This window comes from Luteimonas galliterrae, from assembly GCF_023374055.1.
Classification (GTDB): Bacteria; Pseudomonadota; Gammaproteobacteria; order Xanthomonadales; family Xanthomonadaceae; genus Luteimonas_C; species Luteimonas_C galliterrae.
Genome location: NZ_JAMBEP010000001.1, coordinates 1,931,926 through 1,983,639, shown reverse-complemented (window position 1 = coordinate 1,983,639; position 51,714 = coordinate 1,931,926). Strand labels below are relative to the sequence as shown.

The following is a 51,714-nucleotide window of genomic DNA, read 5'->3' as shown; positions in this document are numbered from 1 at the left end:
ATGTCGACGATGTCTACGCGCGCGCGAACGAAATCATCGTGGCGGTGGAGGCGCTGCAAGCGCGCGGCGACATCGACGATTCCCGCATCGGCGTCTGGGGCATCAGCCAGGGCGGCTGGGTCGCGCCGATAGCGGCGGTGCGATCGCCCGCCATCAAGTACCTGATCCTCGTGAGCGGGCCCGGCAAGGATTTCTTCTCCACCTCGGAATACCAGGCCGTGAACCAGCTGCGCGCCGACGGCGTGCCCGAGCAGGACATCGAAGCGGCCATATCGGCCATGCGCCGCGCCCTGATCGTGATGCGGGCCGGCGGCACCTACGAAGAGTTCACGAAGGCGAGCGAACCGTTGTTGAAGTACCCGGTGTTCGGCAAGCAGCTCGGTATCACCGGCGGCACTCCCGAGACGTACGCGAAGGGCAAATCGCCGCCGTTCATGCGGATCTGGACGACGAGCGCAGATACGTACTTGTCCGGACTCGAAGTGCCCTTGTTGGCCATCTTCGGCGATCGCGACGTCAAGATAAATTGGCGCGAAAGCGTCCGTGCCTACCGCGAAGCCTATGAGCGTGCGGGCAACCGCGATTTGACCATCAAGGTATTCGAAGGCGCGAATCACGAACTGTTTCCCGTGAATCCGGCCAAGGCCGCGCAGAGTCCGCACGCGTCGCCGCTGGTTCCGGACTATCTGGCCACGATGATCGGCTGGCTGCGTGCCAGGGACTTTACGGCGCCCGCAGCGACAGTCAAAGCGACGAAGTGAATGGAATGGCCGCATCGATCGCCGGCGAGATCTCGCTAAGTTAGGGTGAGCGGCGATCCGCGACGCCGTCTTCGCACGCGCACTCAACCTCTCGGCAACGGCGCCATGACGCCGGCATGACGCCGTCACCGCAATGATGGCGCTGCCGTTTCGCGAATCCTTCATGTCCGCACGACTCGCGCGGCGTCCTGATGCGGCTCGGCAAGATCGACGCCGCGCTCGAAGCGCCGGTGCCGCCAAACGCCAACGGATGGCGCAGGCGGATCAGGTGCAGTGGAGAAACGAATGACTGAGAAAAAATTAACCAACGTTGCATCAGGTCCGGTCGAGCTAGGCGTGCGCATCGCGGGAGACAGCGGAAACCCGGCGCTCGTTCTGCTGCACGGCTGGCCCCACAGCGGTGCGCTTTACGATGGCGTCATCGACAGGCTGGCTGCGGAGAATTTCGTCCTGGCGTTCGATCTGCCCGCCATAGGCGCGTCGCACGGAGCGCCGCCGTCGGCCGAGAAGACCGTGTTGGCCGACGTCGTCTTGAGCGCGGCCGAAGCGCTCGGCGCAGAATCCATCGTGATAGCGGGGATCGATGTCGGCGGCATGATCGCATTCGCGGCGGCGCGCGATCATGCCGATCGCATTGCCGGCGCTGCGGTCATGAATACGGTGATTCCCGGGGTCGAGCCCTGGTCCAAAGTGATCGCCGACCCGCGCATATGGCACTTCGCCTTTCATGCCGTTCCCGAATTGCCGGAAACGATGGTGGCCGGCCGCGAGCGCCCGTACTTCGATTTCTTCATCGACTTTCTGGCGGGCGACAAGAAAAAGATAACCGGACCGATGCGCGCGGCGTTCGTGGCCGCCTACGCGAGGCCGGAGGCGCTGAAGGCGGGATTCGACTGGTACCGAACGTTCGAACTCGACGCAAAGCGGAACGCGGTGCCGAAAACGATCGAGACGCCCATGCTATACGTTCGAGGCGACGCCGATGGCAGACGAATCGCCGAATACTTGCAGGGCCTCAGCCATATCGGGGTTACGAAGCTGGAACATGAAACCATTCCGGGCGGCGAGTTTTCTCCGTTGGAGGCACCGGATGCGTTCGTGACGATGCTGCATCGATTCTGCGCACGCTGCCAGCCCAAGCCACGCTAACGGCGCGGCCTGGCGCTGGGTGGATGCAGCCAATCGGCCTACCGTCGGCGTCAGGCCCGACGCCAACCAGCCACGTGCCCATCCGGGTTCTTGTCCGCCACGAGATTCAATTCGACGCCGTGCTCGAGGAAAGCCTTGAGGCCCGCCAGCGTCCAAGTGAACCCTTGGGTCGACTCGGCGACATACTCGACCAGCTTGTCTCCGTCGCCGGTCCAGCCGGACTCCGTGACGACGACATAGGTCGTTTCGTCTTCGCGTGAGGAAAACGTCCACTCCACCGTCGTGCGGCCGCTGTATCCGTCCCATTCGATCACGATGCGTTTGCCGGGTTCGACGATCTTGGCGAGCACCGATGTGGATGCGCCGTACATCTCCCAATCCCACCTGACTTCACGACCGGCCTCGAGCCGGCCGCTGCTTTTCGTGAACCAGAAGCGGGTCGTAATAGCAGGGTCGACGAAAGCTTCGAACACGTCTGCGACGGGCTTTCGTATCAGCATCTCGGTTTTCGCAACCGGTGGCTTTGTGATCTCCGCCTTCATAAAGCACCTCGTTCGCCAGGTCGGGGGCGAAACCCCCGACGTAGCGAACTTACCGAAGGGCGCGGTAGGCCGGGGTGAAGCCCGCTATCACCAACTTGCCGATGAGCGATCTATCCCGCGACGGGGGCGGCGTAAGCCGGGTGAAACCCCGACATGGCGCACTCAAAATTCCCAGGAGCAGCAGAGCGACATCGCAAAGTGTGCGGCCTGCGGTCTTGCCCGAGCCGCCGCGCTGCTATATTCGGCCTGCGGCATGGGGCCGCAACCTTTAACAGCATGGAGCATGGAAGATGCGCAATATTCTAGGAGTGTTGGCTGTATTGGGCGCACTGGCGTTGGCGCCGAAGGTGGCGAATGCGCAATCGGTGACGATCGCGTGCGAGCCGAGCAATCTTTGCTTTTCGGATGCCACGGGCATCTCTTATAACTCGATCGCATGGCAGGCTACGACGACGGGAACGGACGCTATTTTCCCGGCCAGTTGCGCCAACAAAGAAGTCTGTCGTTTTTATTGCCCGCGCAAGCCGGGATTCATCAACATTAAGGTGAATTACGTGCTGAACGGCCAGGTGGCAGGTTCGGCGAGCGCGCGCGCGCGTTGCACGGCGCAAGACATCTGAGAGAAATCGCGGTTCGGACCCCTGGAGCGATCCAGGGGTCTTAAAGGAGCGCAGACTGGGCGAAACCTCAACATCGCGGACCACGAAGCGCCGCAGCGAGCCAGGGCGATCCAACTCGCGTTTACGACCAGATTCCGCCGAGCTGATTGATCGTACCCAGCGCCAGCCCCTGGGTGGGGGACACGGGCTGCGACTGCGACGTCGGGACCCCTTCGCAGCCTGACGCCTTTGCGCGGTCGGCGGCGGCCTGCGCATCACGGGCCGACTGGCTGGCATTCACTGCGGCATTGTCGGAAGTCTCATGCGATCCGTCTCCGGGGCCGAGGCCATTATTGGAGTTGACTACCGCCTCTGCTGCCTGGTGTGCCGTCTCGGCGGCAGCCTTTGCTTTGTCGGCGGCGGCCTGCGCGGCTGCGGGATCGTTGCAAGCCCTAACGGCATCCGCTGCTGCCTCGGCGGCTGTCTTTGCAGCGTCTACGGCTTTGTCGACGTTCGCTTGATTTTCGGCCGCGGACGGATCACTGGATCCCGAGTTCGCGTTTGCAGAATTTGAGCCGTCTGCGCCCGAGGCGCCGGAAGCGGAATCCACCATAAAAATCATCCCTTCAATGTAGCGTCAGCAACTGACCGTTTGATCGCCGGTGTGGTCGCCGGTTACCGTACCCGTGACGGTGATCTCGCCGGTGCACGGGTTATGCACCGCCCGGCCGACGACCTGGCCGTTCTCGAAATAGGTGTACACCCAGCCCGGAGGAGGCAGTTTTCCTCCTGCGGCCGACGCGATAGTGGCGGCGCTCGCCAAGGCGAGCCCCAGCAGCAGATGTCTCATGCGCATTTCGAAATTCCTCCTTATATTTTCGGCCGTGGCCGCAGATTCGGGTGAACCCCAACGTCACGGACTAACCGATCGACGATTCGCTCCAAGACATCGCGTTAACCCCCTTGCACGCTAGAACTTCCAACTGGCCCGGCCACCGAAGAAGCCGGTGGTGTCGCCAGTGACCGCATCATAGGTGCCCCTGCCGGTGAGACCGATCGTGGCGCCGTTGATCCCCTTGTAGTTGAGCTGGCCCTCGCCGATGACGCTGGTGACGGCGTCGGCGTTGAAGTTGACGGTCGCCTTGGCGGTGCCGCTGAGGGTTTCGGAGAAATCGTGGGTGAAGTCGGCGGTGGCGCTGCCGTTCGTGAAGCCGTTCGAGTTGAAGTTCGCGGCCGCGCTGGCGGTGAACCTGTCGACATCGGTCAGGCTGGTGCTCACGCTGCCCGACAAGCCATAAGTCGGCTCCGCCGCGGTGCCGAAGGGGCCTGCGGTGAAATCCAGGCTCATCGCATTGAGCCCGCCGATCGTATTCACGTCGGCCTTGTATCCGAGGTGCGCGGCGGCCGTGACGCTGGGCGGCTCGAGCCCCATCCTGGCCTGCAGGCTGGCGTCGAAAGTGCCCGCATCGACCATGCCGTTGTAGGCCAAGCCGGCGTTCACCGAGATGCTGGCGAGATTGGTCGCCTCGATGTTGGCGGTGTTGAATCCGGTGATGCTGAAGCTCGGGGAGAAAGCATTCATTTCCTGGATGGATGGCTGCGCGGGCGTAGGCGCGGCCGCAGCGACATCGGCATAACTGAGGCCGGAAGGAATGCCGCCCAGCGATGTCACCGACGAAAAATCCAACGTCGGCGCGGACACCGACATCGCACTGAGCTGGGAGAGTGTGCTCGGCGACAGCGTCATATCAACGGGCGCCGGGTTGACCTGAGTGACAGCTGGCGTCGGTGCGGCATTTACAGCTGCGGCTGCGTCGGCCAGCTGCGCTTCGGTGGTTTCGTTGGCAGCCTGTGTGTCTTGCGCATTCGCCGCATCGTGGGCGGCTGAATTGCCGCAATTCCCGGATACGCCGGAACTGGGGTCGGCCATGGGAAACGCTCCTTATGGAAGGCGCCGCGCAGGCGGCCACCCTTTCGATGTAAACGTTTTCAACAGGCGCAAATTAGCAGCTCACATGGGGCCGTGATACCTAGGACAGACCCCAGGGCGACCGGGCGGAACCCGCGAAACGGTTTCCGCCACGCGCGTGATCGGCGCCGACCGCTCGCTTCGTTTGCGCACGCTCTTGCCTGTCTGCCGGCACGGCGCTACAGCGCGGCGAAGTTGCGGTGCGAAGCGGGACAGCGAACAATCCGTCGCTTCCGGGGGGTGGCATGAAACTCATCGCGAATGGATTGAATGGCGACTATCTGGGCAACTGCATGCCGGGGGCCGAGCACGAAGTAGGCGAAGTGCTTGCGGCCATTGCCTATGGATCGCATTCCAATAACGAGAAAGACGATTTCATCTCGAACTGCTTGAGAAACGGATCCAGGCTCGACCTTTGGATGCGGTACGACCACACGGTTCCGGTGACCATACCTTTGTTGAGGCGGATTCTCCGCCACCATAAAGACAACATATTCTGCAGGCTCATCCCCGACTGCCTGCACAGCAAGGTGATTTGGTGGAAAGGATTCGGAGCATACATCGGCTCTGCGAACCTTTCGGATCGAGCGTGGATGACGAACATCGAAGCCGGACTGTTCTTGACGGAAGCGGAGCTGCAGGGCTCCGGCGTCGCGCTCCAGTTGGAAGAGTTCTTCGACGGCCTGACCGAGCTCAAGGAAGCGTTTCCTCTAAGCGAAGAGGTCATCGCAGAGCTCGAGAGGATCGACAAGGAGCGTCGCGGAGTCGATGACATCGGCAAGGCATCCAGAACGGTCCCGGTTTGGAAAGGGCCGCAGTTCCTGGACTCCACGAAGGTCGTCGACAGGCGCATGGAGAATTTCAGGAAGGAGTGGCATGAAACCTTGACTACCCTGCGGTCCATCGGCGTCAGCTTGAGGGACTTCACGCCGTCCTGGCTGAGGGCGGGAACGCCGGTGAACTGGGAAGTGGATCAGTTCCTGCACGCCTACTACTACAACCAGGTGGGCGATCGCAACAGCAAGCCCTACCAAACCTATTTTCTCAAGAACAAGGCGAATCCGAAGCTCGCCACGCAAGCCGCGCTTTCATGGTGGCAGCAAACCGCGGCGGCGCCGTCGGGCGAAGACGAGAATCTTTACGTCAAGGCCGAAGGAATCCGCGAAATGTTGGCCAGGGAGCGGATCATCGGCTTGTCGGAGCTGGAGTTCGCGAGGGTGTGCGAGTACACCCATGCCACGACCGATCACATCGCAAAGATGGATTTGGCGACGCTGGGGCGCCCCGAAATTTCGTACATGCCGCTTCAAGAAAGGATACCGCTTTTCGCCGACTGGCTGATGCGGCGAAAGAACAGGAAAGGCTGGGGCGTGCTGCAGCTCCTCGAGTTCGTGCTCTACGGCGGAGCGGATTCCGAGCTTTGGCGGAGGATCTACGTCGCCGCCAAGGATCGTGAGTATGTGCTGCCCCACTATGGCCTGAACTCGATTGCCGAGGTCGCGGGCTGGGCGCGTCCAGAGCTTTCGCCGCCCAGGAACGGTCGCACCAGCAAAGCCCTGAAGGCCCTGGGTTACGATGTGAGAATCTACTGAAGGGCGCGGGCGGAATCCGTGGATTCCGCCATATCACGATCGCGGCAAATCGCCCTACGGCCATTTACTCCTGCGGCTTCACGCCCAGGTAGGCGCCGGCCATCGGCTCGGTGACCCAAGGATCTTCGTCGTCGAGGTCGATCGCGCGGTCGAACAGTTGTTCGGCGGTCGTGCGGTCGCCCTGCAGCAGGTAACGCGCGGCCACTTCGGCGAAGGCGCGGGCATCCTTCGGGTTCTTGGTGAGATAGCGGTCGAAGATCGGCTTGGCCTTCTGCCAATCGCCGGCTTCGGCGTATACGCGGGCGATGCGGTACTCGTCGCTGTCTTCGTGCTTGCCGTTGAAGATGTGGTCGAAGATTTCCTGGCCCTGCGCCTTGAAGCCGCCCAGGTAGTACACCCGGCCCGCGCCGATGCGTTCCCAACTGCCGTTCTTGCCGGATTGCGCCTGCGCGATGAGCAGCAGCGCCTGGGCGGCTTCCTGCGGCGCCTTGTCGCGATAGGTCTGCGGCGTGGGGCGCAGCTTTGCGCCGTAACCGACGCCGATGCCGGCGACGAAAAAGATCGCGGCGGCCGCCGCGGCGATGCGTAGCTTCATGCATTTTCCCCTGATGTAGGTATGACGGGTACGCGCTCCCCGCGGTTCCCGGCGAAATCCAGGGTCCTTCGCCCTGGCCGCGCAACCAGTCTAACCCGCGCAGGGCCGATGAATTGGCGGGCCTGGCGGGATTTCGGAGCGGATTCCGCAGGACGAGACTGGTGCGGCGTAGTGGGCGCGCCGACAACCTGGACGGGAGGGCGCGCGATGGCAGCGAACATGCAAAGCGACGGCGGGTGCGCCGACCGATCGCCGGCCCGGCGCGGTGATGCCGCAGTTCTCCTAACCTATGCGGAGCGATGACCTGCGCGGCCTGCGCCTTACATCGCTTCGAGGTTCATCCACGCCGGCTCGAACGTGTTGCCGTCCGGATCCTCGAAAGTGCGCAGGTACATGAAGCCCAGATCCTGGGGCTCGCGTACGTCGATCTTGCCGCCGGCCGATTTGGCGGCTTCGACGATGGCGTCGACCTCTTCGCGGCTGTCGCGCGACAGCGCGAACAGGGCGGGGCTGGCCGCATGCGCGTCGGCGATGGGCTTTTTGGTGAAGGTCGCGTAGTACTCCCGTGCTAGCAGCTGGAAGACGATCGCGTCCGACCAGACCATCGACGAGGCGTTCTGGTCGCTGAATTGCTCGTTCTTCGTGCAGCCGATCGCCTCGTAGAAGCGGGTCGAGGCGGCCAGGTCCTTCACGGGCAGGTTGATGAAGATCATCTTGGACATCGCGGTTTCTCCTTTCGTTGGGTCGATGGGGACAAGGCCGGCCTGTTCGGCTGCTTGCGGCCCGTTATGGGTACGACGAACGACGCTGGCCGGAATCGACAATGGAATCCATAACGTCCCAGGTGGTGCGATAGCTCGGACAAGCGGCGTGCACCCGTGCCTCTCGCCGGTCCTGCCGCCTCTGGAGCCACCAGGATTCTAGGGCGGTATCTCTCTCCGCTGCTCTTCGCTCTTAAGCCGTTCGCTCTTAAGCCGTTCGCTCTTAAGCCGTTCGCTCTTAAGCCGTTCGCTCTTAAGCCCTTCGCTCTTAAGCCGTCATCCCAGCGAAGGGACCCATCTTGCTCTTGCTCCTCAGCCGTCATCCCGGCGAAGGCCGGGATCCAGGCTCGCGTCCTCGCCGCTTGCGCTGCGACTCGCGCCATGGACAAAGGCTTCCGCGCTGCGCGCGGGTCACTTTCTTTGCTGGCCCAAAGAAAGTAACCCAAGAAAGGGCCTGAACTGCGGTGCGATGCGTCGCGCCTGAAGTCCGCCAGCGGTCCGGCTTTCGTCGTGGATGACCTTCTTACGCAGGCACTAGATTTTGATCCGCAGCCTATGGGTGACGTGGCTTTTGCGGATTTACGCTAAGGAGCAGTTCTGGCTGGAATCACCTCAGCACCCGCTCCGCATCCACGATTTCCACGCCCTGCATTTGCCCCAACCAGCTGTCGAACCATGGCTTGTGCGAAGCGCCGACGACGGACAGGACGCGGGCGCCGGGACGTTCCCGGAACGTCTGGTGGATATTGGCCACCATGCGCAGATTGCGGATCTCCCAGCCGGCGACCCAGATCTGCGGATAGTGCTGCGGCGATTCCGCGCGCATCGCCGCGCCGGCGTTGACGTCGGCGCGAATCCGTAGATTGTCGGGACGGTTGAGGAAGCGGTACAGCGGCAGCAGGTCGCGGCTTTCGGACAGCGTCTTCTCCTGCGCCTCGGCGCGGTCGAGTTCGGCCCGACCCGACTTCCAGGCCTGGCTGATCGCCTGGCCGAAGGCTTTCGCTTCCGTGTCCGCGATCTGGATGTTGTCGCCGGTATGGTCGTCGACGGCATGGACGCGCTGCAGGCCCAGGCGCGCGGCCAGGCGTGCGGCGATCTGGTAGTTCTCGTTGTTTTTCGTGGCGAGCTTCTCGAGCATCGCCACCAGCGCGGCGTCCAAACCGTCGCCCGCGCGGCGTTCCGCCTCGGGCAGTTGCAGCCACTGCACGTAGGCCGATGTGCGGTCGTTGGCCGCCAGGAACAGCGCGGCCAGGCGCCGCCGCTGCGCCGGCGTCGGCTGCGCGGGCCAGGCCGCGAGCGTCTTGTTCGCCTCGGCGATCGCGGCGGGCACTTCCATGCCGGTCGCGGCCTTCGCCGCGTCGGTATCGGCGCAGAAGTCCGGCCCGTACACCGTGGGATGGCGCGCGGCGAGATCGCAACCTTCGCCGGAAATCGCTTCGATGGTGATGATCTGCGGGCCGTAGGCCGCCAACCGGTCCAGCAACGGATCCAGCGATGCGGGTTTGAACGTGTCGGGCATCTGGCTCAGGTGCATGGTGCCCAGCACCAGCACCTGCGTGCGCGGGCCGGTCATCTCGCGATCGAGGGTCGTCAGATCGATCTGCGCCTGCGCTGCGGCGGGAATCGCCAGCGCCATGGCGAGCCACCATGCTCGTTTCGTCCGTCCCTTCATGCATGCTCCGATCGATGGATGTCGAGGGCCGGATTCTTGCAAAGCCGGCGGCGCGCTTCCTGTGTCCTTAGGCATGGTGCGCAACCTTACGTCCGCCAAACCGCAACGGAGGCATCGATCAGGTAGATTTGGCGCGGACTGCGGCGCGATTCCGGGAAACGCGCCTCTCGCCAGAAGAATGCAGGAATCGAGGAAGTGATCGAAGCTTTACGCGCCCGGGTGGGCGGGCTGGAACGCGACGATGCGTTGTTGGAACCCGATCGATTGCGCCGACGCATCGATGCGCTCGATCGCCTCGAGAACCATCTCGCCGGCGGGCCGTCGGCGGATGCGGCGCTGCACGCCAGGATTGAGTGCCTGCGCGCAACGCTAGAAGCGGCCAACCAATGCCTCTACCGGTCGATCCGCGAAGAGATACAGCGCGGCGCCGGTGCGGAATCGATGCGCGGCTGGGCAGCCGCAGCGGCTGCGGACGGGCAGGCGTCGCCTCCGGCCGACGGCGAGCGCTACGACTATCTCGATACGCTGCTCAGCGGCGTCCTGCAGTTGGACGAACCCGCATCCGGCGTCGCCGAACTGGCGGAGGAAATGGTGTTCTATCAGCCCACCCCGGCGCGCCATGCTTTCGACATGATCCGTCGCGCCGCGCTTGCCGAACGCGACGTACTGATCGACCTCGGCGCCGGCCTGGGCCATGTCGCGCTGCTGGCCGCCATCTGCACCGGCGCGCGTTGCATCGGCATCGAACGCGAGGCGGCCTATGTCGATTGCGCGCGGCGCTGCGCGAATGCGCTCAACCTGGACAACGCGACGTTCGTTCCCCAGGACGTGCGCTCGGCCGATCTGTCGGCGGGGACGGTGTTCTATCTGTACACGCCGTTCGTGGGCGCGATGCTGGACGAGGTGCTGTCCCTGCTGAAGCGGCAGGCCGCCTCACGCGAGATCCGCGTCTGCACGCTCGGGCCCTGCACCGCGATCGTCGCGCGGGAGCCGTGGCTCGAGGCCACCGACGTGCCAAAGGCCGATCGGCCGGCGCTGTTCTGCAGCGTGTAGGCGCGTGCGGCTCATGCCGCACAGAAGGCGCTGAGCGCGGAGCCGACGGCATAAAGGCCGATGCCGAAAATCGCGTGCGTCACCAGGCTGTGGAACCGGGTTACGGCAGGGCGCGGCATGCGACTGGCAGCGATGCCGGCGCCCATGCCCGGCTGCATCAGCAGGAAGGGCGCCGCCACCGTGCCGATTCCGACGGCCAGCGCCGGTCCGATGATGGGGTGGCGAATCCAGGCAGGCCAAATCGCGAACAAGACAGCCGCGAACGCGGCGCCGGTCAGATAGTGCGCGATCCATCCGATCGCGTGCTCGCCGCGCACGGGCGGCGCGGTCGCAATCGCCTCGTGACGGAAGCGTCCGCGCGGCATATGGCCGAGCCAGCGCCCCACCAGACCGAAGTCGGGCAACGGAATGCCGAGCAAGCGCTTGCGCAAGATCGACCAGAGATCGATCGCCGCCGTCGCGCCCAGGCCGGTAAGCAGGATGCACGCCAGATCGTCCACGACCGTCTCCAATGGCTTGTCTTCCGCAGGCATGGGCGGCAGAGTGCCACTTCAAGTCCACTTTAAGTCAAGAGGTGCAGGGCGTGGATATCGCCGAAGTGTCGCAGCGGTCCGGCTTACCCGCCTCGACGCTGCGTTTCTACGAAGAAAGAGGTTTGATCGCCTCGATAGGCCGGCATGGCCTGCGCCGCCTGTTCGATGCTGGCGTGCTGGAACGGCTGGCGCTGATCGCCCTGGGGCGTTCCGCGGGCTTTTCGCTGGATGAAATCGCGGGCGTGCTCGCGTCCGGCAGGCGCCCGAAGATCGACCGGCAGATGCTCGCGGCCAAGGCGGAAGCGCTGGATGCGACCATCCGCCAGCTGCGCGCCATGCGCGACGGCCTGCGGCATGCCGCGGTCTGCCCGGCGCCGAGCCACATGGAATGCCCGACGTTCCGCCGTTTGTTGAGCGTCGCGTCCCGAACCGTAGCCGAACGGAACAGGAAGCCGCCGTCGAAACGGCGGCGGATCGATCCTTCGCTGCGGACGCGACGGCCCTGATGGCTGTCGCCGAAATTCGGCCGTGCCTCAGTTGCTGCTGCCGTGCGGGGTCATCATCTTGCGCTGCGCGTCTTCCAACGCCTTCTTCATGCTCAAGGTGTCCGCCCCCTGCGACGGCGGGAAATCCATCAGGCTCTTCAGGTGCGCTGCGATGAACGGGCCCGCGGCTGTAGGCGCCCACAACTTGGCGGCGAAGAACTTCCGCCCGGCGTATCCCCATTCGTGCGACTGGGGATCCATCTTCTCCATCGGGTCCATCCGCAAATTGAAGAGATACGGCACGCTGGGATAGTACTTCGCGTCCCACCAGCTCTCTTCGCGCTTCACGCCGATGTGCATCTTCCAATTGTCGACGCGAATCGCCATCAGGTCCGTTTCGTCGTAATAGAAGAACTCGCGTCGTGCGGACTTGGCCGATTTGCCGGTCCAGTGGTCGAGGTTGTTGTACCCGTCCAGATGCACCTTGTACTCGGTGCCGTTCATCTTGTAGCCGGCGAGCAGCTTCTCCTTGAGGTCCGGCAGCCCGGCGGCGGCGGCCAGCGTGACGTACATGTCCTCGTGGCTCTGCATCTCGTTGGAGACGCTCCCTGCCGCGATCTTGCCGGGCCATTTGAGCAGGCACGGCACGCGCAAGCCGCCCTCCCAGGTCGTGCCCTTTTCGCCGCGGAACGGCGCGTACCCGCCGTCGGGCCACAGCATCAGCTCGTTGCCGTTGTCGGTGGAGTAGAAGACGATGGTGTTGTCGTCCACGCCGAGCGCCTTGAGCTTGGCGAGCAGCTGGCCGACCTGCTCGTCGTGTTCGAGCATTTTGGCGCGGACCACGTCTTCCTCGGCCCGGCCTTCGTCGACCGCCATCTGGATGTACTTTTTCGGCGAATGCGAATGGATGTGGATGGCGGTGGTGTTGAACCAGCAGAAGAACGGTTTGTCGCCCTTGCCGACGCGGTCGAGCCAATCGAGCGTCTTCTCCACGACTTCTCCGTCGAAGGTCTCCATGCGTTTGCGCGTCAGCGGACCGGTGTCCTTGATCTTCTGCTTGCCGACGCGGCCGAACTTGGGATCCTCGCTGGCGTCGTCCTTGTCGGTCGCCCAGGTGTGCAGCACCCCGCGCGGACCATATTTCTTCTTGTACTCGGGGTTTTTCTGCCCGGGATAATCAAGTTCTTCCGGCTCTTCCTCCGCATTGAGGTGGTAGAGGTTGCCGAACCACTCGTCGAAGCCGTGCATGGTCGGCAGGAACTCGTTGCGATCGCCGAGATGGTTCTTGCCGAATTGGGCGGTGGCGTAGCCCGCCGACTTGAGCACCTCCGCCAGGGTCGGGTCGCCCTTCTGGATGCCGCGCGTCGAGCCGGGTATGCCGATGGTGGTCATGCCCGTACGTACAGGCATCTGGCCCATGATGAAGGCGGCACGGCCGGCGGTGCAGCTGGGTTGCCCGTAGTGATCCGTAAAGAGCATGCCGTCGCGCGCGATGCTGTCGATGTTGGGAGTCCAGCCCATCATGCCGTGCGTGTATGCGCCGATATTCCAGAGGCCGATATCGTCGCCCCAAATGACTAGGATGTTGGGCGGGCCCTTTTTCTTGGCGTTGGCGGGCTTGGTGGCTTTGCTGGCAGTGGGCATGGCGTTGTCTCTCCAGGGGAAGGCCGTACTGTCGGAAGTCGAGAGCATCGAGTCGGGAAGGGCGCTGACCTGCTACGTAGGCGCAGGCGCCGATCGGATGGAAAGCCAGACGGCGGTCAGCCCGCCCAGCACGAAGAGTCCCAAGCTGGCGACGAGCGTCCCCCGCCTGCGCGCGACGTATCGGCCGTGTTCGATGCCGTGCCCTACGCGCCAGTAGCGATAGATCGACCGCAACAGCAAGGCCAAACCCAATATCACCATGCCGAGGCCCGTATTCCCGCTATCGCCAAGCATGAAAACGTCCGCCTTGCCCTCGAGCCCGGTCGCGACTTCGGCAGGCAGCGCTGGCGCGAGAGTATCGGCTTCGTACATCGTCGTTCCGACTTGGGGCGATTGCGCCGGAATGCTCAGAATCTGCGCGTCGGGACGGATGGCCGCAATCGTGCTTCTACTGCCTCTGCATCAGTAAAGTTACGGAACCTTGCGGTGCGCGGACACCGGCGCTCTTCAGACGTAGAAAATCCGGCGCTTCGCCGAGTCGAGGCTCCCGCCCAGGCTGCCCGGCCGTTTGGAAGAGTGCGTCGGCGGGTTTCGAAGCTCTTTTTTCGAACTTCCGTCATCCGTATTCGCCATAGGCGCGGATGCGGGCCGGCATGGCTTCGCTTGCTTACCGCTGCTTTCCGCGGCGGCGGCCCTTGGCGGCGTATCGTGCGAGGAACGTCCGCACGCCGTCCTGCGCGCATGCGATGAGCTGCTTCGCGGGCGGAACCGCGCCGACCATGATCGCGCGGTCGAGCGGTTCTCCGGCCACAAGGTAGGCGAACTGCGCGGCGGCGCGTCGCGCATCCGTTACGTCGAGCAAACCGATGCGTCCCAGATGCTTGAATCCCGCGGCGAGGGCGTCCATGACCCGTTCCGGTGCGCGATTGAAGTAGTCCGCCGCCAGCTCCGGAAAATACCGAGACTCGCCGATCAATAGCCGCCGGATCGCGATCACCGGCGGCCGCACGATGCCGAGGGCCAAACGTCGGCCCAGGTCGTCGAGCGCAGACGGCAGATCGCCGGCGGTGATCGCGCCGGGAAACGACTCGCGCAGTTCGGCGACGAAGGCGTCCGCGAACGCGGTGACGTCCGCGACGACCTGGGCGAAAAGCGCGTCCTTATCCCCGTAGTGGTTGTACAGGGTGCGCTTGGCCAGGCCGGACAGCGCGGCGATGTCTTCCATGGTCGTCCCCGCATAGCCGTTACGCAGGAACAGGGTCCGGGCCGCTTCGATCACGGCCGCCCGCGAACGCACGACGCGCGGATCGTCCGCTCGCGGCGGCGGCGTACGCCGCGCTTTTCGCCGGGCGCCGGCGGTCTTTTTGGATGTTGCACTCATGAGTGAACTATTATACCGTCGAGGCGACTAATAGGCGAGCGGCGGCCATGGGCGCGATGCCGGCAGGAACGAAACCAGGGCGGTCCGGGCGCGGCGCGATCGCGACACCGTTGCTGCTGCGTTGCGGCGTGGCGGCGGGGCCGTTCTACCTGGCGGTCGGGCTGATCCAGGCCCTGGTCCGCGACGGGTTCGATTTCGCGAGGCACCCGCTGAGCGTGCTCGCCAACGGACCGGGCGGATGGGTGCAAACCGCGAACTTCGCGATCAGCGGCTTGATGGTGATCGCTGCTGCTTTGGGATTCGCACGCTTGCTGGGATCGGCTGCGCGCGCGACGCCCTGGCTTCTGGGCGCTTTCGGTGCGGCCATGATCGTCGCCGCCGTATTTCCGGCCGATCCGGTGGACGGCTTTCCGCCCGGCACGCCGGAGGGCTTTCCTACGTCCATCAGCGCTGCCGGCTTGACCCATTTCATCGCGGGCAGCTTGGGCTTCGTCTGCCTGGCGGCCAGCGCTTTCTTCGCGATCGCTCCAATGCGGCGTCTGAAAGCGCCATCGCTCGCGTTGCTCTCGCTTTTCGCCGGCTGCGCCGTCGTGCTGGGATTCTTCGGCGGCATGGTGCTGCCGTTGGGGATCGCGGGGATCTGGTTCGCGGTGGTGGTGGGATGGATTTGGCTCGGCGTCCTGTCGCTGTGTCTGCCGCGCCTGGCATCGCTGACTTCTTGACCAACCCTTCGCACGCGTCGCGTCAGGACTGCGGCGTCTAGCGCCGGCATCGCGAACCGGCGTGCTCAGTTCCAGTTGTCGATCTTGACGTCGTCCGGATAGGGCGAACCCTTGCCGGTTTCCAGCAACGACTTCAGGCTCAACAGGAACACGGCCCACTTGGTGCTGCAGTGGTGCATGAACTCCACCGGTTCCTTCCAGCCTTGGTGCTTGAACAGGACGACGGTATCGCCGTCCTCTTGCTCGAGGTCCCAAGCCACCGTCGTGCCGATCCATTCACGCGGGCCGTCGGTCACTTGCCACAGCACGCGCTTGCCGGGATCGGCCTCCAACACTTTCATGTCGCAGAAGCCGAGTTCGCCGAAACGGAAGCGCAGCGTGCCGCCGGCGCCGCCGTCGCCCTCGGCGTCGACGGTCCACCAGCCGGCTACGCCTTCGCTTGTGGCGATGGCGCGGTAGACGGCGCCGGACGACGACTGGATGCCGACCCTGTGCAGGATATCGACCATGGGCAATTCTCCTTAGATGCGTTTGCGAGGAATCGCGGGAACGGGATGAATAATTCAACTGCAAGGTTGAATGTATTTCCGGGTTCGGGTAAAGTCAACCAGTTGGTTGAATTAATCTGCGCTCCTGCCAGGCTGAGGTTTCGGTCCGGAGGGCCGAGGCAGCTTCGGTTGGCTCCAGTGCGCAGGGGGGCGATCGAATGACGGCACTTGTCGAATCTCGGGTCTCTGCATCGACGATCGGGTGGGCCTGGCGGCGGCGGCGATCGCGGTGTTCTTCCCATCGGCGCGGCGGCCGAAGGATGGCGGCGGCGTCACGCCTGCGCCGCAGCCGGCGTAGCCCGGGTAAGCGAAGCGCACCCGCGACGCGACCTGTCCGCTGCCGCGGACCCGGGTGCGGCCTGCGGCCTTACCCGGGCTATAGGTCTGCGTCTTTGAGCACTTCCCACATCTGCACGCCCAGTCCCGCGCACACGCGTTGCAGCGTATCGATCTGCAGGTTCTTCTCGCCGCGTTCGATGGCGCTGTAGTACGTGCGGTGCATGCCGATCTGCGCCGCGAAACTTTCCTGGCTTCTGCCCGCATGCTTCCGGCGCGTTCGTAGCGCGCGCCCTATTCGCTGCATGAGCGGAATCGCCATGCCTCTAACTTATGAAAACGCGCGATCGAGTCTACAGTGCGATAGGTAGTCTACTTTTAGGTAGCATGGATGAGCGGTAAGAGAAGACAGCTGGAGCAGGTCAGAAGACGGCTTTCCGATCGTCGTCAGTATTGAGCACTAGTGTTTCATTCTTTCTGCTTCATGCGCGACGAACGTAGCCCGGGTAAGCGCAGCGCACCCGGGACGCGGTATTTCCGGTCGCGCGTGCGACCCGGATGCGGCCTGCGGCCTTGCCCGGGCTACGGCCGCGTCATGCGCGACGTGCCGGCAGCAGACGGCGGTTCCGCAACAATGCCGCCGAGATCAGCGAGACGATTACGCCGACCGGGAAAATCTCGGCAAACGTCATCGGCCAACGATAGGCCGGATTGGCATAGTGGGTCTTGAAGCTCTCCATGTCCGCGACGAGTTTGGCGAGGGCTTCGCCGCTGACGCCGGCGGCCTTCTGCCGTTCGATCACCGCGCTGGCATAAGTGCCGGCGAAATCCATGCCGGTGATGGCCAGCGCCGATTCCCACGCGATCACGTAGAACAGGCTGGCGACGAAGCTTACGCCCAGGCCCAGCCCGAACGCGGGCCAGAAACGGATCACGCCGCCCAGGTCCACGTCGCGGTGGCGCTTGATCGCCACGAACACCAGACTCAGCCCGACCAGCATGGTCAGATAACCGACCAGCATGCCGATGGCGCCGTGACCCATCTGGTCGCCCAGGGTCAGGACGATGACGGACAGCGCGCCACCGACGATGAGGCCGGAGACGGTGCCGTAAGACAGGATCTTGCGCAGCATGGATAGCCTCCTCGGGTTGGGAGCGCCCATTGGCGGGGATCGAAGCGGTTCCGGCAATCGGCCGAAAGGATGATTTTGGTGCGATCGGCCGATCGGCGGGCGGCGGATCAGGGGACCAGGCCCAGTTCGCGGGCTCGGTTGACCGCATCGGTGCGGCGTTTGGCGCCGAGCTTTTCGTAGAGCCGGGCGACATGGGTTTTGACCGTGCTCGGCGCGATGTGCAGGCGGCCCGCGATCTCCTTGTTGGAGCGGCCGGCGACGATTTCCTGCAGCACCGCCAGTTCGCGCGCGCTGATCCCCAATGCCGCCTGCGCCTTCGGGTTGCCGTCGAACGCCGGCGGCTTGCGCGCACCGGCGAACGCCCGTGCACCGACGAATACGCCCAGGCCGAGGAAGGCAAGGGCGATGCAGAGCGCGTAGATATCGTCCCAGTGCGTGCGCGCCAGGCGCTGGTAGTCGAGCCATTGCAACCCGATCGCAGCTACGGCCAGCAGCAGGCCGTAGATCGCGATCCGTTTCCATATCGGCGCCATCGTACGGGCGAATCGTGCGATCAAAGAACGGAGCCTCGGCGTTGCGGCGGCGCCAAATGTAACCTGCGCCCCGCACGTTTGCCGCATGCGTGGAGACGGGTCGTAAGCCCCCCGCGCCGCGTTACCAGGCGACGGTCACGGCATCGGCCGACCGTTTCGCGGGGCCGTGGTAAACGGCTTCGACGTTGTTGCCGTCCGGATCCAGCAGGAAGGCGGCGTAATAGCCGGGGTGGTAGTCGCGTTCGCCGGGCGGACCGTTGTCGCGGCCGCCGGCGGCGAGGCCGTCGCGGTGGAAGCGTTCCACCGTGGCGCGGTCCAGGGCCTGGAAGGCGAAATGCACGCGGGTAGACGGCTCGCCGCGGTCCACCCAGAGTTCGTCGGCGTAGAAATGGCCGTCGCCCGCCGTCACCGGGATGCCGAGCGTGCTCAGCACGGCCTCGTAGAACCGCCGGCTGGCGTCGAGGTCTTTGGCATGCAGATGCAGGTGATCGATCAGTCTGCCGCGCTTGAGTTCCATGGGCCGCTCCTGACGATGGAAGTGCGGCGATTGTGCGCGCGCTGGCGTGCAGGCGATGTCCAGAGCGCCGTGCCGCTTGCCCGATCCTGCGATGCCATGCCGCAGGTCCGGACGATCGTGCAATGACGCCGCAAACGCCATGGTCTATCGTCTGGCGATCCCCACGCGCAAGGTAATATCCCCATGTCTCTGGCTCACGGTTACGCCGCGCAAGACGCGCATTCTCCGCTGGCTCCTTTCACGTTCGAACGCCGCAGCCCCGGGCCGAACGATGTGCGCATCGAAATCCTGTACAGCGGCATCTGCCATTCCGACCTGCACCAGGCGCGCGACCATTGGAGCGGCGCGCTGTACCCCATGGTGCCCGGCCACGAGATCATCGGCCGCGTGGCCGAAGTCGGCGCGCAGGTCACGAAGTTCAAGGTCGGCGATTACGCCGGCGTCGGCTGCATGGTCGATTCCTGCCGGCATTGCGAGCATTGCAATGCGGACCTGGAGCAGTACTGCGCCGAAGGCGCCACCTGGACCTACAACAGCAAGCTGCGCAACAGCGAGGAATTGGCGTTCGGCGGCTATTCCGACCACATCGTCGTCGAAGAGCGATTCGTGGTGAAGGTGTCGCCCAAGCTCGACCTGAAGGCCGTCGCGCCGCTGCTGTGCGCAGGCATCACCACGTATTCGCCGCTGCGCCACTGGCAGGTGGGCCCGGGACAGAAGGTGGGCGTGATCGGCCTGGGCGGCTTGGGTCACATGGGCGTCAAATTCGCCAAGGCGATGGGCGCGCACGTGGTGATGATCACCAGCACGCCGGACAAAGGCCAGGATGCCAAGCGCCTGGGCGCCGACGAAGTATTGGTCTCGCGCGACAAGGACGCGATGGCCGCGCACGCCGGCAGCTTCGACTTCCTGCTCAACACCATCCCGGTCGGCCACGACGTCAATCCCTATGTCGCGCTGCTCAAGCGCGACGCCACCATGGTGCTGGTGGGCGCGTTGACCGAACTCGAGCCGGCGCTGCGCGGCGTCAACCTGATGTTCGGCCGCAAGCGCATCTCCGGCTCGGCGATCGGCGGCATGGCCGAGACCCAGGAGATGATGGATTTCTGCGCCGAGCACGGCATCGTCAGCGATGTGGAGATGGTGCCGATCCAGCAGGTCAACGAGGCCTACGAACGCCTGCTGAAGAACGACGTGCGCTATCGTTTCGTGATCGACATGGCTTCGCTGGAGCGCGGGTAGTCCCGGTTCGCGACTAAGGCTATGCTCGCGTAATTCCCCGAAGACTCGACCATGCGCGAGCTGTACCCCGAAATCGAGCCTTATCGCACGCAGCGTTTGCGCGTCGACGCCCTGCACGAGCTGCATGTCGAGGAGTGCGGCAATCCGGACGGGCTGCCCGTCGTCTTCCTGCACGGCGGTCCCGGCGCGGGCGTGTCGCCTTACCACCGCCGTTTCTTCGATCCGGCGCGCTATCGCATCATGCTGTTCGACCAGCGCGGCGCCGGCAAATCCACGCCGCATGCGGAGCTGCGCGACAACACGACCTGGCATCTGGTCGCCGATATCGAAACGATACGCGAGCATCTGGGCATCGAACGCTGGGTGGTGTTCGGCGGATCGTGGGGTTCGACGCTCGCGCTGGCTTATGCGCAGAAGCATCCGGAACGCGCGCTCGGCCTGGTGCTGCGCGGCATCTTCCTCGGCCGGCCCGGCGAAGTGCGTTGGTTCAACGAACCCGACGGCGGCGCTTCGTGGATATTTCCCGAACGCTGGGAGCACTACCTGGCGCACATTCCGGCCGACGAGCGCGGCGACATGATCGAGGCCTACTGGCGCAGGTTGGACAACGACGATCCGGCCGTGCGCCTGGCGGCCGCGCGCGCCTGGGGTTACTGGGAGGGCGGCAGCACGACGTTGGTGCACGATCCGCTGGAGCCGGGCAGCTTCGAAGATCCGCAAGTGGCGATCAGCGTGGCGCGTGCCGAAGCGCATTACTTCCGCCATGGCGCTTTTCTGGAGACCGATCAACTGCTGCGCGACGTGGCGCGCATCCGCCATATTCCCGCGACCATCGTGCACGGCCGCTACGACATCATTTGTCCGGTGAAAAGCGCCTACGATCTCGCCAAGGCCTGGCCGGAAGCCGATTTCCGCGTCGTGCTGGCCGGCCATAGCGCGGCCGATCCGGCGATCGTCGATGCGCTGGTGGGAGCCACCGACGCGCTGGCGGACCGTTTTTCGTAGGAGCGGCTTAGCCGCGCGCTTTTTTCCGTGAGACGCGATGGATCGAAAAGCTCGTGGCTAAAGCCGCTCCCACAAAAAGGCATCCCGGCGGGACGACCGCTAGCGATAGGCCTCAGCCGTCGCGGCTGTAGACGATGAAACCTTCGTATTCGGCCACGTCATCGTAAAGCCGACGTCCGACGGTGTTGTTCTCCTGCGTTTGCCAGTAGACGCGTCGGATGCCGGCAGCCTTCGCTTGCCGGTACACCGCTTCGATCAAGTTCCGGCCGATGCCGCGCCCGCGTTCGGGTTCGGCAGTGAACAGATCCTGCAGGTAGCAAGTGAGTTCTATCCGCGTGGTGCTGCGATGGAAGAGGTAATGCACGAGGCCGAGCAATTTCCCGTCCGCTTCGGCGACCAGCGCGAAGACCGGTTCGCTGTCGTCGAAGAAGCGCTGCCAGGTGGTTTGCGTGATCCGGTCGTCGAGCGCGGTCTCGCCCGCGCGGCCGTAGAAGGCGTTGTAACCGTCCCACAACGGTTTCCATGCGGGGAAGTCGTCCTGGCGGATGGCGCGCACCTGCGCTGGAATCGGCATGCCCTTCAATCTCCGGTCCGCGTGTCGGTGGCGATCCAATTGGTTTCCCAGGTCTTGCCGCCGTCGGCGGAGAACGCTTGCTCGAAATGCGCCGAGTCGGGGGTGATGTCGGAAATGACGAACCTCACCCGTATCGGCCGCCCGTCGAGCGTGTCCGAAGCGAAGAATTCGCCGCGTCCCGATTCGAACCGGCCGATAACGGGCGGTGTGAGTGCGCCGTTGGCGATGCTGGCGTAGTGCAGGCTCCATAGCTTGGCTTTCGGGTCGTACAGGCGCAGCGATACGCCTTCGATGCGGCCCGCCGGACCCTGCACTTCGAGTTCCACCAGATTGGCGCGTCCATCCAGGACTTGGCGGACGATGCTGGTGCCCTGGTACTCGACCCATTCGTCGGAACCGGTCAAGGGCCGCAGGCGGCGCTTCAGATGGGTCTTCCAGGCGCCGATTTCCCAATCGAAATCATGTTGTCCGCTCTGCTTCGCCGACGGCAGGTTGTGATGCGGCGATGCACCGGTGTTTTGCTGCGCGCCAGCAGGCGAGGGCGGCCACGCGGCACTCAGCAGGCAAAACGAAAGGCCGGTGCGGACGAGTACGCGCATGTCCATCGTTTTGTCCTGTTCTGGCCGAAGCGGAGATGATCGAAGCACCGCAACGCCGCCGCAAGGGCCAATAACCGCGCCGCTTGCATGCCACTTCCTGCCGCCTCGCACGGTGGGGATCGTACTGCCGCCTCAGAATCCGCGCGAAAAGCCGATCACGAAAGTGGCCGTATGGTCGGCGTCCAGCTCCACCAGCGGACTGTCCTTGAGTTCGTCGGGCAAGGCGCGGTATTCGATGCCGGCGATGAACAGCCATTTGCGCGCGAACGCCGTGACCAGCGTCACCCCGGCATCCGGAACGACCACGCTGCCGGGCCGATATCGCACGACGCCCCGGGCGATTTCCTCGTCCAGCGTGCCGTAGTAGTAGTCGGCCATATCGGCGGATAGGGATCGGGCGCCGATGCTGGGCGTGATCGTCGTGGCACCGAAGCGGAACGGATAGCGGTAATGGGCTGAGGTCTGGTAGCCCTCGCTGGTGCCGGTGACGTCTGCCCTCACGTCGAGCTCCAACTCGCCGGCCGCGCCTTTCCACGTCGCCGCGAAGCCGGCGTCCGCGCTGTCGTCGCGGTCGTCCAGCAGCCGGCGGTCGACGCCGCGCTGCGCGAGTTCGCGCACGCCGAAATCGTCCGCGTCGATGCCGTCCATCCGCGCGGCGACGAAACCGTCCAACACGAAACCGTCGCGTTTGGTCAAGTGATAGCCGGCCGCGCCGCCATGCCAGAAAAAGCGCTCGCCTTCGTAGATCACGTTGGGGAAGACCATGCTGCGGCGGTCCTCGCCCGCATAGGCGCTCTGCCGGACCGCAGCAGCCAGGCCCAGGCTCCAGCGCGAAGGCAGTTCACCGGCAGCAGCCTCGTCCGATTTCTGCACGACCTGCGCCTGCAGCGTTGCGGGCGCGAGCAGGGCGGTACACAACAAGATCCGAAAAACTTGCATGGCGACTCCTGGGAGAGGGAAGGCGACGGCCGGCAGCGATGCGATACGAAAAAGCGCCGTGGGCGTTGCCGGCAGGCGATGGCGAGCTTGCCGGGCGGGGGTTAAGAACTTTTTAATCGCCGCAGGCGGCCCGGAAGCGCCGCGCAGCGTGTTATTCAGGCGATCTGTACATGCGTGCCGATAGACTCGGGATTTCCCGGTTCTGCGATCCCCGCCATGACCCGTACCCGTTTCGCCGCCCGCGCGCTCACCATCGCCAGCTTGCTGGCCGCTTGCGGCATGCGCGGCGCCAAGCAGGAGCCGCCGCCCTCGGGCGAAACGTTCGGCGCCGACGACACGTACTCCCGCACGTACGAAGTCTCGCAGGCGGCGGCTTGCGAGTCCGCGCGCAGGGCCTTGCTCGGACAGGGTTACGTGATCGCCAAGACCGGCGCCGATGCGGTGGAAGCCAACAAGAACTTCCAGCCCGACGCGGAAACCCATACTCAACTCAACGTGCGCGTGACCTGCGTGCCGCAGGACGACAGCCACGCCATCGTGTTCGTCAATGCGGTGCAGGACCGCTATGCGTTGAAGACCACCTCGAACTCGGCCAGCGTCGGCGTCGGCATGATCGGCTCGGTGTCGCTGCCGGTCGGCAGCAGCGGCGCCTCGCTGGTGCGCGTGGCGAGCAATACGGTGCAGAACGTCGACTTCTACAAGCGCTTCTTCGATCGCGTGAAGTACTATCTGCCGGCCGCGCCCGGCGAACAGTCCGCGCCGCCGCCCGCGCCGGAACCCACGACGCCGCCCGATCCGCCGCCTGCGCCGAAGCCGGCTGGAGGTTAGTCGCCGGCTTGTTGGGATGGCCACTTCTTAACGTCGCTTCCGTCTGTTGAGACTCCTCAACGGACGAGGCTTCAGATGATCGACGATGTCGCCGCCTACATCGCTTTCCGCACCGTCTACGATTTCCTGCTGGCCCAATTCGACGCCCTGGCCTTCGGCTGGCTGAGCCGCATGCTGACCTGGGTCCACGGCATCGCCTCGGGCCTGCTGACACTGCATCTGGCCTGGCAGGGCTATCAGCTCATCACCGGCAACGTCTCGGCCTCGGCCGCTGCCAGGCTTACCGACACATGGCGTGCGGTGGTCATCCTGGGCCTGGCCATGGGCACCACCCTAGGCGGGACCACGTTGTTCGAGTGGCTGGGCACAGACCTGGTGCGCGCCGTGGCGGCCGTGGTGCATGGCGGCGACGGCGACGTTCTGGCTGAGATCGATCGCAGTTTTGGTTATCTGCAACTGGCGCTGAGCAGCATCGACTGGATCCAGGCGTCGACGGCCGAGATCCAAGCCGCCAAGGCCCGAGACATGGGCTTGGTCACCTTGGGCATCGGCGGCCCGGCCTTGATGGGCGGAGCGTTGCTGCTGACGTTCCAGATCGCGCTGTCGCTATTCGTCGGCCTGGGTCCGCTGTTCGTGCTGTGCCTGATTTGGCGCCGCACCCGGCCCTTGTTCGACGGTTGGCTGCTGTACGGCTTGGGCACGATGTTCTCGCTGGCCACCCTGGCGGTGATGCTGGAAATGACCTTGCCGATGGTCAGCGCGGTGGCTGCCGCCTTCTGGACGGCGACTTGGACCGGTGCGAACCCGGAAGGGGTGACGAGCCTGGCGCTGCAGCAGGGCGGGATCGGGGTGATCCTGACCATGATGATCATCGGCGCCCCGGTGATGGCGGCGAAGTTCTTCAAGGCCACGCTGGGCGAGTTCATGCCCTTCTCGGCGTTCATGAACCGGATGGACGACCGGCGGGCGGCGGCGGCTCACGCGCACACGCCCACCTACGCACGCGAGCCCGGGCGCTCGCATGCGCTTACGCCCACGCATGCGCATCGGGTGAGCGTGCCTACACACGCGGCAACGCAGGAAGGCCGGATCAAGCCAGCGGAGGACAGTCGGTCGTTCTTGGGGCGGTATCCGAATGCCACGGCATCGCTTGATAGCGGCGGTGGGCAGGGCGATGCTGTCCCGGAAGCCGTACGAGCATCCTGGTTGTCGCAGGGTGACACGTCAACCCGATCTTACTCTGCCGCCGATATAGATTTTGTAGTAACTGAAAGAACCAAAACACCTTCCGGTGGCTATTTGGAGAAGCCGCGGATTCTGAGTCGCGATTCAGACGAGTACGCGGCGGCAAAGGCTAAGTTTGGGGAATCAAGTCTAAAAGAAGTGGCCGATGCGGCGAATGCTCTTGGGCAGAAACTGACTACCCGCGGCAACAAGGATGAAATAGAGGTATTCAATTCAATGAGGTCGATTGCGATTGAAGTAAACCCTGATAAGGCACATAAGGTTAGTTATTCAGCAAAAGCGAAAGACGGGCTTATATATATAAATCCAGGAATATTCCTCGACTACACCCCGTTGCGTCAGGCCAATCGCATGGCGCATGAGTTCAGACATTTCATGCCCGCAAACGTGCAAATGGCGGCCGACGACTATGCCGCATTTGGTTCAAAAGCTGAGGACGATGCAAAAGCTTATGCGAAAGAGCTATTTGGCAAGGAATCACAATGAAAGCTTGCTTGTGTGCCTTGTGTATCGTGCTATCGAGTTGCGTGCCAACACGTGGTACGCAGTCAGGAAACGAATGTCGTTTCGCGCCTCCAGAGAATAGTACGAGCGCCCAGCGGTGTGTTTTTGCTGCAGTGGCAAAACGCTGTAACACTGTGGACGCATGCCTTGTCAGGTGCTGGCGTAATAAAGAAGGTGATGGTGTTGGCGGGGGATGCCATCATGTTTGCGGGTCGGATACAAGTGGTTTCTGGATTGCTCCGGAAGAAGCCAAACGGTGTCGAGACCCATAGGCTGGGTGGCCTTACTAACTTACTAGTTCGCTCTGATGCGGTGCTGGGTTGATAGGGCGAACCCAGCTACGGCGTTGCCACGATGCTGGGTTGATGAAACCAGCCCAGGCTATAGCGTTGCATTACCCCTTGCCCCGCAACCGCCGGTCGAACAACGCGATAGTGCGGCTCCAAGCTTCTTTTGCGGCCTTTTCGTCGTAGCGCGGCGTGGTGTCGTTGTTGAAGCCGTGCTGCGTGCCCGCGGGCTGGTACAGCGTGTAGCGCACGCCTGCGGCTTTCAATGCCTTCTCGTAGTCCGGCCAAGCGGCATTGATGCGTTCGTCCGTGGCGGCCAGCACGACCAGCAATTCCGCCTTGATCTTGGGCACGTCCTCCAGCGGCGCGGCGTTGCCGTAGAACGGTGCGGCGGCGGCCAAGTTCGGCAGGCGCGTAGCCAGGAAGTTGACCATGCCGCCGCCCCAGCAGAAACCGACCGCGCCCAGCTTGCCGTTGCCGCCCTCGATATGCCGCAACATGTCCGCAGCGGCGAGGAAATCCTCGCGCGTCTTGGCCTGGTCGAGTTTGGCGAATTCGGCGCGCGCCGCGTCCTCGTCGCCCGGATAGCCGCCCAGCGGAAACAAGGCATCCGGCGCGAAAGCGATGAAGCCGTCCAGCGCCAGCCGGCGCGTGATGTCTTCGATGTGCGGATTCAGGCCGCGGTTCTCGTGCGCCACCAGCACTACCGGCAGTGCGCCGTTCGGCTTGGCGGGTTTGGCGAGATAGCCGCGCGCTTTGCCGTAGCCCTTGGGCGAGGCGAATTCCAAGTACTTCGTCGACAGCCGCGCATCGTCGGGCTTGATCTGCTGCGCCGCCGCGAATTGCGGGCTCAGCGCAGCCAGCAATCCGGCCGCGCCCGCGGCGCCGGCTGCGAAACGCGCGGCGCCGGCCAGGAAACCGCGGCGATCGATGAGGCCGTGCACGTACTGGTCGAACAGGCGCAGCACTTCGGGGTCGAAATCGTCGGCCTTGGGGCGAATGGGATCGGACATGGCGGTCTCCAAGGTTCGTAACTGGAACGAGGACGATGGATCAGCGACGCAAAGTAGGAGCCGGACCGTTCCAACGACGTGAATCCGGCGCCGGCCGGCATTCTTCGCAGAAATTTCCGTGCCGAGACAGCGCGAGCCTTCATCCGCGCTGCAGATAGGCGCGCAAGGCCTCGGGCATCTGCGGCACGGGGGCAGGCGGAGGGTCGTCCTGCCGCAGCGCGACATACAGCTCCGCCGCATGCATCAGCGCGGTTGCGATGGCATCCGCATCCAACGCGGCCATCGTCTTCAGCAGCGTCGCCGCCGCGCCGGCATCGTTTTCGATGCGGCGCACGCCGCGTTGTGGGCGCCCGGCGCGACGATGCAACAACGGACCCAACACCATCTCGCGCAAGTACGAGAGCATGGCCAGCGCTTCGAACAGCTCGCCGCGCAACAGTTTGGCGGCGCCGTAATGCAGCCAGATCCAGATGCGGTCCTCGAACCATTGCGCGGGCGGGTCCGGCCAATGCACATGGGCTGCATCCAGCACCGCGGACATGCGCCCGGGCTCGCGTTCCCAGAGGATGCGCGGACGTTCGACGATGCGCAGCAGATCGGCGGCCATGACGAACTTGAGATCGACGTGCACCAGCGGCGGACCGAACAGGCAGATCAGCAGGCGCGGTTCGCCGACGTGTTCGCCGGTGAACGCCGCCAGCAGGCCGCCGATGCTCGTCGCGATCGCGGCGCGCTGCGACAGGATCGCGGCGTAGTCGTCCGGGCGGACCACGATCACCAGATCCAGATCGGAATAGGCGTCGAAACCGCCGTGCACGAGCGAACCGCCGCCGAGCACGGCTTCGAAGCGCTGGTCGCCGCGCAATACGGACAAAGCCTTATCGAGCACGGCGGCCTGTACCGCCGGTATTTCGCCGGTCATCGCATTTCTCCGGGCCGGCGGCGCAGATTAGCCGGACGGGTTTTGCCGGGCAACAAGCGATACGATCGCGCAGGACAATCGCACGGCCGCGCCGGGCCGCATAGGAGGTCGCGATGCTGCATTGGGCCTATCTGGTGGCGATCACCGCCGAAGCCATGAGCGCGGCATTGATAGCGGGCCGCCGCAGCATGGACTGGTTCGGCGTGTGCGTGATCGCATGCATCACCGCGCTGGGCGGGGGCACGGTGCGCGACGTGCTGCTCGGGCACCATCCGCTGGCCTGGATCGAGCATCCGAGCTACCTGATCGTGACGATTTGCGCGGCGCTGGCGACGGGATTGCTGGCGCCGTTCATGAAGCGGCTGCGTCATGTGTTCCTGACGCTCGACGCATTGGGGCTGGTGGTGTTCACCGTGATCGGCTGCAACATCGCGGTGTCGGTGGGCGTGCCGTTCTTCATCGTCGTGGTGATCGGCGTGATCACCGGCACCTTCGGCGGCGTGCTGCGCGACGTGCTGTGCGGACAGGTGCCGCTGCTGTTCCAGAAGGAACTCTACGCCAGCATCTCGCTGCTCACCGGCCTGCTGTACCTGGGTTCGCAGGACCTGGGCGTACCGCACGAGGCGGCGATGGTGGGTGCGATGTCGATCGGCTTCGCGCTGCGCATGCTGGCGATCCGCTACCACTGGGACATGCCCAAGTTCGTCTATAAAGACGAGTGGGAGTGACGCCGGCGGACCGCTGTTGCAGCGCGGCAAACCATCCGTCCGAATCGGCGTACCCTTGCCGGCGTTGGAAACCTAACCCTGGGGAGGGAGCAAGCATGAACGCAACCGCCGCAACCGCACGTCCGACGAGCTTCTGGGTGATCGCCGTCGCCGCGCTGCTATGGAACCTGCTGGGCCTGGCGATGTTCTATCTGCAGGTCAACATGTCGCCGGAGCAACTGGCGACGATGACGCCCGAACAACGCCAGGTCTACGAAGGCACGCCGGGCTGGCTCAACATCGCCTTCGGCGTCGCCGTGGTCAGCGGCGTCCTCGGCGCCATCGGGCTGTTGATCAAGAAGAAATGGGCGGTAGCCCTGTTCCTGATCTCGCTGATCGCCGTCGTGGTGCAGATGGCGGGCGCATTCGCGGCGACGCCGGCTTGGGCGGTGTACGGCGCGGCAGGCTTGATCATGCCGGTCGTCGTGCTGGTGATCGCGCTGTTGCTGTGGCGCTATTCCGGCAAGGCCGCGGCGCGAGGTTGGTTGAGCTGAGGCCGCATCTCGGCAGATGGGCATGAAAAAAGCCGCCGGCAGATCGCCGGCGGTTTTCTTTTTCGGTTGCGGCAAGGATCAGAAATCGAAGCGCACTTGCACCTGCGCCAGATCCAGGTCGATGTCTTCGACCTCGAAGCGGCTGTACTCGGTGCGCAACGCGACCTTGTCGCTGAAGCGATATTGCAGGCCCAGGCCGTAAGTCGGATCGCTGCCGCTGTCGTCGCGGGTGCTGGTCAGGCTCGGGATCGCGGTGTCCAGGTCCCAGCGGTGGAAACCGGCCTTGGCGTAGCCGGAAAATTTGTCGGTGAACGGTACGGTGCCGACCGCGGTCAGGTAGGCGCTGTTGGCTTCGAGCGCGCGGCCCGCGCCTTCGGGCTCGAGCTCGCCGAAATCCGCATAGCCGGCTTCCAGGCCGAAATAGCGGTTGAACTGATAACCGCCGAATACCGAGAACGCGGTGTCCTCGTCGTCGTAATCGGATTCGTCGACGAAGGATTGGCCGGCGCCGGCGCCGACGTAGAACCCGGGATTCTCGGCCGCCTGCGCGCCGAAAGCGCCGGCGCCGAGCACAACGGCCAACAGGGTGCGGGACAGTATCTTGATCTTCTTCATGATGCGTATGACTCCTGCAAAGGACGGCGCCGACGCGGGGGAAGGACGCGGCGCCGTCCTCGCGATGGGCCCCGGCACTGCGCCTGGACAGCCATCGCTGCAGGACATGAAGTGGGTGCGCATCCGCGCGGAGAAAGAGGCGGATCGGGGGACGGAATGTCCCGTGCACGGGACATTGTTTGCGGTATGGAAAAACGCTGCGCCGACGCTCGCGTCGCGACGGCGGCCCAGGCGCGCCACCAACTACGCGTTGCGCGGACGCGGATGCGGACCGGGCGATTCAGTCGGGCGCTTTGGCCGGCACGAAAGGCGACACCGGGTCGCTGGCGGGGAACGTTTCCTCGAGCGCCTCGTCCTGGTTTTCGCTCTCGTGGCGCTTTCGTTCCCTGCGTTGCTGTTCGGTTTCCGGCGGGCAGTGCTTGTCGCGGTCGATGGCGGGATCTTTGCGGTCTTGCTGGCTCATATCCGTAGTCCCCTGCAGAGGATTCTAAATCTGCTCGCAATTCCGAAAATGCGACGTGAAGACCGCACCTGCGGCCAGACTAGGTATTCACATCGCCGAGGCTAGCCTCCTGCAGGTGCTTTCGGCACCGAGGAGCGCGTCATGAATTCGGGTTTCCTGCGCAGCAACGGCCTTTCGGTGGTGTTGCTGATAATGTTCGCTGCGAGCTTCTGCGGACAACTGGTCAGCGGCTTCAGCGTGCTGAACGACGAGCGCATCGAACGCGGCATGGCGCCGGTGTCGCCGTTGCAATACCTGGGTCAGGGCCAGTTCCTGTCGGCCACGTTCGAGAACTGGGAAAGCGAATTCCTGCAGATGGGGCTATACGTGCTGCTGACGGTGCGGCTGCGGCAGCGGGGTTCGGCCGAATCGCGGCCCATGCATGAAGAAAAAGAGAAGATCGACCCAGGCCCGCCGCCGTGGCCGGTGCGCGCCGGCGGATGGTGGCGCAGGCTCTACGCGCATTCGCTGTCCGGCGCACTGCTGCTGCTGTTCGCGGCCGCCTTCGTCGCGCACTGGTTGGGCAGTTGGCGCCAGTTCTCCGAGGAGGCGGTAGGCAAGGGCGAAATTCCACCCGGTGCATGGTCGTATCTTGGGGAGGCGCAGTTCTGGTTCGAATCCTTCCAGAACTGGCAGAGCGAATTCCTGTCCGTGTTGACCCTGGTATTGCTGTCGATCTTCTTGCGCCAGGACAAATCGCCGCAGTCGAAACCAGTGGCCGCGCCGCATTCGCAAACAGGCACTTGATCCGTCGCGCCATCGCGCACGTTCCCTTAACAGTTCAGCATCCGGTTTTTACGAAATCATCAAGCGCGCTTCACTGCGCGCCGACAGGGAATGGCCGAAAGTCGTCCCTACATCCAGGAGACAACCATCATGGCCAGAAAGATCGAATACGATACGGCGCAGCTGCGCGAACTCCTGCTGCAGGCGCTGGAAACCGAGCGCGGCGGCATCCAAGTCTACGAGAACGCGATCAAGTCCGCGGTCAACGACGATCTGAAGAAGGAATGGCAGGAATACCTGGAGGAGACGCGCACCCACGAAAAAGTGCTGTTGAACGTATTCTCCGAACTCGGCATCGATCCGGAAGAACAGAGCCCGGGGCGGGCGGTGGTCGCGCACCAGGGCCAGTCGCTGGTGGCCGCCATCCAGATGGCGCGCAAGAATGCGGACGCCGCCGCAGCGGAACTGGTCGCCGGCGAATGCGTGGTGCTCGCCGAGACCAAGGACCACATGAACTGGCATCTGATAGGGCATGTCGCCCAGCACGGCACCGGACCGGAAGCGAAGGTGCTGCAAGCCGCGTTCGAAGCGGTCGAGAAGGATGAGGACCATCACCTGTACCACACCACCGGATGGACCCGCGAACTCTGGATCCAGTCGCTGGGCTTCCCGGCGGTGCTGCCGCCGCCGGAAGAAGTCAAGCACGTCGAGTCCGCGATCGGCGCGTCGCGCGCCGAGCAGGCGCGCAGCAAACTACTGTAGTTCCGGCGACGGATCAGGTCCGCAGCGAACGCGCGCTGCGGACGTCGGCATGCAGCGCGGATTTCATGACGGCTATCGCCTGCTTGTTGCGCGCCGGCGTTTGCGAGGCGATGCAATCCTGCGGCACGGACAACTCGAAACCGTTCATGTGCGCGTCCACGGCCGTCGCCAGGATGCAGGAATCCCCGGCGATGCCCGTGACTATCAATCGCCGCACGGCCAGTTGCTCCAGCAACAGGCGCAGCGGCGTGGCGAAAAAGGCCGAATGGCGCGGCTTGAGCACGAAATAATCGTTGTGCTCCGGCGCCAGCAACGCAGCGATGGCGGCGCCATACGCATCCGGCTGGCTGCAGATCGCCACCAGTTGCCGGAAATCGGATTGCCAGCGGGTGAAGTTGTCGTTGACGTAGAGCGTGGGCGCGCCTGCGGCTTTCAACCTGGCCTTGAGCGCGGCGATCCGTTTCGCTGCGGGCAATGCGGCCCGCATCAGCGCAGGCGCGCCGTCGAAATCGAAAGGATTGATCATGTCGATGATCAGCAGTGCGGAGGCGTGCGGCATGGCGTCGGCGGACGTGTTCGGTCCCGGCAGCAGAGCATCGCAGCGGTGGCCGCAGCGTGAACCGTTTCACAGCGGCATGATCGGCGCTGCCGGAGTATCGCGTGGGCATGGACAAGCATTCGCCAGGCGCCAGGCCGGTAGTGCTGCTGGTCGCGGATCCCGACGTCGATCGGCAAGGCCACGACCATCTCACCCGCATCGCGATGGCCGAACGCATCGCCGTGCTGCACGGCAGCGTCTATGCGGGCGAATTCGACCCGGATTCGGATTACGGTGGTAGGCCCTACTTCGTTCCCGACTGCACTTTGCTGCATGACGACGCGACGCGGATCGGCGTCCGCGATCACGACGACCTGTTCGGCGGCGTGGTGCCTTACGCATTCCTGGCCAACAAGATCATCAGCCATCCGTTGCCGGCGGCGGATGCCGCGGCGCCCCGCGGCTGGTCGCCGATGCTGGCGCAGCGATTGGGCGGGGCGGTGCTGCCGGGATTCTCCGCTTTCGATGCGGGCGAAGCGCGGCATGCGGGCCGGCGGTTGCTCGCGCTCGGGCAGGTGCGGATAAAGGCAGCGCTTGGCGTCGGCGGCGCGGGCCAGGCGGTGGCTGGCGATCCGCAAGCGCTGGACGCGGCGCTGGACGCCATCGACCCCGACGAGCTGCGCGAACATGGCGTCGTCGTGGAGCTCGACCTGCCGGAATCGCGGACGTACAGCGTCGGCGCATTGCGCCTGTCGGGCATGCCGTTCGCCTATTACGGCACCCAGTTGTCGGTGCAGGATCGCGACGGACAAGAAGTGTACGGCGGCACGGAACTCGTGGTCTTGCGCGGCGGCTTCGCCGAACTTGCGCGCCTGCCGCTGGACGGCGCCACGCATGCCGCGATCGAGTGCGCCGCCGGCTACGACCGGGCGATATCGGAAGAATTCCCGGCGTTTTTCGCCTCACGCCGCAACTACGACGTGATCGCCGGCAGCGACAGCCGCGGCCGGCGCCATCGCGGTGTGCTCGAGCAGTCGTGGCGGATCGGGGGCGCGACGCCGGCGGAGTTGGCGGCCGTAGAAGCTTTGTCGAAGGATCCCGGTTTGGCCTGGGTATCGGCTTCCACGCACGAGTCGCATCGTCCTGAGACGCCGCCGCCGCGAGCGCAGGTGCATTTTCACGACCCGCACAGCCGGAGCGGCCCGATCCTGAAGTACGCATTGGTGCGCAAGCATGGACATACGGCTTGAGAACATCGAAATACGCGTCGACGACGAAGCGGTGCAGGGCAGCCTGCTGTCGCCGACGCGCAGGCACCCGGCGGTGCTGTTCGTGCATGGCTGGGGCGGCAGCCAGCAGCACGACCTGGCGCGCGCGCGCGAGGCCGCGGGGCTGGGCTGCGTGTGCCTGACGTTCGACTTGCGCGGCCACGAGAGCACGGCTGCGCAATGGGAAACGGTCAGCCGCGAATTGAACCTGCGTGATCTGGTCGCCGCCTACGATTGGTTGGCTGGGCAGGCGAACGTCGACGATACGGCGATCGCGGTAGTCGGCATCAGCTACGGCGGATATCTGGCGTCGATACTGGCCTCGTTGCGGCCGGTGCGCTGGCTGGCCCTGCGTTCGCCGGCGCTGTACAAGGATCAGGACTGGAGCCTTCCGAAACGCAAGCTGCATGCCGATCCGGATCTGCCGGGGTACCGGCGCCGCGAGATAGCGCCCGAACAGAACAAGGCCCTGCGGGCGGCGTCGCAGTACCTCGGCGACGTGCTGATCGTGGAAGCCGAACACGACGTCATCGTGCCGCACCAGGTCATCGAGAACTACCGCAGGGCGTTCTCGCACGCGCACTCGCTCACCTCGCGCCTGATTTCGGGCGCCGACCACGGCCTCAGCGACAAGCTGGCGCAGCAGGACTACACCGCGACGTTGATCAAGTGGCTCACCGAGATGGTCGTAGGCGCGCGCGGGCAGGCCGCCAAGGCCAAGGTGGAGGAACGCAAACAACAGCAGCCCGCGCGCGCCGCGGGGAACGCCGCGCGCTAGACCCGGTCGTCGATGCCGACCACGCCCGATTTCTTGGCGCAATGCGCGCAGCAGTAGAATTTATCCGCATGCTCGGCGCCATGGCCGATGATGCTGCAGCCGCAATGCGCGCAGCGCGGCGCGAAAGCGTGGATCGCGCATTCGAAAGAGTCGAAGGTGCCCTTGCGGTCGCCTTGCACGATCTGGAAGGATTTGTCGTAGTCGTTGCCGCAAACGTCGCAGGTCGCCATGGAAGCCTCCTGGTGCGGGAGTGGAGTGATATCAGCCGCGCGGCCCGCCCATCACCGGCAGCACGATGCCGCTGATGTAGGAAGCCGTCACCGGCGAAGCGAGGAACACGTAAGCGGGCGAAATTTCCTCGGGCTGCGCCGGGCGGCCCATGTCGCTGTCCTGGCCGAACTTGGCCACGTCCTTGGCCGGCTTGTCGGCCGGATTCAGCGGCGTCCACACCGGCCCGGGGGCGACCGCGTTGACGCGTATGCCGCGCTCGAGCAGATTGCTCGCCAAGGCTTTGGTGAACGCATGGATCGCGCCCTTGGTGGCCGAATAGTCGAGCAGGTGCTTGCTGCCGAAGATGCCCGTTTCCGATCCGGTATTGATGATGCTGGCGCCGTTGCCCAGGTGCGGCAGCGCCGCGCGCGCCATGTGGAAGTAGCCGCCGATGTTGGTCTGCAGCGTCTCCTGCAGGTGCTGCTCGCTGAGGTCTTCGAGCTTTTCGACGTGTTGCTGGAAAGCGGCGTTGTTGACCAGGACGTCGAGCCTGCCGAAGGCGCGCACGGTTTCGCGCACGGCCTTTTCGCAGAACTTGGGATCTTTCACGTCGCCCGCGATCGCGACGCACCGGCGGCCTTCGTCCAGCACGTGCCGGCGCGTGGTTTCAGCGTCTTCGTGCTCGTCGAGGTAGAGCACGGCCACATCTGCGCCCTCGCGGGCGAACAGCACCGCCACTGCGCGGCCGATGCCGGAATCGCCGCCGGTCACGATCGCCGCCATGCCTTCCAGTTTGCCGCTGCCGATATAGTCCGGTGCGAGGAAGCGGGGCTGGACCTCGAGCGCATGCTCGTTGCCCGGCTTTTGCAGATGCTGTCGGGGCAGCGGGTTCTGCGGCTGCCGGCGCGTGCCAGTTTGAACGGCCTTCTTAGTCGCCTTCTTTCCCGTTGATTTTTTGGCGATCTTGTCCGCGCGGTCCTGGATGGCGCGCTGTTTCGCTACCGTTTTCGTCGCAGTTCGGGCCTTCGCCGAAGCTGCCTTTTTCTTGACCGGCATCCTTCACCTCGTAGTCACGGATTTTTCGCACCAGCCTAGACGTTCCTGCGTTCACGTCGGGAGAAGGCTCGGCGAAGGCCGAAAAACAAGAAGCGCCCACGAAGGGCGCTTCAGTGCATCGCTGCGGTCACGACGACCTATTCTTCCTCTTCTTCCACCGACCCCTGGGACTTGTCGGTCTTGTTCTGATCGTCGCGGTCGCGGCCCTGGTTCTGCTGCGACGGATCCTGTATCTGATTCTGCCGGTCCTGGTTGGGGTTTTGCGGCTGGTTCGGATTCTGGTTGTTGCCCATGGCTCGAATTCCTTTAAATCGGGGGAAGGACGCGCAGGCCGTCGGCCTGCATGCGGAGCGTGCATGAAACGCCGTTATCCACGCGCGATAGCGGCGTGATAGCGGCGCGAGGACACGGCGGCCGGCTGAATAATTCAGCACGGCCCCGGCGCGGTATGATGCGGCCGAGTCCACCATGCGAAGGGAAACACCATGCGCGCCTTCCTCGCCGCCGCCCTGTTCGCGGCCGCCGCAATCGCCCACGCTGGCGACGCCAAGCAATACGGCCAAGCCATTCCGCAAGGCGAAGCAGTCCCGATTTCCGAGGCCGTGGCCGCGCATGAGCGTTATGCCGGCAAGCCGCAGCGCTACAGCGGGCGCATCGTGGAGGTCTGCCAGAAGGAAGCTGTTGGATGGTGCTGGAGGACGAGGGCCAAAGCGCCCGCGTGATGATGCGCGACCACAAGTTCGTGGTGCCCAAGGATGCGTCCGGCAAGGCAGAAGTCTACGGCGTGCTGTCGCGCAACCAGTTGTCGCCAGAAGCGGTTAAACATATGCAGGAGGAGAGCAAGAACGGCCTGCCGGTGTCCGAAGTCGAATTCCGTATCGTCGCCGATGGCGTCGAGATAGCGGGCTGAAGCCACGCACGCTCGGACAGGGAGTAATGCGATGAACAAACTGATCTGCGCGGCCGTCATCGCGATGCTGTTATCGGGTTGCGACAAGCTAGCGCCTCCCGTGCCGGAAGCGGGCGACACGCCGACAAAGGCCGCGGCACCCGCGGCCGAGCCGGCGCCGGCGAACGCCGCAACGGCATCCGTACCCGCTGCCGAGAATGCCGCAACCCCGCCTGCGCACGACGCGGCCGCGTCGTCTGTGACGACGGATCCCGCGACGGATCCCGCGGCGGACAAGGCCGTCGACGACGCCATCGACGATGCGCTGGGCGACCACATCCGTTATCGCGCGGCATTCGATGAATTGCAGCGCGCGGTCGCGGCCAAGGATGCGGCGGCTGTAGCGGCCCTGGTGCAATACCCGCTCGTGGCCACGATCGACGGCAAGAAAGCCACGATCAAGGACTCGGCAGCATTCGCTGCGCAGTACGACAAGATCGTGACGCCCGCGATCGCCGACGTCGTGACCCGGCAGAAGTATTCGGACCTGTTCGTCAATTACAAAGGCGTGATGTTCGGCAGCGGCCAGGTATGGTTGAACGGCATCTGCAAGGACAATGCTTGCAAGCAAGCGGATGTGAAAGTTGTCGCCATCCAACCCGGCTAACCCGACCCGAGGTAACGACATGAACCAGACGCTACGCCTGACGACGATCGCCGCTGTCCTGTGCCTGGCCGCATGCGACGACAAGCCCGCCTCGCCCGAACCCGCCGCCGCGCCGCCCGCCGCTCAGACGCCGGCCGCGGAACCGGCGCCCGCCGCGCCGCAAGCCGCGACCGAAACTGCGCCGCCGCCAGCGGACGTGCCCGCATTCGTCGGCAAGGTCTGGGAGGTGAAGACCTCGTCCGCCGCGGCGCCGGGAACGCGCTACAGCTTCCTCGCCGACGGCACGCTGGTGATCGAAGCCGAGGGCGGCGCGCCGGGTTACGGCAAATGGACCTACGAGAACGGCGCGCTGACGATGATCGAAGAGGGCATTTCCTATCCCACCGACATCCTCAAGCTCGACGCGACGGCCTTCGAGATCCGCAGCCACAATCCGGGCGCACCGGTGACCATTTCGCTGGTGCCTGCCGAGGGCGTGACGCTGCCGTCGCCGCCGAATTGATGCGCGAGAGCTGCCTGCGGCGGCCTAACTGCGGTTGATCGACACACCGCCTTCCACGGCGAACGCCGTGCCGGTGGTGAACGTGGATGCGTCCGAGGCCAGATAGAGCACCGAACGCGCCATTTCCTCCGGCGTGGCGATGCGCTTGAGCGCATACAGGCTGGCGATGAATTCCCGCGCCTGCGGCGTGTCGATCATCTCGCGGTACATCGGTGTATCGGTCGCGCCGGGCAACAGCGCGTTGACGCGCACGCCCTGCGCGCCGAATTCGACGGCCAGCGTTTGCGTCAACCCGATCAGGCCCGCCTTGCTCGCCGCGTAAGCCGCGACGCCCGGAAACGAGGCGGTGTGGCCGACGAACGAGGACGTGAAGATCAACGAACCGCCGCCGCGCTCGACCATCGCCGGCAACTGGTGTTTCGCGCACAGGAAGGCGGCCGTCAGGTTGCTCTCGATCGCCTCGTTCCAACCCTCGCGCGTCACTTGCGGCGTGGGCGCCATCTGGCCCAGCGCGCCGGCATTGTTGAAGGCGATGTCCAGCCCGCCGTAGGCCTCGCGCGCGGTGTCGACCATGCGCCGGGCGAAATCCTCGTCGCGCACATCGCCGATGCACGCGGTCGCGCGGCCGCCATCGGCGGCGATTTCCGCCACCAAGTCGCGTAACGGCTGCGCACTGCGTGCCGCGACCACCAGGCTGGCGCCTTCGCGAGCGAACAGCTTCGCGGTGGCGCGGCCTATGCCCGAACTCGCGCCGGTGACGATGGCGACTTTGTCTTGCAATGCGTGGGTCATGCCTGGCTCCTGTGGAGTGCCGCCGTTGCGGACTGGATCGACAGGATCGCAGCCGCAGCCCATGCAGCCTATCCGATTCGTGCGCTCGGGGCGCTCGCGGCGTGCGCAAGGATGGAACACGGCATTCCACCGCGATCGGTTCTTAGCGGCGGCCTGAGGCCCAACCCTTGCAGGCATTACGCATCCGCGGAACGCTCCGAAACGCATGACGCACATCGCCGGCCCAACGCGAAAGGCCATGGAAACGGGTGGATACCGTTTAGCCTGCGCGTTCGTGGCGATGCTGCTCGCTTGCGGCTGGGCTGGCGCGGCGCGCGCCGGCGAGCGCTGCACGGAAACCTCGAGCGAAAGATTCCCGCCGGTGGTCAACCTGCGCATCGACAACGATCTGTTCGCGCGCCAGGACCAGGGCTACAGCAGCGGCATCCTGCTCAGCCTGGTGTCGCCCAACCTGAAGGATTACACCGACGATACCTGCCTGCCCGCGATGGCGCGCTGGTTGAACCGCTATCTGGCGCGGATACAGCCGTCCGGTTTCGATCAGCAGAACATGGTGGTGAAAGTCGGGCAGGGCATCTTCACGCCGGCCGACCCCGCGCGCAGCGACCTGATCGTCGAAGACCGCCCATATGCCGGCGCTTTATTGGCCAGCTTCGGCTACAACGCGCGCAAAGGCGACCGCTTGCGCACCACGCAGTTGGTGTTCGGCCTGGTCGGCCCGGATGCGTACGGCAAGCAGAGCCAGGACTTCATCCATGGACTCATCGGTTCGGAGAAATTCCGCGGCTGGGACCACCAGTTGCGCAACGAGCCGGTGGCGATGCTGCTCCACGAACGTTCGCAGCGTTATGCCCGGCACACCATCGGCGACCGCGGCCTGCAGTGGGATGCGATCAATCATTGGGGCGGAGCGGTCGGCAATTTCCAGACGCACGCCAATGCCGGCACCGAACTGCGGCTGGGTTTCCGGCTGCCCGACGATTTCGGTTCCAGCCCGGTGCGCCCGGCCGGCGACAATACCGCGCCGACCGAAAGCTACCGGGTGATGCATGGCTGGACCTGGCACGCCTTCCTGGCCACGGACGCGCGTTGGGTGCTGCACGACATCACGCTCGACGGCAATACCTTCCGCGACAGCCACAGCGTCGACAAGAAGCCTTTCGTCGGCGAAGCCGCGATAGGCATGGCGATGACCTACAACCGTTGGAAGTTCGCTTTCGCGCGCTACTACCGCACCCGCGAATTCGACGGCCAGCGGTCGCGGCCTTCGTTCGGCACCTTCACCATCAGCCGCGCTTTCTGACGCAACCGCCCCTGAACCCCGCGACCGCTTGACGGGCGGCCCGGCGCCGCCCGATTACAATCCGCCGGCCATGCCCGTCCGCTCCGCCATCGCGTTCTGCCTGCTTTGCGCCGCATTGCTGTCCGGCGCGCCGGATGCGCAGGCGCGCACGGTGTACCGCTGCGTGCGCAACGGCACCGTCAGCTTGGCGACGGCGCCGGAGCCGGGTTCGAAATGCGTCGCCAAGAAGATCGACGACGATGCCGCCAAGCTGCCCAACCTGTGGGGCGAGATGGGCGTGATCAACGGCACGCTGTACGAGCGCCAGCAGGACGGAAAGACCGTCTACAGCACGCGCAATCTGCCCGGCTCCAAGATCTACCTGAAGTTCACAGTGAAAACGCCACCCGGTTCGCCGGCGCACGAGGGTTTGGGCAGGATCGGCAAACCGCAGTTGAAGGTCTTCGCCAAGGAGTTCAAGGCCGCGGCCAAGGCGACCGGCGTCGACGATGCTTGGCTGCGCGCCTTCGCCCACGCCGAAAGCGGCTTCGATGCGAAAGCGGTATCGCCCAAAGGCGCGCAGGGCGTAATGCAGCTTATGCCCGAGGTGATCAAGGAATACGGAGTGAAGGACCCGTTCTCGTCGTCCGAATCGATCGGCGCCGGCGCGCGCCATCTGAAATCGCTCAAGCGGCGCTACAAGGACGACTTGGTGCTGGTCGCGGCCGCCTACAACGCCGGCATCGGCGCGGTGACGCGCTACGGCGGCGTGCCGCCGTATGCGGAGACCCAGGCGTATGTCGTCAAGGTGCAGGTATTGCACGATCGGTATCTGGTTGCGATGGGGCGCAAGGAAACGCCGGCCAAGTAGCGGGCTCGAAGACGATGATCCAACGCCTTCGCTTTGCTCTGTGTAGAGCGGGGCTTACCCCGCTGCCTTGGCTGTTGGGGTTCTGGCGACCTGCCGGCCTTCCAGGCCGGGGTTTCGTCCGCTCAAACCGCGGCCGAGTGACTTTCTTTTTGTGGGGCCCAAAAAAGAGAAGTCACCAAAAATAAGGGCCTTTGGATGGGATCCCAGCGATGGGGCTACCCCCCGTGTTCTTGTCCACTTATCGCCGGCCCTCGGGATTCCTCCGTCGCTTCGACATTTGGATTCGAGGCGATCGATCAGAACGCCTCCTTAGCGCAACTCCGCAAAAGCCACGTCACCCATAGACTGCGAATCAAAATCTAGTACCTGCGTAAGAAGGTCACCTGCGACGAAAGCCGGGCCGCTGGCTGACTTTCAGGTGCGACGCATCGCACCGCAGTTCAGGCCCTTTCTTGGGTTACTTTCTTTGGGCCAACAAAGAAAGTGACCCGGCGCAGCCGGAAGCCTTTGTCCATGGTGCGAGTCGCAGCGAGGCCCACAAGCACGCGAGCCTGGATCCCGGCCTTCGCCGGGATGACGGCTTAAGGGCAAGAGCAAGAGCAAGATGGATCCCAGCGTTCGCTGGGATGACGGCCTAAGAGCAATGGCCTAAGAGCAACGGCCTAAGAGCAACGGCCTAAGAGCAACGGCCTAATAGCAACGGCCTAAGAGCAACGGCCTAATAGCAACGGCCTAAGAGCAACGGCCTAAGAGCAAGAGCAGCGGAGCAAGCTCTGCTCTACAGAGCGGGAGCAAGGGCAGCGGTCCAGACCCGCTCTGCAAAGCCAGAGCAAGGCAAAGGCAGCGGAGTGAGCTTCGCTCTACAGAGACAAGAGCAAGGCGCATCCCAGCGTGCGCCAGGACGACGGCTTTTGGAGCGAAGGCGGATGGTCAGGTTTTCGCAGGTGCCGGTGGCGTCAGCTTCAGCAGGCGTGCGCCGCCTTCGTCCTCCAGCAGCCAGATCGCGCCGTCGGGGCCTTGCTCGACCTCGCGGATGCGCTTGCCCATGTCGTAGCGCGCCGCTTCGCGCGCCTTGACGCCGTCGAACTCGATGCGGATCAGCGCCTGCGACGAAAGCCCGCCGATGAAGCCGTCCCCCTTCCAATCCGGAAACAGATCGCCGGAATAGATGATGAAGCCGGCCGGCGAGATCACCGGGTTCCAGAACACTTCCGGCGCATTGAATTCGGGACGCGTATCGTGATCGGGAATGTCGCGGCCGTCGTAATGGTCGCCGTTGGAGACGATCGGATAACCGTAGTTCGAACCGCGCTCGATCAAGTTCAACTCGTCGCCGCCCTTGGGTCCCATTTCGTGTTCCCACAGCCGGCCTTGCGCGTCGAACGCCAGGCCCAGCGCATTGCGATGGCCCAGCGACCAGACCTGCGCGGCGACGCCGCCCTGATCCGCGAACGGGTTGTCGGCCGGCACCGAGCCGTCGTCGTTGAGGCGCACGATCTTGCCCAGGTTGGATTTCATGTCCTGCGCCGGATCGAATTTCTGCCGCTCGCTGGAGCTGATCCACAGCTTGCCGTCCTTGTCGAACGCGATGCGGTGCCCGTAATGGCCGCGGCCGGACACCTTGGGCACCTGCCGCCAGATCACTTTCACGCCGGACAACGCGCCGCCGCCGTTCTTATCGAGGGTGAGCTTGCCGCGCGCCACCGCGCCGCCGCGCGTATCGCCGTCGCCCTTTTCGGCATAGCTGAGATAGACCAGGCCGTTGCTGGCGAATTTGGGGTGCAGCACGACGTCGCCGAAGCCGCCTTGCCCGCCGTAATCGACCTCGGGCACGCCGCTGATTTCGCCGACGCGCTTGCTGGCGGTATCCAGCAGTTTCAGCTTGCCTTCCTTCTCAGTCACCAGCAGGCGGCCGTCGGGCAGGAAGGTCATCGCCCAGGGTTCGTCGAAAGTCGCCACTTCGGTGGCGACGAAGGGTTTGCCGTCGGCCGGTTGCGCCTGCGCAGCGGCATCGTCGCCGCTCTGCGTGGCGTTGCTGGCGCCGTTGCAACCCGTCAGCAGGAACGCGGCGCTGCAGGCGGCGGTCAACAGGGAGTGCTTCATGCTCGGCTCCGATGTGAATAAGGAAAGATTTCTACAGGATCGGTCGCGACGATGCCATACGATGGCTCGCGCGCGTTATGCGGCGCGGACAACGCTATCGTAAACCGCTCAGAACGGAACCGGCGTGAGTTTCAGCAGCCGCACGTTGCCGCCGTCCTCCAGCAGCCAGATCGCGCCGTCGGGCCCTTGCTCGACTTCGCGGATGCGCTGGCCCATGGCATAGCGCGCGACCTCGCGTGCCTGCACGCCGTCGAATTGGATGCGGATCAGAGCCTGCGACGCCAAGCCGCCGATGAAGCCGTCGCCGCGGAAATAGGGGAAGCGCGATCCCGAATAGATGATGAAACCCGCCGGCGCGATCACCGGCGTCCACCACGCTTCGGGCGCGTTGAATTCCGGGCGCGTGTCGTGGTCGGGAATGTCCGTGCCGTCGTAGTGGCTGCCGTTGGACACGATCGGCCAGCCGTAATTGGAGCCGCGTTCGATCAGGTTCAGTTCGTCGCCTCCCAGCGGCCCCATCTCGTGCGCCCACAGGCGTCCTTGCGCATCGAAGGCCAGGCCCAGGATGTTGCGGTGGCCCAGCGACCAGACCTGCGCGGCCACGCCGCCCTGGTTTGCGAACGGATTGTCGGCGGGCAACGTGCCGTCGTCGTTGAGCCGGATCGTCTTGCCGAGATTGGACGCCATGTCCTGGGCCGGATCGAATTTCTGCCGGTCGCTCGAACTGATCCACAATTTGCCTTGCTTGTCGAAGGCGAGGCGATGGCCGTAATGGCCGAAGCCGGTGACTTTCGGCGACTGCCGCCAGATCACCTGCAGGTTGGACAGGCTGCCGCCGCCGCTGCCGTTCAAAGCCAGCTGCGCGCGTGCGACGGCCGCACCGCGCGTGTCGCCCGCGCCTGGTTCGACGTAGCTCAGATAGATCAGGCCGTTGCCGGCGAATTGCGGATGCAGCAGCACATCGCCGAGACCGCCCTGGCCGCCATAAACGACCGCCGGCACGCCGGAGATCTGGCCGACCTGTTGGCTGGTCACGTTGAGCAATTTCAGCTGGCCGCCCTTCTGCGTGACCAGCAGCCGTCCGTCGGGCAGGAAGGTCATCGCCCACGGCTCGTCGAAGCGCGCGACTTCGGTGGCGACGAAAGGCGGGTCGGGAATGCGCGTGGCCTGCAGCGGGCCGCCGGTGCGCATCGGTGACGTCGCGCTCGCCGCGGCAGGTGCGGTTTGCGGCGTAGCGGGCGCGGTTTGCTGAGGATCTTCGGGCGCGCGCTTGGCGACGGTAGCGACGAAGGTCGGCTCGTCGGGCTTGTCCGGATCTCCCGGGACGATCTTGGCCGATACGGGGCGAATGTCGTCGCAAGCCGGCATCAGCAGCGCTGCGGACACGACGATCTGCAACAGGTATTTGCTCATGTCCGCACTCGCGTTTGGATGGCGCCGGCCTAGTCGTACACGATCCGCGACGGACAGGCGTCGTCATGCTCGCGTGCGGGCTCAAAAATCGCGCCGAAACGGCCGGAACTGCGGCGCGACATAACGCACATTGCCGACGCTGTGGTTAAGGCAACGTAACCCTAACGATTAAGGCAGCGTTCGGATTCAGACACAGGCTGGCATGGTGCGAGCGTGCGGCCCAGACCGTGCACTCCATTCATTCCTGTTCCATGGAGCAAAGCATATGAAACACAATCGTTTGATCCCCCTGCTGGCCCTGACGGCCACGCTGGCCGCCCCCCTGGCCTTCGCGCAGTCCACCACCCCGCAGTCGGCAGAACCCCAGGCCGCGCCCACCGCCGATCCGGCGGCGACGCAGGCCGCACCGGCCGCGCAGCCGCAGAAGGCCAAGACCTGGGCCGATGTCGACAGCGACAAGGACGGCAAGATCAGCAAGACCGAGTCGGCCAGCGAGCCGGCCGTGGGCCAGATCTTCGATCAGGCCGACAGCAACAAGGACGGCAGCCTGACCACCGACGAGTACAAGGCCTACATCGCCAAGGCCAATGGCGCGCCGAAGAGCGATCAGGGCGGCTGATCCCATCCGCTGCGCGAGCGACATCCCGGCCCGGCCGCGCCTAGCGCGCGGCCGGGCCCGACCGCGTGAGGCGTGCCCCCGCACGCCGACTATCCATAAATGACGAAGGGAGCCCTGCGATGAATATCAAGTTCCGTGACGTATCCATGGCGCTGTTGGCCGCCAGCGTGCTGACGCTGGCCGCTTGCGCCAGCACCAAGGACGATTCGACCGTGCCGCCGGAGGATTCCGCGCCCGCTCCGTCGGAGCCGTCCACCACCACGCCGTCCGACAGCACGACGCCGCCTGCGGACGCCACCACCTCGCCGCCGCCCGCCGACAGCGCTGCGCCGGCCGCCACGCCGTAATCCACGGGCGTCGCCTGCCGCTCGCGGCGGGCGACGCATCGTGCCTGGAAAGGCGGCTGCGGCCGCCTTTGTCGTGTCCGCCCGGTAAACTGCGGCGATGCACGAAGCACATGGCGAGCACACCGCGATCGCGCTGGTCGGTTTCGACGGCGACGACACCCTCTGGCGCAGCCAGGATTATTTCGACCAAGCGCAGGCCGAGTTCGAGCGCATCGTCGGCGCCTATGCCGACCTCGGCGACGTGCGCGTGCACGAGCATCTCTACCAGGTGGAGATGCGCAACCTGGCGCTGTTCGGTTACGGCGTAAAAGGCATGGCGTTGTCTATGATCGAAGCCGCGTTGGAAATCACAGGCCAGCGCATCTCCGGCGCGGACGTGCAGAGGATCGTCGCGCTGGCCAAATCGCTGCTGCAGCATCCGGTGGAACTGCTGCCGGGCATCCGCGATGCGGTGGAACGCATCGCCCGCGATCTCGACGTGGTGCTGATCACCAAGGGCGACCTGTTCCACCAGGAAGCCAAGGTGCGGCAATCGGGCTTGGCCGACGTGTTCGGCCGCATCGAGATCGTCAGCGAGAAAGACGCCGGCACCTATGCGCGCCTGCTGCGGGAATTCGATCTGGCGCCGTCGCGGTTCCTGATGATCGGCAATTCGCTGCGTTCGGACATCGCGCCGGTGCTGGAGCTCGGCGGTTGGGGCGTGCACATGCCGTATCACACCACTTGGGCGCACGAGAACGAGGTCGAGCTCGGCGTCGCGCCCGAGCGTCTGCGCACCGTGGCTTCGGCCGAGCAATTGCCGGCGGCGGTGCGCGAGATCGCGGCCTTGGCGGACGCGCGTGTGGGGGTTTTCCGATAGTCCACTCCCGGCGCGTTACGCAGACTCGGCTGCGGCTCAACCGGGAATGCGGGCATGCGGATCAGGACAGGCGTTTCCCTCGCAGTGTGGGCATGCCTGTTCGCGGCCGGCGCCGATGCGGGCGAAGTGCGCAAATGCGAGCATCGCGACGGCAGTCACAGTTACGTGTCCGGTGCGTGTCCCGCCGGCACCCGTCAGGCCTGGGTACGCGATGTGGAACCCGAACCGGTGGATGCCGACAGGCTGCGCGAACGCCAGACCGCGTTGAACCGCTGGCAACAGCGCAGCCGAGTGCGCGGCTCTTCCGGTGGCGGCTCGCGGCCTAGCCAAACGTCTCGAAACAATGCCGCCAAGGCCTGCGAAACAGCCAAGCGACGGCGCAACGAAGTCCGCGACCGCGACTGGTACACGTTGACGCTGGAACAACTGCGCACGCTGGACGATCGGGTCGCGCGGGCCTGCCGCTGAACCGCGGAACATATCCGGCTTAGCGCCCGCTAAACATGCCTCGGCCGCCCGGCAAGAATTAAAAAGCGGTTCACCGCCGCCGCCGCATCGTGGCCGCATCCCCGCAACCGTGCGGGCGATCTTCCAGGAGGAATTCCTATGACGATCCTGTCCCGCTGGCTGGCCCCGGCCGTGCTCGCCGCCGGTCTCGGCCTGGGCGCGATGGCGCCCGCGCCTGCCCAGGCGCAGAACGACGATCTGGTACGGGTCATCGTCGATGTCGCCGACGTGATCTTCCGCAGCGGCCATCCGTACTACCGCTACGATCAGCGCTACGGCTACAACGATCGCCTGATCGTGGTGCGCGACCCCTACCGCGGTCCGGTGTATTACCGTTACGTGCCGCGCACCGTCTATTACCGCGACAGCCGTTACCGCAACCCGCCCTACGGCGTGGCTCATGGCTACTGGCGCGACGGGCGCTGGTGGGACGGCCGCCGCTGGCACGACCGCAACGACTACTACGAGCGGCGCCGTTGGGAATCGCACAACGATTGGCGCGACCGCGACCGTGGTTGGGAGAAGCGCAAGTACAAGCACGAATACAAGCGCGGCAAGGGCCGCGACCACCGCTGGCGCGACGACGACGATTGACCGATCGGCATCCGCCGATGCCATTCCCGACCCGCAGGCGGCGCCGCATACCCCGGCGCCGTCTGCGTTCAACGGGCCCTCAATGAGCCGATGCTAATCTGTGCCCAGCCCTTCCGATCCAAGGAGTTCGTCATGCGCATTCCCTCACTGGCGCTCGCCGCCGTACTGGCGTGGGCCGCGTTCCCGGCGCCGGCGCATGCGGCTGGCCCCATCGATTGCAAGCTCAAGTTCAGCATGTCCGGCTGGTCGGTGTTCTACAAGACCTCTTCGGGCGAAGGCGTCGTCAGCTGCGACAACGGCCAGAGCCTGCCGGTGCGGATCAGCACCAAGGGCGGCGGCATCACCTTCGGCAAGTCGCGCATCGACAACGGCACCGGAGAGTTCTCCGGCGTGTACAACATCCGCGACGTGATCGGCGGTTACGCCGCGGCGGAGGCGCATGCCGGCGCCGGCAAGTCGAGCAAGGCCCAGGTCGTAACCAAGGGCAGCATCTCGTTGGCGTTGGCGGGCAAGGGTTCGGGCTGGGACCTGGGCGTGTCGTTCGGCAGCTTCGTGATCGAGGCGCGCTGAATCGCGCGACGGGTCAGCGCGGCGACATCACCTCGCCGTCGGTAGCGCCGGGGACGCGCAAGGACTTTTCGACGTCGTCGCCCAGCCGCTGGGCGAACCAGTTCAGACTCAAGCCGTAGACCGTGGCCAGCAGGACCAGCAGGCCCAGGCCCACCAGCCAGCGCCGGAGGCGGCCGGTACGGGGAGAATGGTTGGAATGTGGACGCATGTCGCGCTCGCAACGGGGCATACAGGAGAACGCAGAGAGCGTCAGGACAAGGTCAACATCGATCCGACGCCGTCCGTTGCGGCACAATCGCCCCATGACGCCCCGCCTAGCATGGTTGCTGTGCCTCTTGCTCGCCGGATGGCTGCCGGCCTGCAGCCGCGACACGCCGGCGCCCGCCGCGGCACTGCCGCCGTTCGATCGCGACGGCCGGATCGGCTGGCGGGGCGTGCTGGCCTGCGCCGATTGCGACGGCATCGATACGACGCTGGCCCTGAGCCGTTCCGGCGAGAGACGCGAATACTTGCTGGTCGAAACCTATCTGACCGCGGACGGCGGCGAGCGCTTCGTCGAACAAGGGCGCTGGCGCCAGCAGGGCGATGCGCTGATCAGGTTGCAGGCCGTGGATGGCGGCGAGCGCGTCTATGCCTTGCAGGCCGATGGCGGCCTGCAGCCCCGCGACGCCCGCGGCCGCCGCTTCGCATTGCGCGACGACGATGTCCTGACGCCGCTGCCGGCATCGACCGGGCTGTGAAACGCTGTTTTTCCAGGAGTGTGCGATGGAACCGATGAAGCGCGCGCAGACGCGATGGTGCTTGGCCCTGGCGTTGCTGCTGGCGGCGTTGCTGCAGACGGCTTGGGCGGTCGATCCTCCGAAAGGATGGGAACCGCGCACCGGCGATGCCTGGGTCGACCGGCAGTTGGAGGACATCAACCTGTACGGTGCGCGCTACCGCGAAGCCTTCATCGACGAACTGGTGCGTTACCAGGGCGCGCCGCGCGATCTGGCGCAACATTTGCTGCAGCAGGGCTGGAAACCCGGCGATCTTTACTACGCATGCGCGATGGCGCAGCTCATCGGCCAGCCTTGCCGCAACGTGGCCGCAGAATGGACTCGCGATCACGAAGACGGTTGGCTGGGCGTGGGCAAGCGGCTGGGCATAGGCCCGAACTCGTCGCAGTTCCGCGAACTCAAGCGCGGCTTCGTCGCCAGCTACGAACGCTGGGGCCGGCCGCTGGAGCTCGATGCGGAACTGCGCAGGGCGTTTCCCGATCGCGGCAAGCTCTCCAAATGAACCCCAGCATGGCATGGCATGAACGGCGGAGGGGGTCCGAGCGTCTTGCCTGATTCTTTTTAACGGCTGTTCATCGCAAATCCCGAAGATGGCGGCGGGGATATTCGCGCGTGCGCCGGCCCGGCGCCGCCAATACCTCAAGGAGGGAACTTATGACTGGCATGATCAAGTCCGCCGTACTGGCGATCGCGCTCGCCGCGGCGGCAGGCACCGTGCAGGCCCAGGATTTCAGGTTCGGCTGGAACCCGCGCACCGGCGACATGTGGGTGGACCAGCGTCTGGGCGACATCAACGACTACGGCTATCGTCACCGGGATCCTTTCATCGACGAGATGGTCGTGCACTACGGCGCACCGCGCGTATTGGTGCGCGAACTGCTGATCGATCGCCGCTGGGCGCCGGGCGACGTGTATTACGCCTGTTCGATCGCGCACATCCTCGGCATTCCGTGCCGCAACGTGGTCGAGGTCTGGGATCGCGACCATGGCCAGGGCTGGGGTGCGGTCGCCAAGCGCATGGGCATCAAGCCGGGCTCGGCCGAATTCCACCGCCTCAAGAAAGGATTCGTGCCCACCTACGACCGCTGGGGGCGCACCATCGTGCTCGACGCCGATCTGCGCCGCGATTTCCCCAACCGCGGCAACGGTGCGAAGGGCGGTGCGGGGCACGGCAATTCCGGCAAGTCGTCGTCGACCCACGGCAGCTCCGGCAAGTCGTCGCCGCAAGGCAATTCGGGCAAGTCGTCGTCGCAAGGCAATTCCGGCAAGCCGTCCAAGCCTTCGTCGCACGGCGCCGGCAAAAGCGGCCAGGACAAGGGCGGCGGCAAAGGAAACGGCAAGAACAAGTAAACTTCGGCGCATGCAAGCACCGGACGCCCTTTCCCTCATCACCCATCGCGGCGGCTGCCATTGCCGCCGCGTTCGTTTCGAGGTGGATGCGCCCGCGGCCATCGAGGCGCTGGAATGCGGCTGCTCGATCTGCCGCATGACCGGCTACCTCCACCTGATCGTGCCGGCCTTGCGCTTCCGCCTTTTGTCCGGCGCGGACGATCTGGGCGAATACGTTTTCAACACCGGCGTCGCGCGGCACCGCTTCTGCCGGCATTGCGGCATCAAGCCGTTCTATGTGCCGCGCAGCCATCCGGACGGGATCGACGTCAACGTGCGCTGCCTGGACGCGGGCTCGGTCGCGGCGTTGAGCATCGTGCCGTTCGACGACGAAAACCGCGATGCCGCGACTGCGGCGGTCGCCCACCTTACGAAAACCTAGTCCTCCGCCGTTATCATCGCGCATGGCCGCCGAATACCGCATCGAGGATTACGCAGCGCAGTGGCGCGACGACTTCGCGCGCCTCAACATCGACTGGCTGCAGCGCTATTTCGTGGTGGAAGCGATCGACAACGAAGTGTTGCACGATCCGGAAACCCACATCCTCGGACATGGCGGCCATATCCTGTTCGCGGTCGGCAGCAACGACCGCGCGATCGGCACGGTCGCGCTGAAGCACGAAGGCGGTGGCGTCTACGAACTCACCAAGATGGCGGTGGGACCGGGCCACCAGGGCGCCGGGATCGGCCGTGCACTGATGATGGCCGCGTTGGAGACGTACCGCAGGCTCAAGGGCCGTGAATTGTTCCTGGAATCGAGTTCCAAGTTGACGCCGGCCCTGATCTTGTACGAAAGCGTCGGCTTCGTGCATAAGCAGGCGCCGCGTCCCGGTTCGCATTACCAACGCGCAGACGTCTATATGGTATGGGAACCCGGCGACACTCCATAACGCCAGCTTTGCTTTTTGTGGGAGCGGCTTCAGTCGCGAGCTTTTTCCTGATATCGCGTGGGATTAGAGGAAGAGCTCGCGGCTGAAGCCGCTCCCACAAAAACCCCCGAGGCTTTTTCGCAAAACGCGTAAAAAATTACGCGCTTTTTACGGCGCTGCCTACCTCGCGGTATAGAGGCTTTACGCGACCCAGGACCATATTGGCATGGTCGGCGGAACGTCTCCGCCAGGAAGTCGGCCATGTCACATCACCCAGCAAGCCCGCGCACTGTCGGCGCGTTATCGGCCGCGCTTGCGGCCGCATTCTCTTTTGGCGCCCAGGCGGCCGAGGTCACCGGCAATGCCACGCTGACCACCGATTACGTGTGGCGCGGCAGCACGCAAACCCAAGGCGATCCAGCTGTACAGGCCGGCGCGAAAATAGCCGGCGAGTCCGGTTTGTACGGCTCGGTCTGGGGCTCGAACGTCGAGTTCGCGCCGGAAACCCATGCCAGCAGCGAATACGATTTCACGCTGGGCTGGGGCCATAGCCTCAACGACGATTGGACGCTGGACGTCAACGTCCTGCACTACCGCTATCCGTCGACCACGGTCGAACTCAACTGGACCGAGCTCAATGGGACGGCGACCTGGAAAGGCAACTACTGGGTCTCGCTGGGCCACTCGAACGAAGCGCTGGGTTACGACGAGCGCGGCGTGTACGGCCTGATCGGCGCCAGGTTCCCGGTCAACGACAAATTCCGTTTCGAGGCTGCCGCGGCGTATTACGACATCAAGGATCTCAACGGCGACGACCGCGACGATAGCTACGCGCACGGGCTGGTCAGCGCCGTGTGGGCGTTCAAGGCGCCAGCTCCAACAGTGAATGTAGAGGCGCGCTTGACCGCGCACGCCACCGACTCGAAAGCCAAGGATTTCTTCGGCGAGGATTTCGCCGGCAACCGAATAGAAGCGGCGCTGCAAGCGTCGTTCTGAGAGGAGAACTTCCATGCCAGGCTGGTTAGCGTTGATCTGCGCGATCGCGGTCGTTATCGCGGCCGCCTATCTCCTGTTCGTGATCCTGTATCCCGACCGCTTCTGAGTTTTCGACCATGAACGAATTCCTGTTCGTATTCGCGCTGGCGATCGGCCTCGGCTGGCCGCTGGGGCGCTATCTGGCCGCGGTGATGCGCGGCGCACCGATGCGCGTGGACGGCCTGTTCGGTTGGATCGAGAAGCCGATCTACCGGCTGCTGGGTACCGATCCGAATCGCGGCATGACCTGGCGTGGATACGCCAAGGCGTTCGCGCTCAGCAATCTCGTGG

Annotated in this window: 69 protein-coding genes (2 of these 69 cut by a window edge); 37 read left to right on the top strand and 32 right to left on the bottom strand. The window is 64.8% G+C overall.

What is annotated here, in order from left to right:
* Positions 1-761, top strand: partial view of an alpha/beta hydrolase family protein gene (locus tag M2650_RS09200; RefSeq protein WP_249473489.1) — the 3' portion only. Its footprint begins 367 nt before the window's first position; 761 of the gene's 1,128 nt are visible here — the last part of the coding sequence; the start codon falls outside the window, past its left edge; its stop codon occupies positions 759-761.
* Positions 762-1,046: 285 nt separating this feature from the next.
* Positions 1,047-1,910 carry an alpha/beta fold hydrolase gene (locus M2650_RS09195; protein WP_249473486.1) on the top strand — a complete coding sequence of 288 codons (864 nt, stop codon included), beginning with the start codon at positions 1,047-1,049 and terminating at the stop codon, positions 1,908-1,910.
* Between the two features lie 50 nt (positions 1,911-1,960).
* Here the strand turns inward: M2650_RS09195 and M2650_RS09190 are convergent, their stop codons facing one another.
* Positions 1,961-2,452: an SRPBCC family protein gene (locus M2650_RS09190; RefSeq protein WP_249473484.1), complete on the bottom strand. Its 492-nt coding sequence runs from the start codon at positions 2,450-2,452 to the stop codon at positions 1,961-1,963.
* A gap of 290 nt (positions 2,453-2,742) precedes the next feature.
* On the opposite strand from M2650_RS09190, the gene M2650_RS09185 reads away from it, so the two are divergent.
* Positions 2,743-3,072 carry a hypothetical protein gene (locus M2650_RS09185; RefSeq protein ID WP_249473481.1) on the top strand — a complete coding sequence of 110 codons (330 nt, stop codon included), beginning with the start codon at positions 2,743-2,745 and terminating at the stop codon, positions 3,070-3,072.
* 121 nt (positions 3,073-3,193) lie between these two features.
* On the opposite strand, the gene M2650_RS09180 is transcribed toward M2650_RS09185, so the two are convergent.
* The 3 genes from M2650_RS09180 to M2650_RS09170 form a co-directional block, all read right to left on the bottom strand.
* Entirely contained in the window at positions 3,194-3,664 is a 471-nt protein-coding gene (locus tag M2650_RS09180; protein ID WP_249473478.1) for a hypothetical protein, read from the bottom strand.
* A 24-nt stretch (positions 3,665-3,688) separates the two neighbouring features.
* The gene (locus M2650_RS09175; RefSeq protein WP_249473474.1) at positions 3,689-3,907 is read right to left on the bottom strand and encodes a hypothetical protein; all 219 of its coding nucleotides are present in this window, start codon (positions 3,905-3,907) and stop codon (positions 3,689-3,691) included.
* Between the two features lie 114 nt (positions 3,908-4,021).
* Positions 4,022-4,981, bottom strand: a complete 960-nt coding sequence (locus M2650_RS09170) for a hypothetical protein (protein ID WP_249473471.1) — start codon at positions 4,979-4,981, stop codon at positions 4,022-4,024.
* 284 nt (positions 4,982-5,265) lie between these two features.
* Between M2650_RS09170 and M2650_RS09165 the strand changes: the two genes are divergently transcribed.
* Entirely contained in the window at positions 5,266-6,612 is a 1,347-nt protein-coding gene (locus M2650_RS09165; protein WP_249473469.1) for a phospholipase D-like domain-containing protein, read from the top strand.
* 64 nt (positions 6,613-6,676) lie between these two features.
* On the opposite strand, the gene M2650_RS09160 is transcribed toward M2650_RS09165, so the two are convergent.
* The 3 genes from M2650_RS09160 to M2650_RS09150 all read right to left on the bottom strand — a co-directional run bounded on the left by M2650_RS09160 (position 6,677) and on the right by M2650_RS09150 (position 9,640).
* Positions 6,677-7,207, bottom strand: coding sequence for a tetratricopeptide repeat protein (locus M2650_RS09160; protein ID WP_249473467.1), 531 nt, complete (start codon positions 7,205-7,207; stop codon positions 6,677-6,679).
* A gap of 320 nt (positions 7,208-7,527) precedes the next feature.
* Positions 7,528-7,929, bottom strand: a complete 402-nt coding sequence (locus M2650_RS09155; RefSeq protein ID WP_249473464.1) for a VOC family protein — start codon at positions 7,927-7,929, stop codon at positions 7,528-7,530.
* A 646-nt stretch (positions 7,930-8,575) separates the two neighbouring features.
* Positions 8,576-9,640: a DUF5694 domain-containing protein gene (locus M2650_RS09150; RefSeq protein WP_249473462.1), complete on the bottom strand. Its 1,065-nt coding sequence runs from the start codon at positions 9,638-9,640 to the stop codon at positions 8,576-8,578.
* Positions 9,641-9,835: 195 nt separating this feature from the next.
* Here M2650_RS09150 and M2650_RS16550 point away from each other — a divergent pair, with 195 nt between their 5' ends.
* Positions 9,836-10,693, top strand: coding sequence for a class I SAM-dependent methyltransferase (locus M2650_RS16550; protein WP_249473459.1), 858 nt, complete (start codon positions 9,836-9,838; stop codon positions 10,691-10,693).
* A gap of 11 nt (positions 10,694-10,704) precedes the next feature.
* Here M2650_RS16550 and M2650_RS09140 read toward each other — a convergent pair whose 3' ends face one another.
* Positions 10,705-11,193: a DUF2938 domain-containing protein gene (locus M2650_RS09140; RefSeq protein ID WP_249473457.1), complete on the bottom strand. Its 489-nt coding sequence runs from the start codon at positions 11,191-11,193 to the stop codon at positions 10,705-10,707.
* 83 nt (positions 11,194-11,276) lie between these two features.
* Here M2650_RS09140 and M2650_RS09135 point away from each other — a divergent pair, with 83 nt between their 5' ends.
* On the top strand, positions 11,277-11,732 hold the full coding sequence (locus M2650_RS09135) for a helix-turn-helix domain-containing protein (RefSeq protein WP_249473456.1): 456 nt from the start codon (positions 11,277-11,279) through the stop codon (positions 11,730-11,732).
* A gap of 27 nt (positions 11,733-11,759) precedes the next feature.
* Here M2650_RS09135 and M2650_RS09130 read toward each other — a convergent pair whose 3' ends face one another.
* The 3 genes from M2650_RS09130 to M2650_RS09120 form a co-directional block, all read right to left on the bottom strand.
* Positions 11,760-13,355 carry an arylsulfatase gene (locus tag M2650_RS09130; RefSeq protein WP_249473454.1) on the bottom strand — a complete coding sequence of 532 codons (1,596 nt, stop codon included), beginning with the start codon at positions 13,353-13,355 and terminating at the stop codon, positions 11,760-11,762.
* A gap of 72 nt (positions 13,356-13,427) precedes the next feature.
* A complete protein-coding gene (locus M2650_RS09125; protein ID WP_249473452.1) occupies positions 13,428-13,727 on the bottom strand; it encodes a YidH family protein in 300 nt (99 codons plus the stop codon).
* 295 nt (positions 13,728-14,022) lie between these two features.
* Positions 14,023-14,652 (bottom strand): TetR/AcrR family transcriptional regulator C-terminal domain-containing protein, encoded by a 630-nt coding sequence (locus M2650_RS09120; RefSeq protein ID WP_249473450.1) that lies wholly within the window; start codon positions 14,650-14,652, stop codon positions 14,023-14,025.
* Positions 14,653-14,738: 86 nt separating this feature from the next.
* Between M2650_RS09120 and M2650_RS09115 the strand changes: the two genes are divergently transcribed.
* On the top strand, positions 14,739-15,458 hold the full coding sequence (locus M2650_RS09115) for a DUF998 domain-containing protein (protein WP_249473448.1): 720 nt from the start codon (positions 14,739-14,741) through the stop codon (positions 15,456-15,458).
* 65 nt (positions 15,459-15,523) lie between these two features.
* Here M2650_RS09115 and M2650_RS09110 read toward each other — a convergent pair whose 3' ends face one another.
* The 5 genes from M2650_RS09110 to M2650_RS09090 form a co-directional block, all read right to left on the bottom strand.
* A complete protein-coding gene (locus tag M2650_RS09110) occupies positions 15,524-15,967 on the bottom strand; it encodes an SRPBCC family protein (protein ID WP_249473446.1) in 444 nt (147 codons plus the stop codon).
* Positions 15,968-16,382: 415 nt separating this feature from the next.
* Positions 16,383-16,589: a helix-turn-helix domain-containing protein gene (locus M2650_RS09105; RefSeq protein ID WP_249474346.1), complete on the bottom strand. Its 207-nt coding sequence runs from the start codon at positions 16,587-16,589 to the stop codon at positions 16,383-16,385.
* Between the two features lie 286 nt (positions 16,590-16,875).
* Entirely contained in the window at positions 16,876-17,415 is a 540-nt protein-coding gene (locus tag M2650_RS09100) for a DUF4199 domain-containing protein (protein ID WP_249473444.1), read from the bottom strand.
* Positions 17,416-17,522: 107 nt separating this feature from the next.
* The gene (locus M2650_RS16415; protein WP_283254638.1) at positions 17,523-17,948 is read right to left on the bottom strand and encodes a helix-turn-helix transcriptional regulator; all 426 of its coding nucleotides are present in this window, start codon (positions 17,946-17,948) and stop codon (positions 17,523-17,525) included.
* 121 nt (positions 17,949-18,069) lie between these two features.
* Positions 18,070-18,465: a VOC family protein gene (locus M2650_RS09090; RefSeq protein ID WP_249473442.1), complete on the bottom strand. Its 396-nt coding sequence runs from the start codon at positions 18,463-18,465 to the stop codon at positions 18,070-18,072.
* A gap of 183 nt (positions 18,466-18,648) precedes the next feature.
* On the opposite strand from M2650_RS09090, the gene M2650_RS09085 reads away from it, so the two are divergent.
* Together M2650_RS09085 and pip are read left to right on the top strand one after the other, a co-directional pair.
* Complete coding sequence (locus M2650_RS09085; RefSeq protein WP_249473440.1) at positions 18,649-19,704, top strand: NAD(P)-dependent alcohol dehydrogenase; 1,056 nt, start codon at positions 18,649-18,651, stop codon at positions 19,702-19,704.
* A gap of 51 nt (positions 19,705-19,755) precedes the next feature.
* A complete protein-coding gene (pip, locus tag M2650_RS09080; RefSeq protein ID WP_249473438.1) occupies positions 19,756-20,709 on the top strand; it encodes a prolyl aminopeptidase in 954 nt (317 codons plus the stop codon).
* Positions 20,710-20,821: 112 nt separating this feature from the next.
* Here the strand turns inward: pip and M2650_RS09075 are convergent, their stop codons facing one another.
* From M2650_RS09075 to M2650_RS09065, 3 genes are all read right to left on the bottom strand, one after another.
* Complete coding sequence (locus M2650_RS09075; protein ID WP_249473436.1) at positions 20,822-21,283, bottom strand: GNAT family N-acetyltransferase; 462 nt, start codon at positions 21,281-21,283, stop codon at positions 20,822-20,824.
* Between the two features lie 5 nt (positions 21,284-21,288).
* Positions 21,289-21,888, bottom strand: coding sequence for a hypothetical protein (locus M2650_RS09070; RefSeq protein WP_249473433.1), 600 nt, complete (start codon positions 21,886-21,888; stop codon positions 21,289-21,291).
* Positions 21,889-22,014: 126 nt separating this feature from the next.
* The gene (locus M2650_RS09065; protein ID WP_249473431.1) at positions 22,015-22,821 is read right to left on the bottom strand and encodes a MipA/OmpV family protein; all 807 of its coding nucleotides are present in this window, start codon (positions 22,819-22,821) and stop codon (positions 22,015-22,017) included.
* A gap of 216 nt (positions 22,822-23,037) precedes the next feature.
* Here M2650_RS09065 and M2650_RS09060 point away from each other — a divergent pair, with 216 nt between their 5' ends.
* Both M2650_RS09060 and M2650_RS09055 read left to right on the top strand, forming a co-directional pair.
* On the top strand, positions 23,038-23,649 hold the full coding sequence (locus tag M2650_RS09060; RefSeq protein ID WP_249473429.1) for a DUF2242 domain-containing protein: 612 nt from the start codon (positions 23,038-23,040) through the stop codon (positions 23,647-23,649).
* A gap of 75 nt (positions 23,650-23,724) precedes the next feature.
* On the top strand, positions 23,725-25,380 hold the full coding sequence (locus M2650_RS09055; protein WP_249473427.1) for a TrbL/VirB6 family protein: 1,656 nt from the start codon (positions 23,725-23,727) through the stop codon (positions 25,378-25,380).
* Positions 25,381-25,792: 412 nt separating this feature from the next.
* Here M2650_RS09055 and M2650_RS09050 read toward each other — a convergent pair whose 3' ends face one another.
* Together M2650_RS09050 and M2650_RS09045 are read right to left on the bottom strand one after the other, a co-directional pair.
* A complete protein-coding gene (locus M2650_RS09050; RefSeq protein ID WP_249473424.1) occupies positions 25,793-26,698 on the bottom strand; it encodes a dienelactone hydrolase family protein in 906 nt (301 codons plus the stop codon).
* A gap of 139 nt (positions 26,699-26,837) precedes the next feature.
* A complete protein-coding gene (locus M2650_RS09045; RefSeq protein ID WP_249473422.1) occupies positions 26,838-27,620 on the bottom strand; it encodes a hypothetical protein in 783 nt (260 codons plus the stop codon).
* A 113-nt stretch (positions 27,621-27,733) separates the two neighbouring features.
* Between M2650_RS09045 and M2650_RS09040 the strand changes: the two genes are divergently transcribed.
* Both M2650_RS09040 and M2650_RS09035 read left to right on the top strand, forming a co-directional pair.
* Positions 27,734-28,348: a trimeric intracellular cation channel family protein gene (locus tag M2650_RS09040; RefSeq protein WP_249473420.1), complete on the top strand. Its 615-nt coding sequence runs from the start codon at positions 27,734-27,736 to the stop codon at positions 28,346-28,348.
* 95 nt (positions 28,349-28,443) lie between these two features.
* Positions 28,444-28,881: a hypothetical protein gene (locus M2650_RS09035; RefSeq protein ID WP_249473418.1), complete on the top strand. Its 438-nt coding sequence runs from the start codon at positions 28,444-28,446 to the stop codon at positions 28,879-28,881.
* A gap of 78 nt (positions 28,882-28,959) precedes the next feature.
* Here M2650_RS09035 and M2650_RS09030 read toward each other — a convergent pair whose 3' ends face one another.
* Together M2650_RS09030 and M2650_RS09025 are read right to left on the bottom strand one after the other, a co-directional pair.
* Entirely contained in the window at positions 28,960-29,496 is a 537-nt protein-coding gene (locus M2650_RS09030; protein WP_249473416.1) for an outer membrane beta-barrel protein, read from the bottom strand.
* A gap of 280 nt (positions 29,497-29,776) precedes the next feature.
* Positions 29,777-29,959: a hypothetical protein gene (locus tag M2650_RS09025; protein WP_249473414.1), complete on the bottom strand. Its 183-nt coding sequence runs from the start codon at positions 29,957-29,959 to the stop codon at positions 29,777-29,779.
* 141 nt (positions 29,960-30,100) lie between these two features.
* Between M2650_RS09025 and M2650_RS09020 the strand changes: the two genes are divergently transcribed.
* Both M2650_RS09020 and M2650_RS09015 read left to right on the top strand, forming a co-directional pair.
* The gene (locus M2650_RS09020) at positions 30,101-30,745 is read left to right on the top strand and encodes a DUF6766 family protein (RefSeq protein WP_249473410.1); all 645 of its coding nucleotides are present in this window, start codon (positions 30,101-30,103) and stop codon (positions 30,743-30,745) included.
* 129 nt (positions 30,746-30,874) lie between these two features.
* Positions 30,875-31,486 carry a DUF892 family protein gene (locus tag M2650_RS09015; RefSeq protein WP_249473408.1) on the top strand — a complete coding sequence of 204 codons (612 nt, stop codon included), beginning with the start codon at positions 30,875-30,877 and terminating at the stop codon, positions 31,484-31,486.
* Between the two features lie 13 nt (positions 31,487-31,499).
* Here the strand turns inward: M2650_RS09015 and M2650_RS09010 are convergent, their stop codons facing one another.
* Positions 31,500-32,045 (bottom strand): cysteine hydrolase family protein, encoded by a 546-nt coding sequence (locus M2650_RS09010; protein WP_249473407.1) that lies wholly within the window; start codon positions 32,043-32,045, stop codon positions 31,500-31,502.
* Positions 32,046-32,152: 107 nt separating this feature from the next.
* On the opposite strand from M2650_RS09010, the gene M2650_RS09005 reads away from it, so the two are divergent.
* The gene (locus M2650_RS09005) at positions 32,153-33,274 is read left to right on the top strand and encodes a DUF3182 family protein (protein WP_249473405.1); all 1,122 of its coding nucleotides are present in this window, start codon (positions 32,153-32,155) and stop codon (positions 33,272-33,274) included.
* Positions 33,258-34,070 (top strand): alpha/beta hydrolase family protein, encoded by an 813-nt coding sequence (locus M2650_RS09000; protein WP_249473403.1) that lies wholly within the window; start codon positions 33,258-33,260, stop codon positions 34,068-34,070. The genes M2650_RS09005 and M2650_RS09000 overlap by 17 nt, the downstream gene beginning before the upstream one ends.
* On the opposite strand, the gene M2650_RS08995 is transcribed toward M2650_RS09000, so the two are convergent.
* The 4 genes from M2650_RS08995 to M2650_RS08980 all read right to left on the bottom strand — a co-directional run bounded on the left by M2650_RS08995 (position 34,067) and on the right by M2650_RS08980 (position 35,629).
* Positions 34,067-34,300 carry a hypothetical protein gene (locus M2650_RS08995; RefSeq protein ID WP_249473401.1) on the bottom strand — a complete coding sequence of 78 codons (234 nt, stop codon included), beginning with the start codon at positions 34,298-34,300 and terminating at the stop codon, positions 34,067-34,069. The two genes, M2650_RS09000 and M2650_RS08995, sit on opposite strands and share 4 nt — an antisense overlap.
* A 31-nt stretch (positions 34,301-34,331) precedes the next feature.
* The gene (locus M2650_RS08990) at positions 34,332-35,264 is read right to left on the bottom strand and encodes an SDR family oxidoreductase (RefSeq protein ID WP_249474344.1); all 933 of its coding nucleotides are present in this window, start codon (positions 35,262-35,264) and stop codon (positions 34,332-34,334) included.
* Positions 35,209-35,367, bottom strand: coding sequence for a hypothetical protein (locus M2650_RS16545; protein ID WP_249474396.1), 159 nt, complete (start codon positions 35,365-35,367; stop codon positions 35,209-35,211). Before M2650_RS16545 ends, M2650_RS08990 begins: the two co-directional genes overlap by 56 nt.
* Positions 35,368-35,473: 106 nt before the next feature.
* A complete protein-coding gene (locus M2650_RS08980) occupies positions 35,474-35,629 on the bottom strand; it encodes a hypothetical protein (protein WP_249473399.1) in 156 nt (51 codons plus the stop codon).
* Positions 35,630-35,821: 192 nt separating this feature from the next.
* Between M2650_RS08980 and M2650_RS08975 the strand changes: the two genes are divergently transcribed.
* The 4 genes from M2650_RS08975 to M2650_RS08960 are packed head-to-tail and all read left to right on the top strand — an operon-like array spanning position 35,822 to position 37,394.
* Complete coding sequence (locus tag M2650_RS08975) at positions 35,822-36,058, top strand: hypothetical protein (protein ID WP_249473397.1); 237 nt, start codon at positions 35,822-35,824, stop codon at positions 36,056-36,058.
* Positions 36,058-36,246, top strand: coding sequence for a hypothetical protein (locus tag M2650_RS08970; RefSeq protein WP_249474341.1), 189 nt, complete (start codon positions 36,058-36,060; stop codon positions 36,244-36,246). The genes M2650_RS08975 and M2650_RS08970 overlap by 1 nt, the downstream gene beginning before the upstream one ends.
* Positions 36,247-36,277: 31 nt before the next feature.
* Positions 36,278-36,892: a hypothetical protein gene (locus M2650_RS08965; protein WP_249473395.1), complete on the top strand. Its 615-nt coding sequence runs from the start codon at positions 36,278-36,280 to the stop codon at positions 36,890-36,892.
* A gap of 19 nt (positions 36,893-36,911) precedes the next feature.
* A complete protein-coding gene (locus M2650_RS08960) occupies positions 36,912-37,394 on the top strand; it encodes a hypothetical protein (protein ID WP_249473393.1) in 483 nt (160 codons plus the stop codon).
* Positions 37,395-37,418: 24 nt separating this feature from the next.
* Here M2650_RS08960 and M2650_RS08955 read toward each other — a convergent pair whose 3' ends face one another.
* The gene (locus M2650_RS08955) at positions 37,419-38,186 is read right to left on the bottom strand and encodes an SDR family oxidoreductase (RefSeq protein ID WP_249473391.1); all 768 of its coding nucleotides are present in this window, start codon (positions 38,184-38,186) and stop codon (positions 37,419-37,421) included.
* Between the two features lie 238 nt (positions 38,187-38,424).
* Here M2650_RS08955 and M2650_RS08950 point away from each other — a divergent pair, with 238 nt between their 5' ends.
* Together M2650_RS08950 and M2650_RS08945 are read left to right on the top strand one after the other, a co-directional pair.
* Entirely contained in the window at positions 38,425-39,489 is a 1,065-nt protein-coding gene (locus tag M2650_RS08950; RefSeq protein ID WP_249473389.1) for a lipid A deacylase LpxR family protein, read from the top strand.
* 70 nt (positions 39,490-39,559) lie between these two features.
* Positions 39,560-40,339: a lytic transglycosylase domain-containing protein gene (locus M2650_RS08945; protein ID WP_249473387.1), complete on the top strand. Its 780-nt coding sequence runs from the start codon at positions 39,560-39,562 to the stop codon at positions 40,337-40,339.
* Between the two features lie 930 nt (positions 40,340-41,269).
* On the opposite strand, the gene M2650_RS08940 is transcribed toward M2650_RS08945, so the two are convergent.
* The gene (locus tag M2650_RS08940; RefSeq protein ID WP_249473385.1) at positions 41,270-42,442 is read right to left on the bottom strand and encodes a PQQ-dependent sugar dehydrogenase; all 1,173 of its coding nucleotides are present in this window, start codon (positions 42,440-42,442) and stop codon (positions 41,270-41,272) included.
* Between the two features lie 108 nt (positions 42,443-42,550).
* A complete protein-coding gene (locus M2650_RS08935; protein WP_249474335.1) occupies positions 42,551-43,633 on the bottom strand; it encodes a PQQ-dependent sugar dehydrogenase in 1,083 nt (360 codons plus the stop codon).
* 487 nt (positions 43,634-44,120) lie between these two features.
* Here M2650_RS08935 and M2650_RS08930 point away from each other — a divergent pair, with 487 nt between their 5' ends.
* The 6 genes from M2650_RS08930 (at position 44,121) to M2650_RS08905 (ending at position 47,351) form a co-directional block, all read left to right on the top strand.
* A complete protein-coding gene (locus M2650_RS08930) occupies positions 44,121-44,474 on the top strand; it encodes an EF-hand domain-containing protein (protein ID WP_249473383.1) in 354 nt (117 codons plus the stop codon).
* A gap of 119 nt (positions 44,475-44,593) precedes the next feature.
* On the top strand, positions 44,594-44,821 hold the full coding sequence (locus M2650_RS08925) for a hypothetical protein (protein WP_249473381.1): 228 nt from the start codon (positions 44,594-44,596) through the stop codon (positions 44,819-44,821).
* Positions 44,822-44,918: 97 nt separating this feature from the next.
* Positions 44,919-45,680 carry an HAD family hydrolase gene (locus M2650_RS08920; RefSeq protein WP_249473379.1) on the top strand — a complete coding sequence of 254 codons (762 nt, stop codon included), beginning with the start codon at positions 44,919-44,921 and terminating at the stop codon, positions 45,678-45,680.
* 54 nt (positions 45,681-45,734) lie between these two features.
* Positions 45,735-46,148, top strand: a complete 414-nt coding sequence (locus M2650_RS08915; protein ID WP_249473378.1) for a hypothetical protein — start codon at positions 45,735-45,737, stop codon at positions 46,146-46,148.
* A gap of 138 nt (positions 46,149-46,286) precedes the next feature.
* Positions 46,287-46,781 carry a hypothetical protein gene (locus tag M2650_RS08910; protein ID WP_249473376.1) on the top strand — a complete coding sequence of 165 codons (495 nt, stop codon included), beginning with the start codon at positions 46,287-46,289 and terminating at the stop codon, positions 46,779-46,781.
* Between the two features lie 132 nt (positions 46,782-46,913).
* Positions 46,914-47,351 carry a hypothetical protein gene (locus tag M2650_RS08905; RefSeq protein WP_249473375.1) on the top strand — a complete coding sequence of 146 codons (438 nt, stop codon included), beginning with the start codon at positions 46,914-46,916 and terminating at the stop codon, positions 47,349-47,351.
* A 13-nt stretch (positions 47,352-47,364) separates the two neighbouring features.
* On the opposite strand, the gene M2650_RS08900 is transcribed toward M2650_RS08905, so the two are convergent.
* Positions 47,365-47,559: a hypothetical protein gene (locus tag M2650_RS08900; RefSeq protein WP_249473373.1), complete on the bottom strand. Its 195-nt coding sequence runs from the start codon at positions 47,557-47,559 to the stop codon at positions 47,365-47,367.
* A gap of 94 nt (positions 47,560-47,653) precedes the next feature.
* Here M2650_RS08900 and M2650_RS08895 point away from each other — a divergent pair, with 94 nt between their 5' ends.
* The 8 genes from M2650_RS08895 to kdpA all read left to right on the top strand — a co-directional run.
* Entirely contained in the window at positions 47,654-48,091 is a 438-nt protein-coding gene (locus M2650_RS08895) for a copper resistance protein NlpE N-terminal domain-containing protein (protein WP_249473370.1), read from the top strand.
* Between the two features lie 25 nt (positions 48,092-48,116).
* Complete coding sequence (locus M2650_RS08890; RefSeq protein WP_249473368.1) at positions 48,117-48,632, top strand: hypothetical protein; 516 nt, start codon at positions 48,117-48,119, stop codon at positions 48,630-48,632.
* 152 nt (positions 48,633-48,784) lie between these two features.
* A complete protein-coding gene (locus M2650_RS08885; RefSeq protein WP_249473366.1) occupies positions 48,785-49,480 on the top strand; it encodes a hypothetical protein in 696 nt (231 codons plus the stop codon).
* A 10-nt stretch (positions 49,481-49,490) separates the two neighbouring features.
* Positions 49,491-49,901: a GFA family protein gene (locus M2650_RS08880; RefSeq protein ID WP_249473365.1), complete on the top strand. Its 411-nt coding sequence runs from the start codon at positions 49,491-49,493 to the stop codon at positions 49,899-49,901.
* A 22-nt stretch (positions 49,902-49,923) separates the two neighbouring features.
* Entirely contained in the window at positions 49,924-50,409 is a 486-nt protein-coding gene (locus M2650_RS08875) for a GNAT family N-acetyltransferase (RefSeq protein WP_249473364.1), read from the top strand.
* 240 nt (positions 50,410-50,649) lie between these two features.
* On the top strand, positions 50,650-51,384 hold the full coding sequence (locus tag M2650_RS08870; protein ID WP_249473362.1) for a TorF family putative porin: 735 nt from the start codon (positions 50,650-50,652) through the stop codon (positions 51,382-51,384).
* 13 nt (positions 51,385-51,397) lie between these two features.
* The gene (locus M2650_RS08865; protein ID WP_249473360.1) at positions 51,398-51,490 is read left to right on the top strand and encodes a potassium-transporting ATPase subunit F; all 93 of its coding nucleotides are present in this window, start codon (positions 51,398-51,400) and stop codon (positions 51,488-51,490) included.
* Between the two features lie 10 nt (positions 51,491-51,500).
* Positions 51,501-51,714: the start of a potassium-transporting ATPase subunit KdpA gene (kdpA, locus tag M2650_RS08860; RefSeq protein ID WP_249473358.1), read on the top strand. Its footprint extends 1,514 nt past the window's final position; 214 of the gene's 1,728 nt are visible here — the first part of the coding sequence; its start codon is at positions 51,501-51,503; its stop codon lies beyond the right edge, outside the window.

Coding starts and splice junctions, on each gene's coding strand:
- M2650_RS09085 (WP_249473440.1), top strand. CDS start 18,649: ATGTCTCTGGCTCACGGTTACGCCGCGCAAGACGCGCATTCTCCGCTG.
- M2650_RS08875 (WP_249473364.1), top strand. CDS start 49,924: ATGGCCGCCGAATACCGCATCGAGGATTACGCAGCGCAGTGGCGCGAC.
- M2650_RS09035 (WP_249473418.1), top strand. CDS start 28,444: ATGAACGCAACCGCCGCAACCGCACGTCCGACGAGCTTCTGGGTGATC.
- M2650_RS08920 (WP_249473379.1), top strand. CDS start 44,919: ATGCACGAAGCACATGGCGAGCACACCGCGATCGCGCTGGTCGGTTTC.
- M2650_RS09165 (WP_249473469.1), top strand. CDS start 5,266: ATGAAACTCATCGCGAATGGATTGAATGGCGACTATCTGGGCAACTGC.
- M2650_RS08960 (WP_249473393.1), top strand. CDS start 36,912: ATGAACCAGACGCTACGCCTGACGACGATCGCCGCTGTCCTGTGCCTG.
- M2650_RS09105 (WP_249474346.1), bottom strand. CDS start 16,589: ATGCAGCGAATAGGGCGCGCGCTACGAACGCGCCGGAAGCATGCGGGC.
- M2650_RS09065 (WP_249473431.1), bottom strand. CDS start 22,821: ATGCAAGTTTTTCGGATCTTGTTGTGTACCGCCCTGCTCGCGCCCGCA.
- M2650_RS08965 (WP_249473395.1), top strand. CDS start 36,278: ATGAACAAACTGATCTGCGCGGCCGTCATCGCGATGCTGTTATCGGGT.
- M2650_RS08955 (WP_249473391.1), bottom strand. CDS start 38,186: ATGACCCACGCATTGCAAGACAAAGTCGCCATCGTCACCGGCGCGAGT.
- pip (WP_249473438.1), top strand. CDS start 19,756: ATGCGCGAGCTGTACCCCGAAATCGAGCCTTATCGCACGCAGCGTTTG.
- M2650_RS09015 (WP_249473408.1), top strand. CDS start 30,875: ATGGCCAGAAAGATCGAATACGATACGGCGCAGCTGCGCGAACTCCTG.
- M2650_RS08995 (WP_249473401.1), bottom strand. CDS start 34,300: ATGGCGACCTGCGACGTTTGCGGCAACGACTACGACAAATCCTTCCAG.
- M2650_RS08980 (WP_249473399.1), bottom strand. CDS start 35,629: ATGGGCAACAACCAGAATCCGAACCAGCCGCAAAACCCCAACCAGGAC.
- M2650_RS09020 (WP_249473410.1), top strand. CDS start 30,101: ATGAATTCGGGTTTCCTGCGCAGCAACGGCCTTTCGGTGGTGTTGCTG.
- M2650_RS09195 (WP_249473486.1), top strand. CDS start 1,047: ATGACTGAGAAAAAATTAACCAACGTTGCATCAGGTCCGGTCGAGCTA.
- M2650_RS08970 (WP_249474341.1), top strand. CDS start 36,058: ATGATGCGCGACCACAAGTTCGTGGTGCCCAAGGATGCGTCCGGCAAG.
- M2650_RS08895 (WP_249473370.1), top strand. CDS start 47,654: ATGACGCCCCGCCTAGCATGGTTGCTGTGCCTCTTGCTCGCCGGATGG.
- M2650_RS09060 (WP_249473429.1), top strand. CDS start 23,038: ATGACCCGTACCCGTTTCGCCGCCCGCGCGCTCACCATCGCCAGCTTG.
- M2650_RS09055 (WP_249473427.1), top strand. CDS start 23,725: ATGATCGACGATGTCGCCGCCTACATCGCTTTCCGCACCGTCTACGAT.
- M2650_RS08950 (WP_249473389.1), top strand. CDS start 38,425: ATGGAAACGGGTGGATACCGTTTAGCCTGCGCGTTCGTGGCGATGCTG.
- M2650_RS08915 (WP_249473378.1), top strand. CDS start 45,735: ATGCGGATCAGGACAGGCGTTTCCCTCGCAGTGTGGGCATGCCTGTTC.
- M2650_RS09045 (WP_249473422.1), bottom strand. CDS start 27,620: ATGACCGGCGAAATACCGGCGGTACAGGCCGCCGTGCTCGATAAGGCT.
- M2650_RS09025 (WP_249473414.1), bottom strand. CDS start 29,959: ATGAGCCAGCAAGACCGCAAAGATCCCGCCATCGACCGCGACAAGCAC.
- M2650_RS09090 (WP_249473442.1), bottom strand. CDS start 18,465: ATGGAACTCAAGCGCGGCAGACTGATCGATCACCTGCATCTGCATGCC.
- M2650_RS08910 (WP_249473376.1), top strand. CDS start 46,287: ATGACGATCCTGTCCCGCTGGCTGGCCCCGGCCGTGCTCGCCGCCGGT.
- M2650_RS09005 (WP_249473405.1), top strand. CDS start 32,153: ATGGACAAGCATTCGCCAGGCGCCAGGCCGGTAGTGCTGCTGGTCGCG.
- M2650_RS08930 (WP_249473383.1), top strand. CDS start 44,121: ATGAAACACAATCGTTTGATCCCCCTGCTGGCCCTGACGGCCACGCTG.
- M2650_RS09180 (WP_249473478.1), bottom strand. CDS start 3,664: ATGGTGGATTCCGCTTCCGGCGCCTCGGGCGCAGACGGCTCAAATTCT.
- M2650_RS09070 (WP_249473433.1), bottom strand. CDS start 21,888: ATGGACATGCGCGTACTCGTCCGCACCGGCCTTTCGTTTTGCCTGCTG.
- M2650_RS09010 (WP_249473407.1), bottom strand. CDS start 32,045: ATGCCGCACGCCTCCGCACTGCTGATCATCGACATGATCAATCCTTTC.
- M2650_RS09130 (WP_249473454.1), bottom strand. CDS start 13,355: ATGCCCACTGCCAGCAAAGCCACCAAGCCCGCCAACGCCAAGAAAAAG.
- M2650_RS08945 (WP_249473387.1), top strand. CDS start 39,560: ATGCCCGTCCGCTCCGCCATCGCGTTCTGCCTGCTTTGCGCCGCATTG.
- M2650_RS08885 (WP_249473366.1), top strand. CDS start 48,785: ATGACTGGCATGATCAAGTCCGCCGTACTGGCGATCGCGCTCGCCGCG.
- M2650_RS08890 (WP_249473368.1), top strand. CDS start 48,117: ATGGAACCGATGAAGCGCGCGCAGACGCGATGGTGCTTGGCCCTGGCG.
- M2650_RS09185 (WP_249473481.1), top strand. CDS start 2,743: ATGCGCAATATTCTAGGAGTGTTGGCTGTATTGGGCGCACTGGCGTTG.
- M2650_RS09190 (WP_249473484.1), bottom strand. CDS start 2,452: ATGAAGGCGGAGATCACAAAGCCACCGGTTGCGAAAACCGAGATGCTG.
- M2650_RS09160 (WP_249473467.1), bottom strand. CDS start 7,207: ATGAAGCTACGCATCGCCGCGGCGGCCGCCGCGATCTTTTTCGTCGCC.
- M2650_RS08870 (WP_249473362.1), top strand. CDS start 50,650: ATGTCACATCACCCAGCAAGCCCGCGCACTGTCGGCGCGTTATCGGCC.
- M2650_RS09100 (WP_249473444.1), bottom strand. CDS start 17,415: ATGCTGCGCAAGATCCTGTCTTACGGCACCGTCTCCGGCCTCATCGTC.
- M2650_RS08935 (WP_249474335.1), bottom strand. CDS start 43,633: ATGCGCACCGGCGGCCCGCTGCAGGCCACGCGCATTCCCGACCCGCCT.
- M2650_RS08900 (WP_249473373.1), bottom strand. CDS start 47,559: ATGCGTCCACATTCCAACCATTCTCCCCGTACCGGCCGCCTCCGGCGC.
- M2650_RS09155 (WP_249473464.1), bottom strand. CDS start 7,929: ATGTCCAAGATGATCTTCATCAACCTGCCCGTGAAGGACCTGGCCGCC.
- M2650_RS09075 (WP_249473436.1), bottom strand. CDS start 21,283: ATGCCGATTCCAGCGCAGGTGCGCGCCATCCGCCAGGACGACTTCCCC.
- M2650_RS08925 (WP_249473381.1), top strand. CDS start 44,594: ATGAATATCAAGTTCCGTGACGTATCCATGGCGCTGTTGGCCGCCAGC.
- M2650_RS08905 (WP_249473375.1), top strand. CDS start 46,914: ATGCGCATTCCCTCACTGGCGCTCGCCGCCGTACTGGCGTGGGCCGCG.
- M2650_RS09050 (WP_249473424.1), bottom strand. CDS start 26,698: ATGTCCGATCCCATTCGCCCCAAGGCCGACGATTTCGACCCCGAAGTG.
- M2650_RS09170 (WP_249473471.1), bottom strand. CDS start 4,981: ATGGCCGACCCCAGTTCCGGCGTATCCGGGAATTGCGGCAATTCAGCC.
- M2650_RS08975 (WP_249473397.1), top strand. CDS start 35,822: ATGCGCGCCTTCCTCGCCGCCGCCCTGTTCGCGGCCGCCGCAATCGCC.
- M2650_RS08880 (WP_249473365.1), top strand. CDS start 49,491: ATGCAAGCACCGGACGCCCTTTCCCTCATCACCCATCGCGGCGGCTGC.
- M2650_RS08865 (WP_249473360.1), top strand. CDS start 51,398: ATGCCAGGCTGGTTAGCGTTGATCTGCGCGATCGCGGTCGTTATCGCG.
- M2650_RS09030 (WP_249473416.1), bottom strand. CDS start 29,496: ATGAAGAAGATCAAGATACTGTCCCGCACCCTGTTGGCCGTTGTGCTC.
- M2650_RS08940 (WP_249473385.1), bottom strand. CDS start 42,442: ATGAAGCACTCCCTGTTGACCGCCGCCTGCAGCGCCGCGTTCCTGCTG.
- M2650_RS16415 (WP_283254638.1), bottom strand. CDS start 17,948: ATGGCGCCGATATGGAAACGGATCGCGATCTACGGCCTGCTGCTGGCC.
- M2650_RS09150 (WP_249473462.1), bottom strand. CDS start 9,640: ATGAAGGGACGGACGAAACGAGCATGGTGGCTCGCCATGGCGCTGGCG.
- M2650_RS09125 (WP_249473452.1), bottom strand. CDS start 13,727: ATGTACGAAGCCGATACTCTCGCGCCAGCGCTGCCTGCCGAAGTCGCG.
- M2650_RS09110 (WP_249473446.1), bottom strand. CDS start 15,967: ATGGTCGATATCCTGCACAGGGTCGGCATCCAGTCGTCGTCCGGCGCC.
- M2650_RS09040 (WP_249473420.1), top strand. CDS start 27,734: ATGCTGCATTGGGCCTATCTGGTGGCGATCACCGCCGAAGCCATGAGC.
- M2650_RS09175 (WP_249473474.1), bottom strand. CDS start 3,907: ATGCGCATGAGACATCTGCTGCTGGGGCTCGCCTTGGCGAGCGCCGCC.
- M2650_RS09000 (WP_249473403.1), top strand. CDS start 33,258: ATGGACATACGGCTTGAGAACATCGAAATACGCGTCGACGACGAAGCG.